The organism is Candidatus Mycalebacterium sp. (assembly GCF_977828045.1).
The window spans coordinates 1-52951 of record NZ_CDWCUL010000009.1 but is presented as its reverse complement, the minus strand read 5'-3'; the positions used below and the strand labels follow the sequence as shown (position 1 = coordinate 52951).

Sequence of the window (52951 nt, the reverse complement as noted above, 5' to 3'; positions counted from 1 at the left end):
CGCCACTCACACGCCAAAGGGGCTTGCGCTGACCGGAGAAATGGGAGACGGCTGGCTGCCGATTGATTTGAACCCGTCTCTTTATGAAAAATATCTGGGCGACATCCATTCCGCCGCCGACAAAGCCGGGAGGGACAGGGACGAAATTGATCCCGCGCTGTGGGTTTTCACCTCTCTTGGAGAGAACGAGGACGAGGCATACAAAACTTTGGAGCCGTTCAAATATGTGCTGATTATGCAGGAACAGCTGGAAGCGGCGGGCTACGATGTGAAAATTCCCGATGAATACAAGGGGCTTAACTATTTCAACATAGTGCCGCAGGACACCGAAGGCAGAGCGCGTTTCCGCGAAATCGGGCAGTTTTTCCCGCGCGAAGCGATTATGGACTTCACAATCACGGGTTCAAAAGACGACTGCATTAAAAGGATTGAAGCATTTATAGACAAAGGCGTAAGAAACTTCGTGCTATTCTACCGTTTCAGCCCCGACCCCGAAAAAGCGCTTGAAACCTACGCGAAAGAGATAATTCCGTATTTTAAGTGAGAATGTGGAGTAGTTAAAACGGAGATGTAGGGGGTGTGAGGGAAAGAAAAAAAGTAAAGGGAACATGGGAAATTGAAACTTGTTTGGCGGAGTGCTATACTGTGTGGAGTAAGCCATTCTGACTTATGCGGTCGGGCAGAATGTTTAAAGAAATAACGCTACCAGTAAAACCACTTTCAAGCACAGACAAAAACCTTGTTCAGCAGTTCAATCAGCACTTCAAACCCGATGAAGTGAGGATTATTCCCAACGGAAAGTCAATTGAAATCCAATTAAAGCAAGTTGACTTTTCCCGAATGGAAAAAATTGTTTCCAAATTGACCAAAGCAAGTGGTAATGGACCACTTACAGCCACACTTGACGCCGTAAGAAACATCAAGAGTTATGGTCTCAAGGGCAAAAAAAGGCTTTATGTCGGCTACAACAAAGAGAGAAAAGTAAAAAACCGCGCCGAAAAAGAAAAACAAAGAGGCAAACACTTCTACGCAAAGGGCAATACTTTTAAGAAAACCAACAACGAAGTGCCAAAGAAGTTTGTTGACAAAATCGTCTGCGGAGATAGCAAAAAGGTTTTGTCAAAACTCCCCGACAACTGCGTTGATATGGTTTTCACTTCACCGCCTTACAATTTCGGGCTGGCTTACAATCAAACAAACGATGATTACGATTGGAACGAATACTTTGACAAACTTTTCAAAGTGTTTGATCAGTGCATAAGGGTTTTGAAATACGGCGGGAGAATAATTGTTAATATTCAACCGCTCTTTTCCGATTACATCCCAAGCCATCACATAATAAGCAAGTATTTCATGGATAAAAAAATGATATGGAAAGGCGAAATCATGTGGGAAAAAAATAATTACAACTGCAAATACACAGCTTGGGGAAGTTGGAAAAGTCCTAGCAGTCCGTATTTAAAATATACTTGGGAGTTCATTGAGATATTTTGCAAGGGAGATATGAAAAAAGAAGGAGATTCAAAAAATATAGACATCAGCGCGGATGAGTTCAAAAAATGGGTTGTAGGAAAGTGGTCTGTCGCTCCCGAACGCAAAATGAAAAAATACGGACATCCGGCTATGTTCCCCGAAGAAATAGCAACACGAGCCATCAAATTGTTCAGTTTCCGGGGAGATTTGATACTTGACCCATTTAATGGTGTCGGAACAACAACAGCAGTTGCAAAAAAGACTAATCGTTCATATCTGGGTATAGATATATCCAAAACTTATTGTGAGGCAGCAGACAAAAGAGCAAATTCATTGTTGTTTGAAAAAACTGAACAAAAAGGAAAGTCAAATTCTAAATCAAAAGCAGATTAAATTTCTGGAAGAGTTGGGCAAATCTTTCATACATGGAAAAAATATTCTGTCCAAAAAAAACAAGAGTCATATTCAAAAGTTTTTCAATCCATACAAAGAATTCAACGCATCTCTTAACAAAAACTTACCCCGAAATTTAACCGTAGCAGTAAAAGCTCTGAACACTTACAAAGATTCCGCCAAAGTTCTGAACACTAAAAAAAGGGGAACTTATTTCTCATCCCAATCAAAACTTGAGTCGACTATTCTTGAGGAGTTTATTTGCCAAGTCCTTAAAAAGACATTTGGCAACGAAACACTACAATATGGCAACGTGAAGGCATATAGCAGTTTGTATTTTCACTACACAAATAAAGAGTCTTTTAAAAACGATCTTAAGGTAAAACTAAACGAAAAAGACCAAGATGTAGGAATTTACAAAAAAATTACCTTGACAATAGATGATGAACCCCATGATGTCTCCATTCCTATTGTGTGCATAGAGTGCAAGACATATTTAGATAAAACAATGCTTGAAGGAAGCGTTGCAACAGCAGAAAAAATTAAAAATGGAAATCCTAAATGTTTGTTTTTCATAGTCGCTGAAACATATGATGTCAAAAGCGATGTAGATATAGAAACATCTCAAATAGACAATATTTATGTATTAAGGAAACAAAAACGAGGAAACAATTCTCTTTCTGATATAAAAATAGATGTTGTAGAAAATCTGATAAAAGAAATCAAACAGAGAATGGAAAGCGACGAAATACCAGTAGAAGAGATGATTAGAAAAAAGGGCTATTTAAGAAACTAACCCCTCACCCCCCTTCCAACACAACCAAAACCGCGCCGCTTTCCACTGCATCGCCTTCTTTCACTTTAATTTCTTTTATTTTTCCGGCAACGGACGCTTTTAATTCGCTTTCCATTTTCATTGCTTCAACAACAATTACGCCTTCGTCCTGATCTACTGAATCGCCTTCGTTTTTGAGTATTTTCACAACCCTGCTCGGCATGGGCGAGGAAATTTGCAACCCGCCGTCCTCTCCGCTTGCGGACAGCTCCCTTTCCGTAACGGATTCAAACTCATAAAGCGTTCCCTCACAGAACACCTGAACCTTTTTGCCTTTTTTGACAACCCCGGCGGTAAACGAGCCGTGTTCATCAGAAACGATGGAAACAAGCGCGGGGTCAATCCTTGCAAAGTCAACGGTTGAAGAAAAATCGCCCGATTCCACAACCGCGCGCCCGTTTTCCTCTTCAACATTGACGCGAAACTTCTCATCGCCGAGTTTGAGAATGTATTTCATCAGCCCCAGCCCCCGTATCCGCTCCTCAAAACGCCCACTCTGCGGGCAAAATGCTTCCAGCGGGAATCCGATTTGGCTTTTCCGGCCTGCTCAGTCTCAACGGGACCAAAATGAAGCGCCAGCGCCGCGGCAATAGCCGCTTTGTTCCTGCCGCCATCTCCGGGCGACAGAAGTTCGGGATGCCTTTCTATAAATCCGGTGTCTATGTCGGCTTTCATAAACTCTTCGTTGCGCATAACGCGTATGAGAAAACCGATATTGGTTTTTGTGCCGAGAACCATGTATTCACCGAGCGCGGCTTCCATCTTTTTTATCGCCTGCTCGCGTGTTTCAGCCCAAACAGCGAGTTTGGAAAGCATCGGGTCGTAGAAAGAAGTAACCTCGCAACCGCTGAAAATCGCCGAATCGTCCCTGATGCCGGGCCCGTCCGGGGTTTTTACATAATCAATCGGCCCCGGCGCGGGAAGAAAATTCATCTCCGGGTCTTCGGCGTAAATCCTGCACTCAACCGCATGCCCGTTTATTTTGAGGTCGCTCTGCTTGAAGGGAAGTTTCTCACCGTCCGCGATGCGTATCATCCACTTTACGATGTCAAAACCCGTTACCATCTCCGTTACGGGATGCTCAACCTGTATGCGGGTGTTCATTTCAAGGAAATAAAAGTTCTGCTTGGGGTCCATTATGAACTCAACCGTGCCCGCGCCCTCGTAGGAAACCGCTCCCGCGATGTCAACCGCCACTTCGCCCATTTTTTTGCGCGTTGATTCGGAAATAAACCCGCTCGGCGCCTCCTCAATAACCTTCTGGTGCCTGCGCTGAATGGAGCACTCGCGTTCAAAAAGATGCAGAACATTGCCGTGCCCGTCCGCGATTATTTGAATCTCAATGTGGCGCGGTTTTTCAACAAAACGCTCTATGAAAACCGAGTCGTCCCCGAAAGCCGAAAGCGCTTCGCTTTTAGCCATTCTGAGCGAGCTTTCAAACTCCGCCGGATCTTTAACAAGCCGCATTCCCTTGCCGCCGCCGCCCGCAGACGCTTTTATCATGAGCGGGTAGCCGATTTCCTTCGCCACTTTCTCCGCTTCAGAATCTTCCACCGCGCCTTTGGAACCGGGAACAAGGGGAACTTTCGCTTTCATGGCGATGTTTCTCGCGGTTATTTTATCGCCCATCTGCCTGATGGTTTGAGCAGGCGGCCCTATGAAAACTATGCCGGCTTTTTCACACGCGGCGGCAAAGCTCTCTTTTTCTGAAAGAAATCCGAAGCCCGGATGAACCGCTTCGGCGCCCGTTTTTTTGCAGGCATCTATGATTTTTTCAATGTCCAGATAGCTTTCGGCCGGTTTTGAGCCGCCGATGTGAACGGCTTGGTCGGCAAGGGAAACATGCGCCGCGCCTCTGTCCGCGTCAGAGTAAACGGCAACCGTGCCGATGCCCATCTCGCGGCAAGCCCTGATTATCCTTACCGCGATTTCCCCTCTGTTTGCTATCAGTATTTTGCCGAACATTTGAGAAAACCGCCCGCTTAAAGAGGAATGTTCCCGTGCTTTCTCGGCAGATTTGCCTTCCTTTTTCCGTCAAGCATTTTGAATGCGGAAACAACGCTTTTTCTCGTGTCTTCGGGCAGGATTATGCGGTCAATAAATCCAAACTCCGCCGCACGGTAGGGGTTTGCGAAGTTGTTTTTGTATTCCTCGGTCAGTTTCGCCCTCTCCGCATCCGGATCCTTCGCTTCGGTGATTTGCGAGCGCGAAATGATGTTCACCGCGCCCTCCGAACCCATAACCGCGATTTCCGCGCCGGGATAAGACAGATTGACGTCTCCCCTGATGTGCTTGGAAGACATAACATCATACGCGCCGCCATACGCTTTTCTTGTTATGACCGTTACCCTCGGCACGGTTGCCTCGCAGTAGGCGTAAAGCAGTTTCGCGCCGTGCCTTATGATTCCGCCCCACTCCTGGGTTGTTCCCGGAAGGAAGCCCGGAACGTCAACAAGAGTCAGAAGCGGAATGTTGAAACAGTCGCAAAACCTTACAAACCGCGCCGCTTTGACCGAAGCGTCTATATCAAGGCAGCCCGCGAGAACCATCGGCTGATTGCCCACAACACCAACAACCCTGCCCTCCACGCGCGCGAAGCCGACAACCATGTTCCGCCCGAAATGCTCCTGAACCTCAAAAAAGTGCGTGTCATCAACAACGCGCCTTATAATCTCCTTCATATCGTAGGGCTTGTTCGGATTTTCGGGAATCATGTCCGCGATTTCACCGGTGGCTCTGTCGGCGGGGTCATCGCACGGCTGTTCGGGCGGGTCTTCCATGTTGTTTGACGGCAGAAAAGAGAGCAACTCCTTGATTACTTCAATGGATTCCTCGTCATTTGCGGAGGCAAAGTGCGCGACTCCGCTTTTGGAGTTGTGAACCATCGCGCCGCCAAGGTCTTCGGAATTAACTTCCTCATGCGTTACGGCTTTTATGACATCGGGACCCGTGATGAACATATAACTCGTGTCTTTCGACATAAGAATAAAGTCCGTCATCGCGGGCGAATACACCGCGCCGCCGGCGCAGGGACCCATAATGGCGGATATTTGCGGAATAACGCCCGAAGCGAGCGCGTTTCTCTGGAAAATCTCGCCGTATCCCGCAAGTGATTCAACGCCTTCCTGTATGCGCGCGCCGCCCGAATCGTTCAGTCCGACCACGGGCGCGCCGGTTTCAACCGCCATATCCATAATTTTGCAAATTTTTCTGCCCTGAACCATTCCGAGCGAGCCGCCGAAAACGGTGAAATCCTGCGCGAAAACGAAAATCTTTTTGCCGTTCACGGTTCCGTAGCCCGTAATAACGCCGTCTCCGAGGAACTTTTTGTCCTCCATTCCGAAGTCTTTGCAGCGGTGGACGACAAACTTGTCCAACTCCACAAAACTGCCCTTGTCCAGCAGAAGCGCAACGCGTTCTCTGGCTGTCAGTTTTCCGCTCTCATGCTGGCGGTCAATCCGCGCCTGCCCGCCGCCAAGTTCGGATTCCTGCTTCTTTCTCTCCAGTTTTTCAAAGCTTTTTTTGGTGTTTTTTTCGCTCATTTATTCAGTTTCCGGCGGTGAAAATCGTAGGCGTTGACTATACCGAAATGGGCGGATTGTCGCAAGCAGAGCGGGAGTTTAGGGGTTGTTCGTCCGCAACAGTTGCGGGTTTTGGTTTTGAAACCAATCGTAAAAGCGTTCCGCATCCGAAAACAGCGGAGGGTTCGCGCTTCGCTGCAGGTAGCCGTCTTTTACGGCAAGCCCTCCCCACTCTTTCAGCAGGGTATTTGTTACTCTGTATGATTTGTTTCTAAATTCGCCGATGGGAATGATTTTTGAGAGCCGTCCGGATTTTTCAGTTTTGCCCCTTACGACAATGTCGGTCGGTTTGCGCGGAGAGTTGCGGGTGTGGGCGTTTTCGTCCCGTTCCGGCTGCGGAACATCGCCTGCGCGAACAATCTCTTTTACAGTCAGAATCCCTATGAGCGCGTAAACAAGACTGTCTTTTGCGGGGGCAACGGGATTAAAAGCGGCAAAGAAAACAACCAAATCGCCTTCTTCAAAAATCAGCAGTTTTTTGCCCCTTTTGTCTGTGTCGCCGTAGGTGAGGTTTTCAAAATCGGGGTCAAGATGCATACGCCCGCCGGTCAAATGTTCGGGAAGCGAAGCATCGCAACCGTTACGCTCCGAAAAACTTGCAAGCGCGGGAATTACGGTGTCGGCGTAGAGTTTTTCCATTCCGGAAACATTGGCGGGTTTTGTCTGCTTTATCGGCACATACACAAAATCGCCCGTTCGCGGATTGCACGGAGCGTTCCAGTTTCCCGAATCTGCGGTTTGGTCAATTCCGACACGGGTTAGGATTGCCCGCATTTACATTTTCCTTTGAAGGGAGACGGATCATCTATACGGGTTCTGCGGTAAATAACGGTAAATAAAATACTCTCATTACAACAATTTATGATGTCCATCTCCCCCAAAACTCCTCAACTTTTGCTTTTAACTTTTCCATTCCCGCTGAATTATCAATCACAAAATCCCAATCGGGGTTGCGTCCTTCCTGCGATTTCAGGCGCTTTTTCGCTTCCGCTTCATCAAAGCCGTCTCGTTTTGCCATTCTTTCAATCTTCTTTTCCCCGCTCGCGTCCACGAGAATGAGATGGTCTATGATTTCCCCCAGAACGCCGCCGCGCGACAGAAGCGCGGCTTCTATCACAACCGCTTTCGCGCCCTCTGCGGACGCCTTTTCCACGCGAGCGGCAATCTCGTTTTTGATTTCGGGATGTGTTATGGCTTCAAGCGCCTTTCGCTTTTTCGCGTCTGAAAAAACTGTGAACCCGAGTTTTTCGCGGTCTATCTTTCCGTCCGCGCCGACAATATCGGAACCGAATTCGCGGGTTATGCGCTCAAACGCCGGTTTGCCGGGCTCGGTGATAAAACGCGAGACCTCATCGGCGTCTATGACGCGCGCGCCGAGTTCGGAGAAAATCCGCGCGACCGTTGATTTACCCGAACACACATTTCCGCAAAGCCCTATAACTACCGCCAATTTAATCTCCCACGCTCGCAACCTCTATCGCTTTGTCAATGCGCGAAAGCGTTTTATCCCTTCCGAGCGCGGAAACGGTTTCGTAAATCCCCGGGCTTTCAGTCTTCCCCGTAAGCGCGACCCGAAGCGGCTGGGCGATCTGTTTCATTTTCAATCCGGTTTGTTCCGTAATCGCGGAAAAAATCCCTTTCAATCCGTCCGTGTCAAACGGCGTGTCGGGTTTTGACAGCGCATCAGCAACCGCCGCAAGCGCGGGCAGGGTTTCAAGGTTTATAAACTTTTGCTTTGCTTCGGAGTCAAACTCCACGCCGTCCGTGAACAGAAAAACGCTTTTCTCCGCCATCTCGTTTATCGTTTCCGCCCGCTCTTTGAGTAAATCCGCCGCCTTTTTCGCGTCTTCGGAGGAAACCTTCAAACCCATATTTGAAAGTGTCTCGCGCAAAGGCGCTACCGCATCGCCCTTGCCCTCGCGTATGTGAACGCCGTTAACCCAGAGCATTTTCTCCTCGTCAAAATTGGACGGCGAAATTCCAAGTCCGCGTATGTCAAACTTTTCAATCAGTTCAGAGATTGTGAAAATTTCCTCATCCCCGTGCGACCAGCCGAGCCGCGCAATGTAGTTTGCGAGACCGGAGGGAAGAAAGCCGCGCTCGCGGAAATCAGTAACCGAAACCGCGCCGTGCCGTTTGCTCAGTTTTGAGCCGTCCGGCGCGAGAATGACCGGAAGATGCACAAAAGCGGGAACGGCAAGCCCGAGCGCTTTGAGCAGTAATATCTGTTTGGGCGCGTTCACAAGATGCTCATCGCCCCTTATGACGTGCGTGATTTCGCAAAGCGCGTCATCTATCGCGCAAGCGAAATTGTAGGTCGGCATGCCGTCCGGACGCATAATGACAAAATCCTCTATGTCGTCTGTGGAAAAGCCCATATTGCCGCGAAGCAGGTCGGTAAAAATAATTTCACCCGAAGAATCCGCAAGCGGATTGTCTTCCCTGTTTTGAATGCGCGGAACGGCAAACCGTACGGCGAACGGCGCGCCGTCTTTCTTTCCGCGCTCCGCCCACTCCCTTTTGTAGCGAAAATGCCCGCCGGACTCTTCGGCGGATTTGCGTTCAACTTCCAGATCTTCGGGCGTCATATAACACTTAAACGCCGCGCCGGACGCGAGAAGCTCTTCGGCATATTCTTTGTAGATATTCAGACGGGCGGACTGGCGCAACGGCTCGCCGTCCCATTCAATTCCGAGCCACCGGAGCGAATCAACTATTTCCGGGAGAAACTTTTCGTCCGAGCGTCCGGCGTCCGTGTCTTCAACGCGCAGAATAAACTCGCCGCCTTCGTGACGGGCGAAAAGCCAGTTAAAAAGCGCGGTTCGCGCTCCGCCGATGTGCAGAGAGCCGGTCGGGCTCGGGGCAAATCTGGTTTTTACGCTCATCAGGAGCCGTCAAGACCGCCTTGCCGGGCAAGTTCCTCTAATTCATTGAAACCGCCGATGAATTCACCGTTTTTGAGAATAAGCGGAACCGTTCTCCAGTTGTATTGTTCGGAAATCTTTACTCTCTGCCCGGGGTCCTGCGTGAGGTCTATCTCCTCGTATTCAATGCTTTTGGAGTCAAGCAGGGACTTTGAGGCGATGCAGTAAGGGCAGGTTTTTGTTGTGTAAATCTTAAATGCGGCCGGCATCGCTTGCACCTCTGAAATGAATTCAAATCAATATACTTGGCTTTCCGTGAGCGTGAAAGTATGTTGTTTGGCAATTCTTTGGGAAAACAAGGACTGAAATTGGCTTCGACAAAGTTTAAAAAACTCTCGCCGCCCGTGCGGATACTGCTGGGGCCCGGTCCGAGCAATGTGGGCAAAGCGGTTTATGACGCGCTTTCAACGCCGATTATAGGGCATCTTGACCCGGATTTTCTCGCGATGATGGACGAAATCGGCGAGATGTTGCGCGCGGTTTTTCAGACCCGCAACCGGCTCACAATTCCGATGTCGGGCACGGGAAGTTCGGGAATGGAAACGGCGTTTGTGAACGTGATTGACCCCGGAGACACCGTTGTTATCGGTGTGAACGGGGTTTTCGGCGAAAGAATGTGCGATGTGGCGGCGCGTTGCGGAGCAAAAACCGCTCGCGTGGAGGCGCCGTGGGGAGACATCATTGAGCCGGACAGATTCATCTCCGCACTCAAAAAACATCCCGAAGCAAAAATCGCGGCAATAGTTCACGCCGAAACCTCAACCGGCGTGCGCCAGCCGCTTGAAGAAATTGGAAACCATCTGCGCGGCGCCGACACGATTTTTCTCGTGGACGCGGTAACCTCGCTCGCCGGATGCGATTTGAAGATTGACGACTGGAACGTGGACATCTGCTACAGCGGAACGCAGAAATGTTTAAGCGTTCCGCCGGGTTTATCGCCCGTAACCTTCAGCGAGAAAGCTGAAAACGCGCTTTTTTCCAAAAAAAACAAGGTTCAGAGTTGGTATCTTGACCTCTCAATGATTTGCAAATACTGGGGAAGCGAGAGGGTTTATCACCATACCGCACCGGTCTCAATGCTTTTCGCACTGAGGGAGGGTTTGAGGATTGTGCTTGAAGAAGGGCTCCAAAACCGGTTTGAACGGCACGAAAAATTCGGGCGGGCGCTTTCGGAAAAGCTGTCCGCGCTTGGGTTTGAGCCTTTCGCGCGCGAGGGTTTCCGGCTTCCGATGCTCGCTTCGGTAATCCTGCCCGAATGGGTGGACGACGCGGAAACAAGGCGGACTTTGCTTGACGACTACAAAATTGAAGTGGGTCCCGGGCTTGGGGAAACAAAGGGCAAAATCTGGCGAATAGGGCTTATGGGCGAAAGTTGCTCGGCGGAAAATGTGGAGGCGCTCTCAAGCGCGCTTGAGAGTTTGCGCGGCGGTTGATTAAACGGCGCGCGGTTTGACTTGTTTCGTGTTTTCGTTATAATCGCAACCCTGTAATTCTTATGAAAACTTACATTGAAAAGACCAACACGGGCGAGAGAAAGTGGCGCGTTGTTAACGCTGACGGGAAAACTCTCGGACGGCTCGCGACAAAGCTCGCCACAATTCTGCGCGGCAAGGACAAACCTGAATTTACTCCTCATGCGGACACGGGCGATTTTGTTGTTGTGGTCAATGCGGACAAGGTTCACATGACCGGCAACAAACTCTCAGACAAAATGTATTACCGCCATACGGGCTACCCGGGCGGCTTGAAATCGGCTTCGGCAAAAACCCTGTCCGAGACAAAACCCGAAGAGATTTTGAAAAAAGCGGTTTGGGGAATGCTCCCGAAAAACAAATCGCAGAAAAAACTGATTGGAAGACTCAAAGTGTATGCCGGAGAGTCTCATCCGCACGCCGCTCAAAACCCCAGCCCGGCGGAGTTGTAATTTCATACGGTAAAAAGCAATGGCTGCAAACGAAACAAACATTTTTAACGGAACGGGAAGAAGAAAAAACTCGGTCGCGTCCGTGTGGGTGAAACCCGGTTCGGGGAAAATCACGGTCAATAAAAAGGACGTTGAGCAATACTTTCCGCGCCGCACATGGCAAATAAAAGTGAACGAACCGCTTGAGATAACAAACTCGGCGGGGCAGTTTGATGTGTCGGTCAATGTAAAAGGCGGCGGGCTGACCGGGCAGGCGGGCTCAATAAGCCACGGGCTTTCCAGGGCTCTTTTGAAATATGACGAGACTTTGAGAAAAAAATTGAAATCCGCCGGGCTTTTGAGACGTGACTCAAGAATGGTGGAAAGCAAAAAATACGGCAGAAAAAAGGCGCGGCGCGGACAGCAGTTCTCAAAGAGGTAATATTCTTGCCCCCTAAAAAGACTCCCAAAACCGGAAAAGGGAGAAAAATTTCCTCCCCCGAAGGAAAACTCGGCGTTCTTCTTCCGGGTATCAGCGGAGCGGTAAGCACAACATTCATAGTGGGAGTTGAGTCTTTCAACAAAGGCGTGGGCGAACCCATCGGCTCACTTACTCAGATGGGAACCATACGGCTGGGCAAGCGTACGGCGCACAAAAGCCCTAAAATAAAAGATCTTTTTCCGCTCACGGATTGCAAAAATCTGGTTTTCGGCGGCTGGGACATATCAGATGAAAGCTGCCGTGACGCGGCAATCAGGTCGGGTGTTCTCAATATGCCGACTCTTGACGAAGTGAAAGCTGAGACCGGCGATATAAGACCGATGAAAGCGGTTTTTAACAAAAAATATGTCAAAAATCTTTCCGGCACCCATGTAAAGAAAGGAAAAACAAAGATGGATCTTGCCGGGCAGTTGATTGACGACATCGCGAAATTCAAAAAACAAAACAGCTTGAAACGCGCCGTTATGGTGTGGTGCGGAAGCACTGAAACCTACATAAAACCGTCCGCCGTTCACGGTTCCGTGTCAAAGTTTGAAAAGGGGCTCAAAAGCAACCATCCGGACATCGCGCCAAGCATGATTTACGCCTATGCGGCGATAAAGTCGGGAGTTCCCTATGCCAATGGAGCGCCGAACCTTTCGGCGGACATTCCCGCGCTTCTTGATCTTGCGAAAAAGCACAAAGTTCCAGTCTGCGGAAAAGACTTCAAAACCGGTCAAACGCTGATGAAAACCATTATCGCTCCGGGGCTGAAAGCCAGAATGCTGGGCTTGAACGGCTGGTTTTCAACAAACATTCTCGGCAACAGAGACGGCGAAGTGCTTGACGACCCCGGCTCGTTCAAAACGAAAGAGGAAAGTAAATTGAGCGTGCTTGAATACATCCTGCAGCCCGAAAATCACCCCGAACTCTACTCTAACTACTACCACAAGGTGAGAATCAACTACTATCCGCCGCGCGGAGACGAAAAAGAGGCGTGGGACAACATAGACATCTTCGGGTGGCTGGGCTATCCGATGCAGATAAAAATCAACTTTCTGTGCCGCGACAGCATTCTCGCCGCTCCGGTTGTGCTTGACCTTGTGATGTTTTTGGACCTCGCGCAAAGGGCGGGAATGAGCGGAATTCAGGAATGGCTTTCGTTCTACTTCAAAAGCCCGATGGTCGCCCCGGGACTTTACCCCGAACACGATGTTTTCATTCAACTTACCAAACTGAAAAACACCCTCCGCCACATAGCCGGCGAAGAGCAGATTACGCATCTGGGTCTTGAATACTACGAGGAGTAGGTTTCTCAGAAGATTGTTTACTGCCCGTCCGAAACTAAAATTCCCAACCCAACATTAAAAACTTCCCCAGATGAGAGCCCTTCGCTCTCATGAGCGCTAAAAGTAATACCAACAGAAGGAGCAAACCATAATTTAGATAGAAAGCTTTCTTTTTCGTCTGAAAAACGAAAAGCCACTGCTAAATCAGATGATATATTCCCGTAGGAATAAATGCTTACATTTGCATAAGAATATGAAATGCTTGGAATGACAGAGAGTAATCTGCCGCTTTTCACCTCAACCCCCACATCAAACCCAACACCAAATCCGCCCTCTTCTAATCCTGAAATAGGGTTTTTCAAATAAGCTAAATCAACACTTATATAAGGATCTACTTTTGTCTCAGGACTAAAGTGGAAAAGAGCATCTGCCCCAAAACCGTAAAACCTGGATGATTCATCATCACTTCTTTTAATTTCATATCCCCCACCTATTCCCAAATTTAGATTCTCATGAATTTGAAATGATAAGTCGTAAGATTGAAAACCTGTTTTATCATCAGAATCAAATAAAATTGAAGTATTACCCCCAAAAAGAACCGAACTGTTTAACAATCCTTTGTGATAACTTGTGTTTTGAGTCGTTTCGGCGTTAGCCGATATTGATAGAAAAAACGATAAAGTGAGAACAAAGAAAAATTTTCTCATTTTTAACCTCCGTTAGTTTGGACTTTCCCGGCTTTAAGGCGCTGGGCCTTGTCCACACCAAACAGAGGTTTGAAGTGTCCCCGCTTATTCCCCAGCGCGGGGGATCAATCCCACGCCGTAGTCGGGTCTTTTATTCAGCAGGAGACCCAACTAAGGATCTCCTCTGTTCAGTATGGACGGGATACTGTAAATCACAAAAGAAAGATTGACAAGTCAATTTTGGTGAATGAGAGAAAAGGGTTTCTGAAAATCCCTCAATTACGCATAAAACTGTAAAGGTGCTCTCCGATTGCGGAGTTTTTGAGTTTGTTAAGCGAGTGTTTTTCAATCTGCCGGATTCTTTCACGGGTTAGATTAAATTTCTTTCCTATCTCATCAAGGGTTGAAGTGCCGTTCTGGTCTATGCCGAAGCGCAGTTTGATTATCTCCTCTTCCCTCTCATTGAGATGCTGTTTGAGTGCCTCGCGCAGTTTCTCCGCGAGCGCCTTTTTCGCGATGACAAAATCAGGAATTGAGTCCCCCTGGTCGGGAACGGAATCAAGCAGTGTGGCGTTTTTGCCCTCTAAAATCGGAGTGTCCAGACTCACCGCGTCGTTTGTGGAGTTCAAAATCCTTTTAACAACCTCAACCGTTATGCCGGATTCAAGCGATATTTCCTCAGGCGTGGGTTTTCTGTCCGTGGTTTTGGACAGCTTGGCGACCGTTTTATACACGCGGTTTGCCTGTTCAAGCAGATAGACAGGCACCTTAATTGTTCTGGTCTGCCCCTGAAGCGCCCTGAGAATTGCCTGATGTATCCACCACGAGGCGTATGTTGAAAACTTGTATCCCTTTGTGTGGTCAAACCTCTCAACGGCGCGCATAAGACCGAGGTTGCCCTCCTGAATCAAATCGGGCAGGGAAAGCCCCCTGTTTGTGTATCTCCTTGATATCGTTATGACAAGCCGCAGGTTCGCTTTGACGAACTTCTGCTTCATGCGCTGCGCTTTTTTCTCCTGCGAAATCCGCGCGAGTTTCCGCAACACCTCTATGCGCCTTTCGTATTCCAATTTTTTGCCGGAACTTCTCGCCATCACACTCTTTTTTTCCAGTCGCTCAATTCTGGTGGGAACGGCGTATTTCTTTTCCTCATTTCTGTATTTCCGGTCTGTGTCCTCGGCAACCGCCTCGTATTTTTTTATCTTGGACGATATTTCAACTTCCTGTTTTGCCGTGAACAGGTCTTCCGAAGACATGTCCTTAAAATAAACATAGAGAAGCCTCATATGTTCGTCCGGATTGAACTCACCTTTTTTCTTTTTCGCGTTTGACGCCTCAACAAAATCCTGAGGCGGAGGCGGTTCAGGAAAATCCGAGTCGGTTGAAGTAACTAAGGATTCTTCGGAAGACTCAACGCCTGTTTCTTTTCCGTTTTTGGAAATCTGTTTTTTTTCTTTTGTTGCCATAAACCACTCTCAAGTCCGCCAAAACGGACAAGGAAAATTAAAGGCCGCTAAACCTTTTTATGCCGCAGAAAAGTTCTTTTCCACCTGTTTCCAGTTGACGACGTTCCACCACGCCTTGATGTAGTCCGGACGCCTGTTCTGATAGTTCAGATAGTAGGCATGCTCCCAGACATCAAGCCCCAGAATTGGAGTGAGTCCGTCTGACATGGGGTTGTCCTGATTGGGTGTTGAAGTAACAACAAGTTTGCCGGAATCCACGCAGAGCCACGCCCAGCCGCTTCCGAAACGGGTTGTTCCCGCCGCCGCGAACGCCTCTTTGAAGGCGTCAAAACCCCCGAAAGCCGCATCTATGGATTCGGCGAGTTTTCCTGACGGAGCGCCTTCGCCGTCCGGCGACATGCAGGTCCAGAAAAACGTGTGATTGACATACCCACCGCCGTTGTTTCTCACGGCCCCCCTGATGTCTTCGGGAACGGAGCTCAAATCCTTTATGAGGTCCTCCGCACTTTTGTCTCCCAGTTCGGGGTGTTTTTCCAGTGCGGCGTTCAGATTTGTAATATAGGTGTTATGGTGCTTGGAATGATGTATTTCCATCGTCCGCGCGTCAATGTGCGGCTCCAAAGCGTCATAGCCATACGGCAGTTCAGGTAAAGTGTGCGCCATCTCTATCTCCTTGGTATCAATGCGAAAAATAGGTTTCGCCTCTCACCACGAAGCGCATTATATCACAAAACTTTTCAACATTAAAGTGAAATTCACGGCAGTGGGAATTCCGGAGAAAAACTAACCGTCGCGGCGGGTTTCAAGAAGGTCGGGAATGAGCCCGCCCAGCTTGATTCTGAGGCTTTGATCCCCTTTTACCGCTTTGTGAAAATCGCTTATAACCACGCCGCCCGCCCAGATTATGTCGCCCTTACAGGTGAAGATCGGCAGTCTGCTTCTCAGGAAGGACGGGATTTTTCTCTCCGCAAAAACGGATTTGAGTTTTTTCGTGCCGTTCATTCCAAGCGGAAAGGTTCTGTCTCCGGGCCTGAAATTCCTGACTTCAATGGGAAATCCGGTTTTTTCAAGAGAGAAATGCCCCACTTCGCTCCTTCCCCAGAGCGAGGTGTCGGAGGTTTTTTCAAAAAACGCTCTGGTTCCGCCCGGAAGGTCTTTCGCCCCTTCGCCGTTGACCGTCAGGTTGTAGTCGTCCGCCGCGCCGGGGCGGGGAACAAGGCAGAAAAAACCGTAACTTTTCTCCATAACCGCGCCACGCGGAAGACTCACCGCTCCGGACCGCACAGGGGACATCAAAAGCGCGTCCATCTCTTCAAGGTGCAAAAACTCCAGTCTCTCCAGCCCACCCGTTGCCGCCGCGTAAGCCGTCCTTAAAAGTTCCGACCTGACCGCCCCGTGAACCGTGCGAAATTTGCGAACCGAACCGGCAAGCAAGCTGTCTGTGCCGGCGCGGGAAAACACTTGCGGAAAAACCCCGGCGGCTTGCAGGGATATGTAAGCGGACTGCCGCCCCGCCGTGTCGGCAAGGCGGTTGAGCGCGTTTTTTATTTGCGGATTGAAGGTTTCAAGCAACGGAAGCAGCTGTTTCCTCACGCGGTTTCTCGTAAAAATCGTCAAATCGTTGCTGCTGTCTTCAACCCATTTTTCGCCTGCGTCCGTGAGATAGTTGATGACTTCTTCGCGGGAAACGTTGATGAGGGGTCTGATAAGATTTTCTGAACGCGGCTTGATTGAGGAGATGCCGAAAGTTCCGCTTCCGCGAATCATCCTCATCAAAACCGTCTCCGCCCTGTCGTCCGCGGTGTGAGCGGTCGCGATTCTTTCCGCACCCGTTTTTTCGCAAACCCCGGTGAAAAACTCATATCTGAGTTTGCGCGCGGCGCTCTCTATTGAAAGCTTCGTCTGTTTTGAAAACGCTTCGGTATCGCATGAGCTCACCTCAAACCGCAATCCCAGTTTTTCGCAAAGACGTGAAACAAACTCCTCGTCCCGCTCGGACTCCCGCCCGCGCAAACGGTGATTGAAATGGCAGACGACAATTTCGGGCGCGTTTTCTTCAAGGCGCGCGAGCGCATGAACAAGCGCGACCGAATCCGCTCCCCCGGAAACCCCGGCGATCACCTTCATCGCGGGGCGCGGAAACATATCAAACTCTTTGAGAGTCGCCGTTAGTTTTTCTTGTAAACTCACCCTTTTGACGAAGAGGAAAGCCCCCCGGAGATAATCACGTTAAAAGCCTGCTCAACGGAAAGGGGGATTTCCCTGACTCTGGACTCCGGAACCATCATATAGAAACCGCTTGTGGGATTCGGCGTTGTCGGCACAAAAATGTTCACAAGTGTTTCATCAAGCACGTTATGCGCCTCACCGGGCTTCATTCTGCCCATCACAAAACCGATTGAATAGATGCCTTCCTTTGGGTACTCAAACATCACAACCCCTTTATCCGCCTGATTTGAACGGCCGAGAAGTGTATTCAAAATCTGCTTTGAGGCGTTGTAGGCGGTTCTGATAATTGGAATGGAAAGAATTATGGACTCTATAAAACTGACCAGGCGATTGCCGACTATATTTCTCACCACATATCCGGTGACCAGAACGAAAATCACCGCGCCGGAAATCCCTATTGAGAAAGAGATTAATTTCACAACCCATGCCGGAAAATGCGTGGTCGGCAACCAGTATTCGAGAGCCATTGAAGGCACGGCGCTGACGAGCGAATAGAACCAGCCCGAAATTATGTAGACAAAAAATAGCGCGAGCCCGAATGGAACAATTACCGCAAGCCCCGTTAAAAAAGCGTTTCTGAGGGAGTTAAAAAAGCTCATATCAGTCCGTTTTGGAGTTCGCCCGCGCCCGCAAAATCCTGCTGGGCTTGAAAACAACGTCGTTTCTCGGAGGGATGATCACCTCTTCGCCGGTCGCGGGATTTCTGCCTTTTTTGGATTTTCTCTTTTTCACATGCAGGCTGCCGAAACGCGGCAGTTTTACGGAATTGCCCTCTTTCAGGGCTTTTTTCACGGTTTTAAAAAAGTAGTCCACAATGTCGGCGGACTCCCTTTTTGAAAGCCCGAGATTTGAGTGAATTGAGTCCGCCATATTTTTTTTCGTCACGGCCATGGCTTCACCTGATTTGAGCACCGAAAAGGTCTCCCAGAGCACTGGTGGCTTTTTTGCAAACCGAATTAGCCTCTTCGTCAGTAAGGGTTTTTTCCGATGAGCGCAAAAGCATTGAAATACCCACGCTTTTCATATCCTCTCCGACTGATTTGTCTTCAAAAAGGTCAAAAATCCACACGCGCTCAACAAGCGGGCTCACCCCTTTTACGCCCGATATTACGTTGCCGATTTCCAAATCCTTTTTCACAAGAAACGCCAAATCGCGCCTGAGCGAAGGGAACTTGGGCAAAGGTGAAAAAACCACCTCGCCGCCGCTGTTACAAGAATAAAGTTTTTCAAGACTCAGTTCAAGCGCAACTGCGCCCGCAATTTCAAACGCGCGGGCGGTGTCGGGATGAATCTCACCAATGTCGCCAATTTCCGTTTCACCCGCGAAAATCCGCGCGCTTTTGCCCGGATGAAAATGCTTTTTGTTCGAACCCGGCTTGAATTCCACCGAAAAGAGAAAATTCTCATCGCCGCCCGCGAAAATCTTCAGGGCTTTTTCAAGCAGCCCCTTCATATCAAAGAAATCAAAGCCACCGCTTTTCCACAAATCCGGCACGCCTTCTCCCGCCGCAACCGCGGCAAAAGACCCTTCCTCTTCAGGCAATTCTCCGTTGCTTTTCGGGAAAAACACCTTGCCCTCCTCAAAAAGCCGCACATCCGCGCACTGCCTTGAAAGGTTGAATTTGAGGTTTCTCATAAGCCCTGCAAGCAGGGTCGTCCTCATCGCCGACATCTCGTTTGAAATGGGATTGCTAATTTCAAGCGCGTCCGCGGAATCAAAAATCCGTAAAAGTTCGGGGTTCTCAAAACCGTAGTTCACCGCTTCGCAAAAGCCGGAGAGGAGAAAAACATTTTTTATCGCATTTTCCCGGCCGGCGCGCCCGCGCACTTTTTGTGCCGTTACGGCTATGCTGGGCTCGGTCTGCGGTATGGCGTTGTATCCGATAAGGCGCGCCATTTCCTCAAAAATATCGGCCGCGCGCGAAACATCGGGCCTGAAAGCGGGAACCTTCACGCTGAGCCCTTCCGCACCGGATTTTGAAACCTCAAAACCCAAAGAGGCAAGAAGCTGCTCCGTTTTGTCCGCGGGCAAAGAGGTTCCGAGAGTTTTCCACATTTTTTCAAGAGAGACTTCCACCTCGCGCGGCTCTATTTTAATTGAGCAAACATCGGAAAATCCGTATGCTTCGGAGCCGCCCGCAACCTTATTTATTATCTCTGCGGCGCGTTTGAGCGCGGCGGGCGGGGCGGTGGGGTCAACCCCTCTTTCAAACCTGTATGACGCCTCGGACGACAGTTTAAGCCGTTTGGAAGTCCGCCTCACTTGCGAGGAATTGAAGCATGCGGCTTCAATCAGTATGTTCTTTGTCGCTTTGTTCACGCCGGAATCCTCTCCGCCTGTCACTCCCGCGATTGCCACCGGCCTGTTCGCGTCCGCTATGACAAGGTCTTCAGTGCCAAGATCGTATTTTTCCGAATCAAGCGCCTTTATTGATTCGCCCTCCCGCGCCTGCCTTACGGTCAACCCGTTCTTTATGCGGTCTGCGTCAAAGGCGTGAAGGGGCTGTCCGGATTCAAGAAGAACGAGGTTTGTAACATCAACAATGTTGTTGACGGGCCTGATTCCGCAGGCGGAAAGGCGGGCCCTGAGCCACAGCGGAGAGGGCGCGACTCTGACACCGTCCACACGGACACAACAGTAGCGCGGACAACCGTCTTTGTTCTCAACGCTCACTTTGACGGCGCCTGTTTTGTCTATTCCGTCCGCAACGCTTGCGAGAGAGGGCGGAATTTTCAAAGCCCCGCCAGTCGCCACCGCTATTTCGCGCGCGATGCCTATGACGCTCAGGCAGTCGGGGCGGTTTGGCGTAACGGCAATCTCAAGAGCGGTGTCCTCAACGCCCGGAATATCGGCGAGCAGTGTTCCCGGGGCAACGGAATCCCGCAGTATCATAATCCCGTCCGATTTGACCGGAGAAAGCCCAATCTCCTGTTCACTACAAAGCATCCCGCCCGATTCGCTCCCGCGTATTTTAGTGCGCTTGATTGTCATTCCTTCCGGGTTCGCGGCGGTTTGAGGCAGTTCCGCGCCCGGAAGTGCGAGGACGACCATGTCGTCCGCTTTCATGTTTGACGCCCCGCAGACAATTTCATGAGATGCCCCGCCGTCCGTAACGGAGCACAGAAGCAGGCGGTCGGCGTTGGGGTGCGGACGGACTTCCTCCACCCGCGCGGCAACAATTTTATCGTGGACAAGCGGAGTGATTGAGTCCACTTCAAGACCCGCCATTGTGAGCATCTCTCCGAGTTCAAAAGGGGAAAAGTCAAAATTAACGTATTCTTTCAGCCATTTTACAGTTGCTTTCATTGAAAAACCGCCCGCTAAAAACGGTATCATTGTAAAATCAGTTCTTACATAAATCAAACCGCCGCCCTGCCGCTTATGAAAAAAACGTCTTCCCCAAACCGTCTCGCGCTCCGCATAGCGGAAGAGATAAAAAAACGCGGTGCGATTACTTTTGAGAGATTTACCGAGTATGCCCTCTATGATGAGGAGGACGGATACTACCAAAACGGAAAGGCGGAAATAGGAAAAAAGGGGGATTTTTACACAAGCCCGGCGGCGCATCGGGCTTTCGGGGAGACTCTCGCACGGGTTGTCAGTGGTTTGAAAAACAAAATCGCGCCCGGTGCGGAGGAAAAAATAACCGTTCTGGAAACCGGCGGTGCGAGCGGTGTTCTCGCGTTTGATATTCTGGACGCTCTTGCAAGAACTGACCCCGAAACTTACGGCACGGTTGAATATCTGCTACTTGACCGCTGCGAGACGGGGAAATGCGCCGTTTCGGGCGCTCATACAAACTTCCGTAGAATAAAAAGCTTTGCCGATGCAGGTCATATAATGGGAATTATCCTTTCAAATGAGTTATTTGACGCGATTCCGTTTCATCGGCTTGTGTTCAGAGGCGGGAAAATGCGGGAGATTTTTGTCTCTATGGGGAAAGACGGATTTACCCAAACTGAGGGTGCGCCTTCAAGCACGGATTTACTGAAATACTTCGATCGGTTCGGCGGTGCGGCGGAAATGGGGTTTGCCGAGGGGCAACGGTTTGAAATACGCCCCGCAGCGGCAAAACTGCTGAAACAGATGGCCGATACGCTTGGCAGAGGCGTGATTTTGACCATAGATTACGGCTTCCGGGCGGGCGAACTGTTCAGTCCGGACAGGGAGAGTGGAACTTTCAAGTGCGTTTCGGACCACAAAATCAACGAATCTCCATATGAAAACATCGGACATCAGGACATAACGGCGCATGTTGACTTTGAAAACCTTGAAAAAGCCGGAGAGGTGTCAGGTCTTGCAACACTTAAATACACAACACAGGGACAATTTCTTGTTGACTGGGGAATAATGGATGTCGCCGCGCAAAATCCGGACGAAATCCCAGCCATCAAAAACCTTTTCATGCCCGGAATGATGGGAGATGCTTTCAGGGTTCTGATGCAGGCAAAGAACGCGCCGGAGCTCGCACGGGGGTTTTACCCCGAAAGCCCGTTCAGGATTTCATTCGGGGTGGAGTGAGGGAACTTGACACTCCCTCTTCTGCCGTTAGAGTAAATCCCATCTTCAAAGTGTGAGGTTCACAAATGAGCGACTCAATTTACAAAAGCAACATCGGGCCCGAAATGGGCAAATTCAAAGAGGCAAATCCGGAAATGCTTGATGCATGGATGGCATATCACGACAGTGTTTTTACCGATGCCGCGCTTTCAACGAAGGAAAAACAGCTGATTGCGCTCGCGGTCGCGCATATCACCTCCTGCCCTTACTGCATAAGGTCGCGCACCACCGCTTCGCTCAAAGCCGGAGCGACCGACAAAGAGATTGTTGAGGTGATTTACGTAGCGATGCGGCTCGCCATGGGAGCGCCCTATGCTTTTTCAAGCATAGCGTTTGAGGCTTGGGACCACATTGAACAGAAGGTTAATCTCGGTGAAGGGCATTTTTTCAAGAAAAACATCATGAACGAAATCAACACCTTCAAAGAGCAAAGCGGAGACATCAAGGAGCCGTTTGAAGCATTTCATGAAAAAACCTTTGAAGACGGCGCGCTCACGAAGAAATTCAAGCGCGGAATCGTCGCTCTCGCCTGTGCTCTTGTAACAAAATGCCCTTACTGCATAAGGTCATGCGTCAGAGATGGAAAAGCCGAAGGCGTGAACTCTCAGGAAATAGCGGAAACCGTTAACGTCTCAATGGTTATGGCGGCAGGCGCGTGCTGGGCACATTCGTCCATAGCGATGGAAACAATCGCAAAAGCGGCAAAATAACCGTTTCTCCACCGCCTTTTGACACAACCCGGCAAAACAGCGACAGCGGCGGAAGATACCATATCCGCAATCTCCACACCGCCCGGCAAAGGCGGAATATGTGTTATCCGAATAAGCGGCAAACGCTCACTCGCGGTAATCCGCGAGATTTTTATGTTTCACGGGAAACATAGGAACTTTGAACCGCGCTTAATGTATGCCGGAAACATCGTTGACCCTGCGGATAAAACCGTTGTGGACAGCGCGATGTGCGTTTTTATGAAAGCGCCTAATTCATACACCGGAGAGGACTCGGCGGAAATTCACTGCCACGGCGGAACCGCATGTTCAGAGAAGATAATGGAACTCACTCTGAAACACGGATGCAGACCCGCCGGACCCGGAGAATTCACACAGAGGGCGTTTCTTAACGGCAAAATGGATCTCGCGCAAGCGCAGGCGGTTGCGGACATCATAAATGCTCAAACCGAACTGGGACTCCGGCAGGCGGGGCTTCAACTGGCCGGAGGGTTGTCCGGGCGGATAAATGATTCTAAAACCCGGCTTCTTAACCTGCTCGCGGAGATTGAAGCGCGAATAGACTTCCCCGAAGAGGAAACAGGTGAAGCGGCGGCGGAAAACCTGAAAAAAGCGGCTGAGAGCATACATAAAAGTCTCCGTTCCCTGCTTTCCACATACACTACGGGCAGCCTTATACGTGAAGGTGCGGGAGTTACCATAGTCGGCAAGCCCAATGTGGGTAAATCCAGTCTTATGAATTCCCTGCTCGGCAGAGAACGTGCCATAACAAGCCCCGAACCGGGAACAACGAGGGACTACATTGAAGAGCAAATCTCCATCAAAGGCATAACAGTACGACTCACAGACACGGCGGGAATGAGAGACGCCCGGAGCTCGGCGGAAAGAGCCGGGATTGAAATGGCTCAAGACAAAGCGCTTGGCGCGGACTTGCAGATTCTTGTGCTCGACGGAAGTGAAACGCCCTCCGATGAAGATGTGAAAATGGTTGAAAACGCGCCCGAAAACACCGTTCTCGCAATCAACAAGGTGGATTTGCGGCAAGAAGGCGATTTTAAAACGGTTTGCGGCGTGTTTGGTGAGAAAAAGACCGTTCACACATCGGCAAAAACGGGTGAAGGTGTTGAAAAACTGAAAGAAACAATAAGAAAAACACTTATGGAAAACACCGGAGCCGTTGAAAGCAATGAAGCGGCTCTGACGGGCATACGCCAAAAACAGGCGGTTGAAACTGCGCTTGAAGCCATAAACACTTTCCTTATTCTTCTTGAACAGAAAGAATCGCCGGAAATACTGTCAATCAAGGTCAAAGAAGCGATGGACTCACTCGGCGAAATAACCGGCGAAACTACGACCGAAGAGATGCTCGGGGTCATTTTCGGAAAATTCTGCATAGGAAAGTAACTTTCCAATGTTTCACGGGAAACATTTCTCTATTACTTCAAAACCGTTCTTCAAAACCGCTCATTTTTCTTGATTGAAGAAGATGGAAATCAAACAGTTTTCCACAATTTTTGAAAAACTTTCCACATTATATCCACACAATTGTGGAAAGGGGCAAGGGTCAGGTCTTGCTTTCTACCATTGAAACGCCTTATATAACAGGGTTTTCAGGTGGTTATAAGAGTTATCTACGGATGTGGAAAAATTAAGGGTCAAGTCTTGAAAGCTGATTTTTTCCACAGGATTTATCCCCGAAACGGAATTTGTAGCAAAAACGAAATCCGCTTGAGCCAAATCTTCCGGACGCAGACGGGATTCAGACACGGAAAACCCGTTTCGGGCGGCTATGTCCATCAAAACGCCTCTTGTGATACCGGGAAGTATCCCGCAGTCCGCAGGAGGGGTGAAAAGTCCGTTTTTTTGTCCCCAAAAGATGTTGCGGCATGTTGTTTCGGCAACACAGCCGTCCGGAGAGGAAAAAAGAGCGTCATCAAAGCCATTTTCACGCGCCTCTCTCATTGCCACAACATTTTCAAGATAGTTGAGGGATTTTATTCCGGCAATCGGGGAACTATTTCTTGAATATCCGTTAAAAACTATTTTCAGGGAAATATCCGCCAGGTCGTCCGTTATTTCACTTATGGAAATTACGGTTTGAAAATCATCCGGCTCAGAAAAAAAAGGTGCGAAAGAACCTCCGGAAATAAGACAAACCTTAACAGCACAATCGGAAAAACCGCTTTTTTTTTACGCATTCCTTAATTTCTTTAATTATTTTTTTACCATCCGGAGCGGGCATTTTAAGCGTAAGCGCGCCGCGCGTAATTCTTTCAATATGTTTTTGCAGGAAAACGGGAGGTGATTGTTTCCACCTCATTGTTTCAAAAACTCCGTCTCCGTAAAAAACCCCTCTGGGGAAAATTCCGTTAATATCGGAGACCTGTTTTCTTTTAATGTAAATGCGCTGATTTTTCATAAAAACTTTTTAAACATTCATTGCCGTCGCGCTTCTTAACGCTTTGAGTTTTAGAGCGGTTTCTTCAAGCTCTTTTTCGGGGTTTGAATCCCATACAATTCCCGCTCCGCTCCAACAAACCGCCCCGTGCGGAAAAAATTGCAGGCATCTTATTGAAACACTCAGACGAAAATCACCGTTTGGATAAAAAATTCCCGCCGCGCCGCAATAAGGCCCGCGTGAATGCTCTTCAAGAGAATCGATGATTTCAAGGGCTTTTGTTTTCGGCGCGCCCGTTACCGAGCCGGGTGGAAAAGTTTTCTTAATTATTTCCGAAACGGAAAGATTTTTTTTAAGCATTCCCTCCACTTCGGATTCCATGTGAAAAAGGGTTTTATACGGTTTTACATGAAAAATTTCCCGGGTTTTAACGGTTGACGGAACACATATTCTGCTTAAATCATTTCTCATAAGATCCGTTATCATCAATATTTCCGCTTTTTCCTTTTCGTTGGCGGCAAGCGCTTCGCGCAAACGGCAATCCTCTTCGGGATTTTCTCCTCTTTTTATTGTCCCCTTTATGGGACGTGAAACAATTTTGTCACCGGTTTTTTCAAGAAACAATTCCATTGAACCGCTCAGGAATTGAAAACACCCGAAATCCATATAAACCGCGAACGGAACCGGCTGAGAGTCAAAAAAGTTCAGAAAAAATTTCAGGGGGTTTTCCTTCGGGGAAAATTCCCACGCCTCGGATATGTTCACCTGATATACGTCACCTTTTTTTATATGTGATTTTATTTTATTCACATTTTCAAGAAAACGCCTTCCGCGCAAATTTAAATCGGAAGGGAAACCGCACGGGGATTTTTCACTGCCGTGAATAAAAGGCGCCTCCGCGGCGGAAACCTTATCCGCGTGTCTGACCACTTCGGGACGGTAAAAATGAAAACTCAAAAGCGGCACATCAAAAGCGCCGGGTTTTTTGCGCATTTTTCCGGCAAGACGGCGTCCATCGTCGGTTTTTTCCAAGTATTTATACGAAAAAAACCCGACCGCGAAATATCCTTCGGCGGTTTTTTTTTCTATTTCAGAAATCGGGTCGCCTTTTATTTGACGGCTTGTTTTTCCGTCTGAAATAACAGCGCCGGAAATGCCCGATGAAAGCGTGAAGTCCGGCTTTGAAAAAGTCATGCTTCCGCCCGAAGTGTTTCCAAGCCAGCCACCTCCGGAGTCAAGAAGCAGGGCGGACGGAAATTCATCTCCGGTCGGCATGGTTTGGGAACCGCCTAATCGGTCTTGTTCACGGAATCCCTGAGAATTTCGGCGACATCCTTTATGTTGATCTCTTCGGATTTACCCCTGAATTTAGCCGCGTCCTCAAACATTGTGTTGCAGAAATAACAAGCTGTCGCCAGAGTGTCGGGTTTCAGTTCTTCGGCTTCGTCAAACCTGTTCCAGTTAACCCTCGGCGTTTCTTCTTCCATCCAAATCTTTCCGCCGCCCGCGCCGCAGCAGAAACTGTCGCGTTTTGAGCGTTTCATCTCAACAAGGTCAATGCCCGATATGGATTTCAAAATCTCCCGTGGGGAGTCGTAAATCTTGTTGTATCTGCCTAAGTAGCAGGAGTCGTGGTATGTGATTCTCTCAGAAACCTCTCCCTTCGGGGTGAGTTTGCCCTGTTTTACAAGCTCAAGCAGAAAATCGGTGTGGTGAACCACCTCGTACTCGCCGCCAAACTGTGGATATTCGTTCTTTATGGTGTTGAAGCAGTGCGGGCAGTTGGTAAGTATCTTTTTTACCTTCAAATCGTTCATCGTTTCAATATTTTGACTGGCAAGCTCCTGATAGAGCGCCTCCTCGCCGAGCCGTCTGGCGGGGTCGCCGCTACATGTCTCCGAAGGTCCCATAACGGCGAAATCCACGCCCGCCTTCACGAGAAGGTCCACAACGGCTTGCGAAACCTGCTGTCCGCGCGGGTCAAACGCGCCGAAACAGCCCATCCAGTAAACAACATCAACGGGTTCGGCGCTTTCAAGGTCTTTTCCGAGAACGCGCACGCCTTCCATTCCGGAAAGCCACGTCGCCCTGTCCGCTCCGTCAAAGCCCCATGGATTGCCGTGAGTTTGAAGTTTCTGCAAAGTCCGGGCCGCGGGGCCCGTAAGTTTTCCTTCAAGGGTCAGGTACCTGCGCATATCAACAATTTTGCCCATCTGGTCTATGAACAGCGGACACTGCTCAACACACGCATTGCAGGTTGTGCAAGCCCACAGTTCATCGGGGGTTATCCACTCTGTGGACGCAAGTTCCGCCCCTTCACCGGCGGCGAGCTTGCCGTCCACAACGTCCTGCCCCTCACTTGAAAGATTGTGCCGGAGTTTCACGACAATATCGCGCGGGGAAAGCACTTTCTCCGTGTTCCACGCCGGGCAGTTGTCCGTGCATCTGCCGCATTCGGTGCAGGTGTAGGAGTCCATCAAATCTTTCCAGCTAAAATCCTCAATTTTGCCCGCGCCGAAGTGGTCAATGTCTTCGGGAATGTTCTCAAAATCTATCTTGGGAAGCGCGCCGCGCGGGTTGAGATTTTGAAAGAAAACATTGAGCGCGGCTGTGAAAACATGGCTGTGCTTCGAGTAGGGCAGGTAGTTGAGGAAGCCGAGAAGGATCAGAACATGGAACCACCAGAAAAACTCGCGCCAGAACACCAGGCTGCTTCCGGACATTGTGGCGAAAAGCCCTGCGAAAAGCGATGAAACCGGCAAAAACTCTGCGGGCGCGCCGCCAAGCGCAATTCTCGCTCCGGTGTAGAGGAACGCCGTCATCACAAGCCCGAAGATAAGCCCCAGAACAACCACCGCATCAGGCCCGTTCACCTCTCTTTTTTTGCCAAAAGTGAGGCGGTTCGTAACCCCCATGCACAGTGCCAGAATCACAAGCGCCTGAGTTATGTCCAGAACATATTCGTAGTAGTCATGCCCGATTCCGGGAATGAGTTTGAATCCGGTTTCGGGAAAGAAAAGCCCGCTCACGAAAATCTCAAAAGTGCCGATGGAGATAATAATAAATCCCCAGAAAATCATAAAATGCTCAATTCCCGCAAAGGTGTAGTTCTGCCACAGCCGCCGTTGTCCGAAAACATAGATAAAAACGCGTTTTATGCGCTCGCCGATTTGGTCAAACCGGTTGTCTTCTTTCTTTCCGAGCCGTAAAAGGCGTATTAGGTTGTAGATGTTGTAAAAGAAAAAGCCGAAAGAGGCGACAAGAACAACTGTCATTATCAGCGGTTTCATAACTTACTCCGCAGGCGGACTCGCCGCGAACTGAAAGACTATATTAAAGAGGCGGCGTGAAAGGTCAAGAATGGGAAACTGGTTGAAACCGCGAGGGCGGTTTTTTATAATGGTCGCCGTGAACCGAAGTCGAAGACCCCTTGTCGGGTCTTCTGCTGAATAAAAGACCCGATTGCTTGCGGGATTGATCCCCCGCAATTCGGGAAATAAGTGGGAAACTAAAGCTATGGCAGTTATACAACTCCGGCATTTGACACTTCCGACAAAACTTTGGAAACTTTAATCGGGCAATACAATGAAACGGAACTCACAGCCACCCTCAAAGACTTCGGCGTCATCAGGCGCTCCCTCTCCGAACTCACCGAAAGGGAAGGCGCGCACCTCGCAAACCCACGAACCCGCACTATTGAGCAAGTCCGAGCAGGACTCGCTAATACAAGCAAGGGACAAAGTGATAGGTATGGTGCCGGGGGTGAGCCGAGTCAAGTAAAAGAGGACTCCGCCCTTCAAACCTTTTCACGCCACCGCAGATAGACACTTCTATACGGGAAACAGGTCGGATTTTGCAATCTTTGCAAGGTTCACTTTCTCAATGTTAATCTGACGATAGACCACATTGTCCCGCAGGCAAAAGGCGGTCTTGACGATGACGAAAATCTGCAACTGCTTTGTCAGAGATGCAACAGCATTAAAGGAACGCGAACAATGCAGGAGGCAAAAGTCCGCTACAACGGTCAGAAAAACTAAACCCCGTCCCTAATCCTTTCTTCTTTCCTGCTCCTGCGCCACCTGAGGCGGTTAAGAGCGTTCACAAACGCCTTCGCGCTTGCGACTATTATGTCCGTGTCTGAACCCCTGCCGCGCGAGAAAACCCCGGCGTCTTCATCGGCAATGCGAACCGTAACCTCGCCCTGCGCGTCCGTGCCGCCGGTTATGGCGGAAATTCTGTAACTCTCCAGTTTCGGAAACTCCCCGGTCGCCTCTTTTATCGCCTTGTAAGCCGCGTCAACCGGACCGCCGCCCGTGTCTGTACCGGAAATCTCCTTTCCGTCCGCAAGAAGTTTCACAGTCGCCCCCGCAGTTGTGCTTGAACCTCCCGTGAACTCCACATCAACAAACTCGTAGTAGTCGGACCCGCCCATAAACTCCTCGCTTATGAGCGCCTCAATGTCTTCGTCAAAAACGTATTTCTTTTTGTCGGCGAGGTTTTTGAACTTCACAAACGCCTCTTCAAACTGATTTTCATCAAGATCGTATCCGAACTCATCAAGACGGTCTTTGAACGCGTGCCGCCCCGAATGTTTGCCCAGAATAATGGAGTTAGAGGATATGCCCACATCTTCGGGCTTCATAATCTCATAGGTGATTCTGTCGCTCAAAACTCCCGCCTGGTGTATGCCCGCCTCGTGAGCGAAAGCGTTGGCGCCCACAACAGCCTTGTTCGGCTGAACCGCCACGCCCGTAACCTGCGAAACAACCTTGCTTGACGGGTATATCTGCTCGGTTGAAATACCTGTTTTATAAGGATTTTTGTCACCCCTGACCTTTATTGCCATGACGATTTCTTCAAGCGAGGCGTTTCCGGCTCTTTCTCCGAGCCCGTTTATTGTGCATTCCACCTGACGCGCCCCGGCGGCAACCGCGGCAAGCGAGTTCGCGACCGCGAGCCCCAAATCGTTGTGGCAGTGGACGCTCAAAATTATATCGTCAACCCCTTCAACATTTTCCCTTACCCGTCTGATTATTCCGGTGAACTCTTCGGGCACCGTGTAGCCGACCGTGTCGGGAATGTTGATTGTGGACGCGCCCGCTTTTATGGCGAGAGAGACCACTTCGCAGAGATAATCGATATCGGTTCGTGTGGCGTCTTCGCACGAAAACTCAACATTGGAGGTGAATTTGCGCGCGTAGGCAACCGAATCCGAGGCGATTTGCGCGACTTCGGCGCGCGATCTCCTGAGCTTGTGTTTCAGATGAATGTCCGAAGTGGCGATGAAGGTGTGAATTCTGGGGTTTTCCGCTTTTTTCACCGCTTCCCAGCCACGGTCTATGTCGCCTTTGGAGGCTCTGCACAGAGCGGCAATTTCGCAACCGCGCACATTTTCCGCAATTTGGCGCACGGAGAGAAAATCCTCCTCCGAAGAGATGGGAAAGCCCGCCTCTATAACATCAACTCCCAGCCGCCGAAGCTGAAAGGCGACCCGCAGTTTCTCCGAAGCAGTCATTCCGCATCCGGGCGCCTGCTCGCCGTCCCTGAGGGTGGTGTCAAAAATCTTCACATAGTCATCGGGCATTGTTTTATCTCTTTTGGGCGCAAATTGGCTGGGGGACTGGGATTCGAACCCAGACTAGCGGTTCCAGAGACCGCTGTACTGCCGTTATACTATCCCCCACCTTGGCGCGGGTTAATACTACATAAATCGCCGTCAATTTGAACAGTTTTGCGGAAGGAAGTAAAATCCACCCGATTAAAGATTCCGGAAAACTTATGATTAAACCTCTTATTCGCACGGCGGCCGTGGCGGCGTTTTTATTTGCCGCGCTTGTTCCGGCTTGCGAAGCGCAAATCTCCGCGCGTACGGACGCGGTGAAAAAACTCCGGACGGCCCATGAAGCCGCAAACAGAACAGGCGGCTCTGAAAAAGCGCTTTTACTGCTCTACAATCTGGAAAACGAAATCCCCGAACTCAAAGAGTATGTTTTTTTCATCAGGGGGAACGCTCTGGCCAAATTGGGCAACCCTCTTGCGGCGGATATGTATAGAATCGCGGCGGAACTCAAAACGCTCAAACACGATGCTCTTAAAAAACAGGCGGAAACGCTTGAAACAAAAGGGCTTTTAGTTGAAGCGGAAAAGATTTACAACACGCTTTTTGATTCCAAAACCACAACGGGCAAAGGGTTTTACCTGAAAAAAATCGCGGAATTAGCGGAAAAAAACGGCCGCGCGGACACTGCGGCGCAAGCATGGAAAACGCTTTGGAGAGACTATCCGGCAAGCGTTTATGCGAAGGCGGCGGCGGAAAAAATCTCTCCTTCCGAACAAGACCGCATCCGCAGAGCGGACACACTGTTTGATCTTAAAAAATGCGCGAGCGCCGTGGCGGCTTACGCGACTCTGCCGGAAACGGAGGAAAGAAACACCAGGCGCGCCATATGCCTGCGTAAAACCGCGAGGAAAAACGGGAAGATATTGAAAAAAGCGCTTTCGGTTCTCGGCGGGTCAAAATCCGCTCACGCGGCGTATGTCAAAGGGACGGTTCTTGAAGCGATGGCGAAAATCCGGCGGGGGAAATCGGGAGAGAAAAAAGCCCTCCGCAAAGCACAAGCCGCTTTCAGGTCGGCAAGTAAATTGTTTCCGCAGACCGAATGGGCGGGGAAAGCCCTCGTAAAAGAGCAGAAAATCGCTCTGAAAATCGGCAAAACGGGCAGGGCGGAAAAGATTTACGCTCTGGTAAAACAGTCGCATCCGCAAAACCGTGTGGAGGCGGCCTGGAACCTTGGCTGGGATTATTACAAAAAGGGGAAATACCTCAAAGCCGTGCGCGTTTTCGCGGAAAACGACAGAAAAGAAAAATCCTTTCTCGCGGGGCAGTTCGTGTACTGGAGGGCGAGGGCTCTTGAAAAAACAGGCGCGCGGGACGAGGCGGAACGGTTTTTTCTCGAAGCCGCCGGGAGCGGGCTCAGTTATTACTCTTTTCTTGCCGGGGAAAAAATCGGAAAAAAAAGCGCCCATCGCCGCAACGGTTTTAATATCTTCAAAAAACCCAACCCGCCGCCCGCGATAAAAAGAGCGCGGATTCTGCTTGAAGCGGGCATGGAGAAATGGGCGGAAAAAGAAGCGCTGTCCGTGGGGAAAAGAAATCCCGAAGCGGCGTGCGAAATTCTTGCCGCCGTGCGAAAGTTCAATTCGTGCATAAAACTCATCGGAAGCAATCCGCCGCCGGGAAGAATACGGCTCGCTTTTCCGAGAGGGTTTGACGATGAGGTAAAAAAGTTTTCGTCAAAATACGGGCTTGACGAAAATCTTGTCTATTCTCTCATACGCGAGGAAAGCAGGTTCAAAACGGACGCCGTCTCGCACGCGGACGCATTCGGGCTGATGCAACTCATAATGCCCACCGCGAAAGAGATGGCGCAGAGCGCCGGAGAGGGGGAAATCACGCGTGAAAAACTTCTCCTGCCGGAAGTGAACATCAATCTCGGCTCGCGCTATCTGCATTTGATGTTGAAAAAATTCGGCGGCGACACCGTTGCCGCGCTTAGTGCCTACAACGCGGGACCGACAAGGGTGACGCGGTGGAGAAACGGCGCGCTCAAAGGTCTTGAACAAGACGAGTTCACCGAAGAAATTCCGTTTGACGAAACCAGAAACTACGTGAGGCGCATATTCAGAAGTTACAGCGCTTACGGAATGGTTTACGAAGACGGCTGAAAACCGGCGAAATTGCGCAGGATTTTCAAGCCCGCATCCGAACTTTTTTCAGGGTGAAACTGGCAGGCGAAAACATTGTCTTTTTCCACCGCGGCCGTGAACTCACTTCCGTAAGAGACTTTTGCGGCGATGATCGACGAATCTCCCGGCTCAACATAAAACGAGTGGGCGAAGTAAAACCAACTTTGGTCGGAAACGCCGCTGAAAAGCCCGTCGCCGGACAACGACACGCGGTTCCAGCCCATGTGCGGCACTTTGAGTTCAGGGGATGTGCGCAAACCCTTCACACCGCCTTTGAAAACACCGAGCCCCGTTTCGCCGGGACTTTCATCGCTGTTCTCAAAAAGGATTTGAAGCCCGAGGCACATCCCCAGATAGGGTTTGCCTCCGTTTATGAAATCGCGCAAAGCGGATGCGGCTCCGGATTTTTCAATCTCTCTCGCGCAGTCGCCGAAAGAGGCGACTCCGGGAACGACAATCCTTTCCGCTTGCGATATTTCACGGGGGGTGGAAATTGCCTTTACGTTGAAGCCGAGAAATTTGAAAGCGCTCAGAACGCTTCGCTGATTGCCCGCCCCATAGTCAAAAACGGCTATTTCGCGAGCCCGCCCGGGGCTCATAAAGCACCTTTTGTGGAGGGAACGCCGGTGTAGCGCCCGTCAATCGCGGTCGCAAGGTCAAACGAGCGTCCGCACGATTTGAACATTGCTTCAATGTTGTGGTGCAGGTTGTCGCCGCTTTGGAGACGGATGTGGAGGTTGCATCCCGCATTGTTTGAGAGGGATTTGAAAAACTCGCGCGCAAGCTCCGAGTCAAAATCACCCACTTTGGACTTGGGCATTTTGGCGTCAAAAACAAGACACGGTCTGCCGCTTATGTCCACGGCGGAAAAAACAAGCGTGTCTTCAAAAGGCACAAAAGAGTGCGCGAAGCGGACTATGCGATTTTTCTCGCCGAGCGCCTCCTTGAAAGCGCTTCCGAGCGTAATGCCCACGTCTTCAACCGTGTGATGAAAATCAACCTCAGTGTCGCCGAGGGCTTTGATTTTGAGGTCAAAACAGCCGTGTCGCGCGAACTGGCTGAGCATGTGGTCAAAAAACGGTATGCCGGTCGCGATGTCAAATTTTCCCGAGCCGTCAACATTCAAATCAACGCTGACTTTCACTTCGGTGGTTTTTCTCTCAACCTTCGCTTTTCTGGATTTGGGTGGCATAAGACGTTTTTCCAAGACTATCACAACAACCCGTTTTCAACAAAACTGTAATGATCGTGCGAGCACACAATCAAGTGGTCAACAAGCCGTATATCAAGCGATTTACAGATTCCCACCATTTCCTCCGTGAGATCCTTGTCGCTGTCGGACGGCTGCGGGTGACCGCTCGGGTGATTGTGGACAATGATGATGCCTGAACATTTTTCTATATTAATCGCCTTTTTTACTATATCTCTTATGTTCATATTCACGCTCGCAACCCCACCTTCGGACACAACCTCATGTTCAATAAACTGATTTTTAGTGTTCACGAAAACCACAAGCATAAACTCGTTGCTTTCGCGCCCTATTCTGGATTTGCAGAAATCCACGACCGCCTGCGGAGAGGTAAGATAGTCCTCTTTTTCAATCCGTGTCTCCATATAGCGCCAGTTGATTTCCCTGACAAGCCGTATGAAAGCGGCGGTTGAACCGCCTATGTCGGCAACTTTTTTGAGCTCGGACGGCGAGGCGTCCAAAACGGCTGAGAGCGTGCCGAAGGTTTTAAGCAGTTTTTTCGCCGTGGGTTTTACATCGCTACGGGGAATTGAATAGGTCAGAAGCAACTCCAGCGCCTCATAATCAGCAAACGCGGACAGCCCCTCTTTGAGAAACTTTTTCCTGATACGCTCCCTGTGACCGGCGTAGTGCGGGTTGCTCGGCTGGCGGCTCATGTGGCGTTAGTCTAACTTGCCGTGTGGAAAAAAAACCATTTTTCAGTAGTGTTTGTGAAATGAAAGCCGTTGTTGTTCCGGTAAAAAGATTTTCAGCCGCGAATGAAAGACTTTGCGAAGTCCTGTCGCCGTCCGAGCGCAAGGGGCTCGCGCGCGTGATGCTTGAGGACGTTCTGTCAAATGTGGCGCGGTGCGAATGTGCGGACGGGGTTTTTCTTGTAACCGCCGAACCGGACGCCATGAGCATGGGGCGCGGATTTGGAATGGAGATAATCACCGAGCGGGACCAGCAGAGCGAAAGCTTGTCGGTTGATTTCGCGATGAAAAAATGTTTCGCGGCGGGCGTGGATTCCGTTCTTGTGGTTCCGGGAGACATACCCGCGGCGCAGGCGTGGGAGTTTGACGCCGTGCTTGAAAAAGATGACGGGGGAAACCGTATTATCATCGTTCCCTCGCGGGACGGAACGGGCACAAACGCGCTTTTCATGAGCCCCCCGGGCGTGCTGTCTCCGCATTTCGGTGAAAACAGTTTTCCGCGCCACAGGGAGATGGCTCTGCGGCTGGGGCTGGAGTTTTCCTCATTAGCACTCGGCGGCATAGGGCTTGACATTGACGCGCCGGAGGATCTGGAAATTTTTATGAGCGGAAACGGCACGAGAACTCACGACTACCTGTGCAAACTGGGCTTCGGGAAAACGGAGAAAACCGCATAGGCAATCCGGGCAATGGGCTTTGAGTTGAACTTTCTGGACCTTGATCCGCCCGAATCGGATTTTGACACCGCGCAAACGGTTGTGTTTCCGGTGCCGTATGAGAGAACGGTGTCGTTTCGGGGCGGCTGCTCGCGGGGGCCCATGGCGATAATTGAAGCGTCCCGATCAATTGAACTTTATGACGGGGAACTCGGGCACAACCCGGCGGAAGGGGGTATCCACACCGCGCATGAGATTGAATGCGACATTGACCCGGCGCAGATGGTCAAAACCGTTAAAAAAAACTGCTTTGATTTGGCACGGGCGGGCAAATTCGTTCTCACACTCGGCGGCGAGCACTCCGTTACAGTCGGGGCTTTCGCCGCGCAAAAGGAGATTCATCCCGAAATTTCCGTTTTATCCATAGACGCCCATTGCGATCTCAGAGACAGTTATCAAGGCTCAAAATTCAGCCACGCGTGCGTTATGAGAAGAGTTTTGGACGCAGGCGCGGATGTTGTGATTGCGGGAGCAAGAAGTATGTCGGCGGAAGAAGCCGGGTTTGTGCGCGACAGAGGGGATTTGAGTATTTTTTCCGCAGACAGGATTTTAGATAAAAACCTTTTTCCGGACACGACCGCGCAAATTGTGGAAAAACTCGGGCACAAGGTTTATTTGAGCATAGACGTTGACGGACTTGACCCTTCAATTATGCCTTCTGTCGGAACGCCGGAGCCCGGGGGGCTGGGCTGGGCGGATGTTATGTCTTTGCTCCGCGCGGTGTTTGAGAGCCGCGAAGTGGTGGGAATGGACATCGTTGAACTCGCGCCAATTCCGGGCTTTGTCGCGCCCGATGTAACGGCGGCGAAAATAGCCTGTAAAGCGATTGGATACAAGTTCGGGACGGCGCGCCAATCTTGATAAGACTCGGGCTTGTGTGTTAAACTCCGCCTTCGCCAAAATCGGCGGCGTAGCTCAGAGGCAGAGCAGGGCTCTCATAAGGCCCCCGTCGGAGGTTCGAGTCCTCCCGCCGCCATGCAATCTCTAAAAAACTCGGGGGCTAACCCTGATCCTTTTTCTTGAAATCCAGAGACGCCGAGTTAATGCAGTACCTTGTTCCGGTGGTTTCGGACGGGCCGTCCGGAAAAACATGCCCCAGATGAGCGTCGCACTTTGAGCACATAACCTCCACCCGGCTCATTCCCAGAGAACTGTCCTGTTCGGCTTTGACCTTGTCTTGCTCCATCGGCTTGTCAAAACTGGGCCATCCCGTTCCGGAATCAAACTTTGAATCCGAATTAAAAAGCGGCTGTCCGCAACAGACGCAGACATACTGGCCTTTTTCTTTATGGTCATTGAATTTTCCCGTGAAGGGCTTTTCGGTTCCCTTTTGCCGGGCGACATGGAACTGCTCTTCGGTAAGTTCGGATTTCCATTCCTTGTCAGTTTTCTTTATTTTTCCGGTCATTGGTAAAACAGTAACAAACCGCACGGCAGTGTCAAAACTTGCGGTCGTTTTTGACGAAAAGATCTTTCGCCGCGCGTCCCTTTTCAAGCAGCCGGGCGAGCTCTTTTTTATCTCCGGCTTTCACCGAGCGTGCGATTTCGGAAATTGAGCGTGAAAACCCTTCGAGCGCTTCAAGAACGTTCTCCCTGTTCTCTATAAGTATGCCCGCCCACAGGTCCGGATCGCTCATTGCTATTCTGGTTGTGTCCTTCAATCCGCCTCCTGAAATGGAGAAAACATCCGTCCTCTCCGCCGGGGCGGTCGCGGCGACCGAAGATAGGGAATACGCGCAGGCGTGCGGAAGGTGGCTTATGAAAGCGAAAATCCGGTCGTGCTCACGGGCGGACATTTTCAAAATCTTCGCACCCGTTTTTTTCCACATATCCTCAACCTTGCTCAACGCGTCTCCCGAGCCGCCGGTGATTATCACGGGGTTTCCCTTGAAAATATTTTTTTGATGCCCCTCCGCACCCTGTTTTTCGCTTCCCGCAATCGGGTGCGCCGGAACAAAAAACACATCCGGCGGCAAAATACTCTCAACGCTTTTGGCAACGGATTCTTTAACGCTTCCAACATCCGTTACCACCGTGCCGGGGCGCGGAGTGGAAAAAAGCTCAGCCGCCGCGCCGCGCATGAGGTCAACCGGAACGGCAAGAACGCATATGTCGGTATCGGGCGGAACTTCCGCCGCATCCTTAAAGCCGCGGTCTATAAGACCTTTGGAGACGCAGTAACTAACGGCGCCGGAGTTTGTGTCCGCGCCCGTAATTTCATCCGCCGCGCCCGTTTCTTTCAGCGCCGCACACAGGGACGCGCCTATTTGCCCCAGCCCTATAACGGAGATTTTCATTTTCCCATTGCCTCACCCAGAGCGTTGATAAAAGCGGCGTTATGCTCCGCCGTGCCGACCGTAACCCGTATGTGATTTTCAAGCCCGTAAGCGGAAACGGGCCGCACTATAATCCCTTCGCGCAACAACTTTTCATAAATTCCCGCGGCGTCGCTCCCGACTCCCGCAAGAACAAAGTTTGCCTTTGAGTCCGTGCGCTCAACGCCCATTGAGTCAAGAGAGGAATGCAGATATTCAAGCCCTTCCAGGTTCACCTTGCGGGAAACGGCGCAATGCCGGGAATCTTCAAGGGCTGCGAGCGCGGCTGCTTGCGAAACAGAGTTGACATTGAACGGCTCTTTGGCGCGGTTCAAAAGAGCCGCCACGCGCCCGGACGCGATTGCGTAGCCGATTCGGGTTCCCGCAAGCCCGTAGATTTTTGAGAAAGTCCGGACGGTTATAAGCCCCTCCCTCTGCGAGTGGTAGCCAAGTGTGTCGGGATACTCCGGGTCGTCCACATACTCAAAATACGCCTCGTCAATCACAATAGCCACGTGTTCGGGAACCTTGCCGAGAAAATCCTCAAATTCCGCGCGCGAAAAAATTGTGCCGGTCGGGTTGTTTGGATTGGCAAGAAAAATGACCTTCGTTTCAGGAGTTATCCGCCGCACGAAATCTTTAAGGTCGTGATTCAGACCGGGCATAGGGGAAACAATCCCTTTTGCGCCGGCGCCGGCGGTAACGATGGGATAAACAACAAAGCCGTGAGCCCCGTAAATCGCCTCATCGCCGGGACCGAGAAAAACCTTCGCAATTAAATCAAGCACCTCGTTTGAGCCGTTGCCGACTGCAAGGTTCTGCGGCGTGACGCCGAGTTTTGCGGACAATCTCTCTTTGAGCCGTGAGCAGTCCCCGTCGGGATAGAGGTGTATTTGAGAAGAAAAAGAGTTCACCGCCTCAATCGCCATGGACGAGGGCCGAGAGGGTTTTCGTTTGACGCCATTTTGACGGCGTCTTTTATTCCCATCTCCTTTTCAACCTGCGCGGCGGTTTTGCCCGGAACATAGACCGGAAGACTCATTATGTTTTCTTTCGGAGTTATCATTACGAGTCCGCTCTGGTCTCATCGCCCGAAAAATAGCATCCGAGCACTTTGAAAGAGGAGCTTCCTGATTCAATTTCCCTTATAAGTTTATCGGTTTTCCGCTTGCCGAGACTTCCCTCCAAATCAACAAAGAACACGTATTCCCACGCCTTTTTACCGGACGGGCGGGACTCTATTCTTGTGAGGTTGACTCCGGCGGATGCGAGCGGGGAAAAGAGCGTTTTATGCAACGCGCCCGGCTTGTCTTTGATGGCGAACATTATGGATATTTTGTTTCCGGCACGCGGTTTTTGCGTGTCTGCGGTTTTTTCCACAACCACAAAACGCGTGGCGTTGAGCGGGGTGTCTTCCACGCTTTTTGCGGCGATGCGCAGTTTGTATATGGAGGCGGAATGAGCGCTTGAAATTGCGCCAACTGTTTTGTCTTTTGACGCCATCACGGCCGCTGCCGCGGTGCTTGAAGTTTCCACCGGACGCGCGGCCGGCAGTCTGGAGGCAATCCACTTTCTGCACTGTCCGAGAGCCTGCGGGTGTGAGGCGATTTTTTTCAAATCCTTCAAATTCCCGGTTTTGGACAAAAGAAGGTGGCTTATTTTCTCGTAGTGCTCACGGGTTATGTGAAAATCATTTTCGGCGATTATCTCAAGAACCCGCCCCACCGAGCCCTCGGTTGAGTTTTCTATCGGAACCGCGCCCATCTCAACCGAGCCGGTTGCCACGCTGTCAAAAACTTCCTCAATGGTTTTGCGCGGAACCATTTCAGAGGAGGAACCGAACATGTTTGAAGCCGCCTGGTGTGAAAAACTCCCTTTTGGACCGAGGTAGGAAACCCTGCCTTGTGATTGAAGGGTTCTGCATGAGCGGATTATCTGTCTGAAAATTGAAAGCGCGTCTCCGTCTGCCAGAGGCCCTTTGTTGAGATGAACAATTTTTTCTTCAACCTCTCTCTCCCTCTCCGGATCGTAAACGCTTTTTGCCAGCCGCTTTTTCTCTTCCATCACCTCAAACGCCACAGACGCCCTTTCGTTTATGGAGGCGACTATTTTGCGGTCAATGGAATCAATCCCGGCTCTGAGTCCGGAAAGTGTTTTTGAACCGCTTTTTCTGACTCTTTTTGTAGGCATTTTGGGAGTGCTGAACTTTGTTTATACCCCGTTAGTATGCGGGGTGAGACAAAAAGAGGCAAGAGAGATGTTTTTGCCCGCCGCCGGCGGGATATTAAACCGGGGTTCTGAAAACAGTTAGCACCTTAACCTCGGCGGCGCCGCCTGAAAGAAGTACGGTGGAGCACTCATCAACCGTTGAGCCGGTTGTGAAGATGTCATCAAAAAGCAGCACCTTTTTGTTTTCAACCGCCTTTTTTCCGGCGTCCGTGATGGCGAAAGTGCCGCGCACATTCGCTTTTCTGTCGCGGCTTTTTGAGAAGGACGCCTGTGAAGTTGTGTCCACCACTCTTTGGAGGGCGAAAGGTGCGTGCTCTTTTCCGAGGCGGGAAGTTACTTTTGAAGAAATCACCGCAGACTGATTGAATTCCCTCTCCCTGATTCTCCTCAAATGAAGAGGTACGGGAACAACAACCTCAAAATCACCGAAGTCTGAGGGGAAAAAATCAACAACAAGTGAAGAGAAGACGGGCCCCAGGGAGAAACGTCCGCCATATTTAAAATTTTTTGCCGCCCGCGCCGCGGGACCGGAAAACAGAACAATTGAGCGGGCTATGGAAAAATGCCTTTGTGAGGCTACGCAGGAACCGCACAGGGACTTGCTGTGGTTTTCCGCAAGCGGGTTGCCGCAAAGCGAGCATATGTCCGGCGGGGAGAGAAAAACGAAACCTTCCGCGCACGCGGGGCAGAGAAAACCGCTTAAATCCGGCGCACTTTCAGCTTCAGCCTTGAGGTTTTGTGGAAAAACGGAGTCGCAAACAACGCACGATTTGGGAAACAGCAAAGAGAGAATAAAACCGGAAAGATCCCGTGTGAACCCCATAAATTATTAGGAAACTACCGGCATCAATATACAAACAAAATCCGCGGAGCCGTTAAGGGTCAACACCCCCGGGGTGGTTCCGTCCCCGGAACGAAAATCAACCTCTTCGCCGTCAAGAAAGTTCAGAGAGTCGATAAGGAATTGAGGGTTGAAAGACGCTTTTATTTCATCTCCCCCGAACTTAACCGAAACCCTGTCAACCGCCTCTCCTTCATCCGTATCCCCGCTTGAAACGGAGAGTGTGGACGGGGCGAGGTTGATATCCACCCTTCCGGACTTTTCAGAAAAAATACTTACCCTTTTCACGGCGGAAAGCATGGTGTTTTTGTCAACAACCGCGGGTTCCAGAGCGGAAAAATCCGGCACAACCCTTTCGTATTCAGGAAACGGGGAGTCTATGGGATTTGAAATTACCGTTGTTTCTCCCGTGGTGCAAAAAACCATCTTGTTCTCAAAAAAGAAAGATGTTTCAGAATCTGATTCGGAATCCTTGATTGTTTTCACCACTTCACCAAGCGCTTTTTTTGACAATATAAATTTTTCAAAATCACCCGCGCCAACGATCTCTTTTTGAAAATAGGCAAGTCGGTGGCTGTCGGTGGCGACAAGTCTGATCTTTCCGTTAATTTTCTCAAAAAAGACACCGTTAAGGTTGCGCCTTAAAGAGTCATCCGCGGCAAAACTTAAAACCGACGGAAGTATGGTCGATACGGTTTGAGAGGAAATAGAGAAAACCGCTTGTGTTGAAGCAATGGGAATTTTTGGAAAGTTTTTTCCGGGAAGAAAAGGAAATTTAAAAACCCCGGATGAGGTTGTTATCTCCATCCAGTTATTTTTGTGGACACTGACGACCACCTCATCGTCCTCCATACTCCTTATTATTTCAAGAAATTTGCGCGCCGGAACAAGGATGTCAAAATCCGCTTCGGGAGTGTCTTCCGGGCTGAAGTAGCTGACTATTGTTGATTCAATATCTGTGGCCGCAACAAAACACTCTTTTTTCTTTCCAAAACTTCTCAAAAGTATGTTCTGCAGTATTTCGTTCGGGGATTCGGATTCTGTAAGTCCTGCGACCAACTGCAGTTTGTTGAGCAGGGGTTGCCTTTTGAATTTTATTTTCAATTGTTTTCCACCTTGTTTACGGGGTCTCTTCTATTATTGTCTTATATTATACATAAATATTAGTAGTCGTAGTAGTAGGGGGTGTTGATTAGTGGAAAACCCTTGGGATGTTTTTGCAACCCCTTATACATAAAAGAATTTTCCATGTGGAATGTTTATTGAAAACTGTGTTGAGGGGTTGTTTTTTATCCATATTAATTGTGGATAAAAAGTTTGGAAGCGCGTTTTTTCCACCTTTCCACAAACCTGTAAACATTCTTTCCACATGGTTTTCCACACAGTTTGTGGATTAAATTCTAAACCTGTCTTCTATCTCTTCAATGGCTTTTTTGGTGAGTTCATCGTTTTGTTTGATGCTCTCTTCTATTTTAGTCACCGCATGTATGACGGTTGAGTGATCTCTGTTGAACTCTTTTCCTATCAACGCATACTGAGCGTCTAAATGCTTTCTTATTAAATACATTGTGAGTTGCCGTGGGAACACAACCGCCCTTGCTCTGTTGGGTGAAACAAGATCCCCTTTTTCAAGACCAAAAACCCCCTCAACAATCTCTTTAATAAATTCAATGGAAAGATCTCCCTCAGTCCTTTGATGCCGCCCGTATGCGCCGTTCATTCCAACTCTGGCGGGGAGGGTCTCGTTGAGCACAATATGGGCCATTCTTATGTCTATGGTGGTGCCTTTAATTTGAGCCATTAATATCAATTTCTCAAGAACCCCCTCGAGCTCTCTGACGTTTCCTTTTACCTTCTCGGATATTGTCTCAACCACCCCGGGTGGAATCTCAGTTTTTCGCGCCTCGGCTTTTCTCTTGATTATGGCGGCCCGCGTTTCTATGTCGGGAGGCCTTATGTCCGCTATAAGCCCCCACATAAACCTCGATTTTATCCTCTCCACAAAACCCAACAGTCCCGGCTCTTTATCGCTTGTTACAACTATCTGCTTTCCGTTTTCGTGGAGGGTGTTGAAGGTGTGGAAAAATTCATTCAAAACATTTTCCTTGCCCTCAAGAAACTGTATATCGTCAATCATCAACAGGTCGCATCCCTGCCTGAGTTTTACCTGCAACTCGGACATCCTTCTTTTCGCTATGTATTGGATGACTATGTTTGTGAATTCTTCCGATGAAAGGCAGCAGATCTTCAGGTTTGGGTTTCTTGCGGCAAACTCATTGCCTATGGCGTTCATAAGGTGTGTTTTTCCAAGCCCGGAAGCCCCCCTGATAAACAACGGGTTGTGACGCCCCGGCTGTTTTGCCGCGGTTGTTCCGGCGACAAAAGCGAACTCATTGCTTTCACCCACAACGAAATTGTTGAAACTGTATTTTGAGTTCAGGTAGCCGAAAGAGACCTCTCTCCTCACATTTTTTTCGGGCGGTATCAAAACCTCTTCAGCCCTCTCGCCCTCCGGATTTTTTACCTCAACCCTTTTTATTCCGTAAAACTTGGTGAAATAGTCGGAAACCTCGGCCAGCGAACTCCCGACGTTATTTGTAAGACAGTGCATTCCCATATTGTCGGAAGGCATGATCTCAACAACACCTTCACTCTCATCAAAACCCGATATTTGCGAATTGGAAAACAGTTCAAGAACATCCTGGGAGACATTACCACCCTGTTTGACATGTCCCAGAAAACCCTGCCAGATTTGACTAAAATCTTCTCTTTGCATAACACCCGATGACAAGGAAATCTCCGCCACCTACACACTCATCAGAACGGGACCCTCACCACTACTACAGCCAATTTCACTCTAAACAGTAAAAACCCCTTCTGTCAAACAACTTCTTCAAACCCCTTTGTTTTGTTGTAAGATAGCACTCTATGACTTCAAACATTCAGAGTTGCGCCGTGCTCGGTGTGGACGGTTATGTAGTGGAAGTTGAGGTTGACATGAGCGCCGGGCTACCCGTTTTTACAACAGTCGGGTTGCCGGAAGGAGCCGTGAGGGAAAGCAAAGAGCGGGTGCGCTCAGCTATAAAAAACAGCGGCTTCAAAATCCCCCCGCGAAGAATCACGGTAAACCTCGCTCCCGCCAACATCAGAAAGGAGGGGTCTTCATTTGACCTGCCCATATCGGTTGGAATTCTGGCGTCTGCGGGTCTCATCGTGCCGGGCGTGAAACTGAAAGACTTTCTCATAATGGGCGAACTCTCGCTTGACGGCAGAGTGAAAAAAGTCGGAGGGGTTTTACCCATGGCGGTTTGCGCGAAAGAGAAAGGGCTCAAGGGAATCATAGTTCCCAAAGCCAATGCCGTTGAAGCCTCGCTTGTTTCCGGTTTGGAGGTCATCGCCGTGGAAACACTCGCCCAACTTGTGGGGCATATTGACGGAAAGAATGAAATCCCGCCGCAAATCTTTGATGCGGAAGCGCTCTCCTCAAAAGCGCAATACGGCGTTGATTTAAGTGAGGTCAAGGGTCAGTATCAGGCGAAGCGGGCGATTGAGATAGCCGCGAGCGGCGCGCACAACATTCTCATGGTCGGTCCGCCGGGTTCGGGCAAAACCCTTCTTGCCCGCAGGATTCCCACAATCCTTCCCGACATGCATTTCTCCGAAGCCATGGAAACCTCTAAAATCTACTCCGTTTCCGGCTTCCTTAAAGATAATCAGCCCTTCGTCACCGAGCGTCCGTTCCGCTCCCCTCACCACACCGTAAGCGACGCGGGTCTCATAGGCGGTGGCTCTGTTCCGCGCCCCGGCGAGATCAGTCTCGCTCACAACGGTGTTTTGTTTCTTGACGAGATGCCGGAGTTCAAAAGAACCGTGATTGAGGCGATGCGCCAGCCGCTTGAAGACGGCGAAGTGGTCATATCCCGCGCCGCTACAACGCTTACCTATCCGGCGAAGTTTATGCTTGTCGGCGCGATGAATCCCTGCCAGTGCGGGTATCTGGGCGATGCCGCAAAGCCGTGCTCCTGCCGTCCCGAACAAATAAGAAAATACCGGGCAAAGTTATCGGGACCCGTTCTTGACAGGTTTGACATGAACATAGAGGTTCCCGCCCTTAAATACCGCGAACTTTCGGATGAAAACACCGCCGAGAGGTCCGCCGCCGTGAAAGAAAGAGTCAATTCCGCGAGAAAGATCCAGAACGAAAGGTTCGGCGGCGCGGGCGTTTTCTCCAATTCTCAGATGTCACCCGAGATGCTGAAAAAATTCGCCCCGCTTTGCGATTCGTCAAAAAAAATTCTTGGAGGAGCCGTAGAAAAACTGGGGCTTTCGGCGCGCGCGTATGACAGAATAATCAAGGTCTCGCGGACAATAGCGGACCTTGAGGGCTCCGCCGTCATCATGCCCGAACACGTTGCCGAAGCGGTGCAATACAGGCGTCTTGACAGGTATTTTCATTAGCGCCCGATTGACAAACCGCGCCCGTTCTGAAACAATTTTCACGCGAAAATGAGCGAAGACACTGATCCTTCGGACGATACTGATTCTCCACACGAAAAAACCATTCCTGCGGATGAGGAGTTTATTGTCTCCCGGGCGCTGGAGCGGTTCGCCTCAGAAGAGCCCGGCGGGCGCTTTGTTGTGGGTCCCGGCGATGACGCCGCCGTGATTGACTGCGGCGCGGACGAGTTTGTTGTGGACAGTTGCGACTGCGTGGTTGAGGGCGTTCATTTCAGAAAACAGTGGCTTGCGTTGCCCGAATTCGGCGCCCGCGCGGTTGGTTCAAGAGCGATTTTGTGCGCCGCGAGCGACATTGCGGCGATGGGCGCGTCTCCGAGATCGGTTCTCGTGAGCGCGGGGATAACTCACGGTACCGATTCCAAAGCCGTTGATGAGCTTTTGCAAGGCGTTGAGAACGCCTGCGAAGAGGTCGGCGCGGCGGTCGCGGGCGGCAACACATCGTCCGCGCCCTTTATGTTTCTTGACATAAAAGTCAGCGGCGAAACCTCGGGGCGCAGGTTCGTGCGCAACAGGGGCGTGAAAAGCGGAGACGCCGTTTTCGTTACGGGGCGGCTTGGCGGCGCGGACGCGGCGGTGAAAATTCTTGACGGTCTCACAACCGGCGCTCACTCCGCCACGGGCGAGCGCGGGGTTCTTGAGTGGTTCCGTTTTCCCTCTCCGAGAATAGACACGGGTCTGGCGCTTGCCGGTCTGGCATCGGCGATGACGGATATAAGCGACGGGCTTATCGCCGATTTGGGGCGGGTGGTTTCGCTGTCCGGTTGCGGAGCGCGCCTGTCACTTGAAAAGATTCCCGTCCACCCGGCATCGGCCGGAGGCGCGCGCGAGGCCGCGACCACAGGGGGCGACTACGAACTTGTGTTCGCCGCATCAGCAGGCCGCGCGGATGAAATCGCGGGCGTTTCAAAGAAAACCGGAGTGGATATAACGCAAATAGGGAGCGTGGACGGCGGCGGGTCTTTACGCGTTTTTGACGGAGAAACGGAAATTCCCGCTTCGGAGTTCGGTCCGGGCGGCTACGTCCACAACAAGAAAAATGGGTGAGATTCTGATAGGCATACTGATAGCCATCGCGCTTCTGGGCGCTTCGGCGTTTTTCTGTTTCTCCGAGGGCGCGCTTTTTTCGCTCGGAAGACACCAGAGAGAGAGAATAAAAAATGAGGGCGGAGGAAAAGCCGAACTCATAGAGAGTCTTCTCAAAAAACCCGGAGACCTCATCGTTACGGTTCTTTTCGCGGACGAGGCGGTGAACATCGCGTATTCGGCCGTGGTTGCCATTATGGTCGCGAGTCTGATGAGCTCGTTCTCAACCGAAACGGTAACCTTTGTGTCGCTTGCGGTCGCTTCTCCGCTTCTTTTAATATTTGGCGAGACGGTTCCCAAAACCCTTGCCGTGCGCTTTCCTTCTCCCATCGCCAAAGCGGTCGCGCGGCCGCTCAATGACTTTCACAACGCCATAACCCCCCTGCGCTGGCTCATAATAAAGTTTTCAAAGATTTTCATTCCGCACAGAGACGGAGACGGCGAGGCGACCGAGGGGCTGGCTCAGGAATTCAGCGAGGAGGACATAGAAACCCTTGTGCTGATGGGCAGGGAGGAGGGAGTTGTGAACGAGATTGAGAGCCGCCTCGCAGACCGTCTTTTCCGTCTGCGCGACACTTCGGCGCGCCAGATAATGACGCCCAATGTGAACTGCCTGACCCTCAGCGATTCGCTCTCCGTTGAGCAGGTTGTCTATGAAATCAAAAAGGCGGGATATTCAAGAATTCCGCTTTATTCGGACGACAAAAACGACATCACGGGCGTTATCTTCGCCAAAGACCTTTTGCTCAAATCTCCGGACGGCGATTCTCTGAAAAACCATCTCCACCCCCCCTACTTCATACCCGGAAGCAAAGACGCGTTTGATCTTTTCAGGGAATTCCGGCGGCGCAGAATTCACATGGCAATCGTGGTTGACGAATACGGCAGGTTTGACGGGCTTGTAACGATGGAGGACATCCTTGAGGAGATTGTCGGCGAAATAGAGGACGAAAGGAGCGTTGGCAGAGACCAGCCCGCGACGGAATGGGACGGGGGAAAACTGATTGTGCCGGGCAGTTACAGAGTTGACGAATTCAATGACATTATGCTTTTCCCGCTCATTAAGTTCGTTGGAATTGAGCATTTTTCGCAAGCCCTTTGCGATTCCGCGATTCCGCAGAGTGCGAGCGAAGGCGAGACGCTCGCCGGTTTTGTTTTCAGCAAATTCGGCGCGCTTCCGTCCGAAGGGCAGAGCATATCGCACGGAAGTCTTGAGTTCACGGTTACGAAAATATCGGGAAAGAGAATCAGCGAAGTAACGGTTGAGGCACGCAGCACGCACTCCGGCGCGGAGGAAGAAAAAGATGAGTCTTGAAACCACAATAGCGGCGGTTGTTTTATGCCTTGTTATTCAGGCATTTTTCGCGGGCTCGGAAATCGCCCTCATATCGTGCGACAAAATACGTATAAGAATGCTCAGCGGCAGAGGTTCGCGCTCGGCGCGCCTTGTGCTTGAATCCCATTCCGAAGTGGAGAGATTTCTCGGAACAACGCTTGCGGGAATAAACCTTTCGCTTATAACGAGCACCATACTTTTGACCTTTTATATGGAAAGCCGTTTCGGCGCCGGAGAGTTTTATGCGGTCGCGATACTTTCCCCTCTTGTGGTGGTTTTTGGGCAGGTGGTTCCAAAATCAATCTTCCGCAGAAGCAGCGACTCAATGATTCTGTGGGCGATATATCCCCTGTGGGTGGCAACGCGGCTGTTCTATCCGCTCACATGGGTTGTCAATTTTTTCACGCGTCAAGCCCTGCGCTTTGCCGGGCACCGCTCTTCAATTACAAGGGAGGAGATTATGGACGCCATCAAAGCCCACGCGCGGGGAGGCACGGATTCAGGCAAACGGCGGATGCTCAGCAGGGTGTTTTCATTCTCCGAGGTCAGGGTCTCCGATGTTATGGTTCCGCTCTCTTCGGTGAAAGTTCTTTCCGAGTCCGCGACCCTGTCCAAAGCCGCGGAGGTGGTCAGGGAAACGGGATACACGAGGATACCAATTTACAGCGGCAGGGTGGACAAAATAACCGGCGTTCTTCACTCGTTCTTTCTTCTGGGCGGCGATGAGAACGGCTCTCAAAAACCCGTCGGGCAATATGCGAGTCCGGCTTTTTATGTTCCGGGACGCAGGCCCATCAACGATCTCCTTGAAGAGATGAAGGCGGGCGCCTCAATGGCAATTGTTGTTGACGAATACGGAGGCGCGGTCGGAATCGTAACTCTGGAAGACATACTTGAAGAGATAGTGGGCGAGATAGAGGACGAGCACGACAAGGGCAAAAACCTCTGGACGCGGACGGGCACGCACGAATACCTGGTTTTTCCGCATATCAGCATTGAGCGCGTCAACGAAGACCTCGGCACGCGCATACCGGAGAGCAAAAACTACGAAACGCTCGGCGGCTTTCTGCTTTTCAAATTCGGGCGCATACCCGCGCGCGGTGAAACAGTTGAGTCAAGCGGGGCGATTTTCACGGTTGAGTCGTCCACTCCGCGCTCAATCCAGCGGGTGAAAGTTGTAACAACGGGTTGATATTGGCGGTTTTCCATATAATAATTGCGTTGATTTTTGTAACGGGGATGTAGCTCAGTCTGGGAGAGCGCTGCCTTCGCAAGGCAGAGGTCGGGGGTTCGATTCCCCTCATCTCCATTAAGCAAAAGAGTTTGATTTTCACAATCCGCGCGTATAGAATCAGGGTCTGTTTCAGGCGGATTTTAAATGAGAATCTTCTTGCTTTTAGCGACATTTTTTTCACTCGGCACCTCAAATGTTTTCGCGCATCACCCGTGGGAAGGCGCGGTTCTTACACATTGGTATCAGGGCTTGCTTTCGGGCGTTGCACACCCCGCGCTCGGGCTTGACCACCTTGCGCTTCTTGCCGCGGTCGCGGTTTTTTGTGCCATATGCTTCGGAAGCAAAAAGGCGCTTTTGGCTTTTGTCCCGGCCACCATAGCGGGCGTTTTCGCACACCTGTTTCTGTCTGGGAACGGCTTTGAGATTCCGTTTTATGAAACTGCGGTCGCCGTGTCAGTTGCGCTCGCGGGGGTTGCCATTTTCACGGGCGCGGTTTCAAACTCGTTTGCCGCCGTTCTTTGCGCCGTTTTCGGGTTGTTTCACGGCTACGCCTACGGCGGCGGGATAGTCGGCTCTGAAACATCCCCGCTTGTTTTCTACCTCATCGGTCTCGCGGTTGTTCAAACCGCGCTTGTTGCCGCCATGGCGTTTTTATTCCCGAAACTTTCCCATTCTTTCCGCATCCCGCGAACCGGATTTTCAAAAGCCGCCGGGTTTGTTCTATTCGTTACGGGCGCGGTCATTTCAATCGCTTCGGTCCCTCTCTAGAGCCGCTTTTTGATAAAGGTGGTAATTTCAATATAATTTCCCTTCTATGAACGACTCAAGCACACCAATGCTTGAACAGTATAAAAGCATCAAAAGCCGCCACAATGACTCCATACTTTTTTTTCGGCTCGGCGATTTTTACGAGATGTTTTTTGAGGATGCTGTTTCCGCTTCGGAAATTCTCGGTATAACCCTCACTGCGCGTAACAAAAAATCCGACTCGCCCATTCCCTTCTGCGGCGTTCCGTTTCACAGCGCGGAGGGATATGTGTCAAAACTGCTTGAATTCGGGCTCAAAGTCGCCATATGCGAGCAGGTTGAAGACAGCAAATCCGGCAAACTTGTGAAAAGGCGGGTCGTCAAAGTTCTCACTCCGGGCACACTTATGGGCGATGAAAGCCTTGATTCAAAAACAAACAACTACATAGCGTCATTGGGTTCGGACTCTTCGGGCTATCATCTGGCGCACTGCGATATTTCAACCGGGGATTTCGCCGTCTGCTCGCTCGAAACCGAAGCCGAAGCCCGCTCGGAACTTCTCAAACTTATGCCGTCGGAAGTCGTCATTGCGGCGGAAAACGGCTTGTGCGCCGCAGAGCCGGATGTTTCATGGAACCCGCTTTTCACCGTCAGGCAGGACCTGTTTGTTTCAAGCGAGCCGGGCTCAACGGTTATGAAACACTTCGGGGTTTCGTCTCTCATGGCGTGCGGATTTGACGAAACCTCAGGAGCGGCCCTTGCCTGCTCCGCGTTGCTTGAATACATGCGCGAAACCCAGATGGATTATATGCCGGCGATAAAACTGCCGGTTTTATACGGCTTGTCCTCCTGCGTTCAGATTGACGAATCCACAAGAAAAAACCTTGAACTCGTGAAGTCCATGACTTCCGAAAACGGACCCACGCTCATCAAAACCATTGACTTTACGCTGACCCCGATGGGCGGGCGGCTTTTGAGAAAATGGATTGACTACCCGCTCACGCAAACCGGCGAAATTGAAAGCCGCCTTGACGCGGTTGAAAACCTTTGCGCCGACCCTGATTTAACGGATTCAATCCGAACCGAACTCAAAGGTGTGAACGACATTGAGCGGCTAATTGGCAGAATCTCAACACCGTCTTCAAGGCCCAGAGACATGACCGCGCTAAAGGATTCGCTTTTGCGGGCGGCGGAGTTGAAGCGGATTGTGCCGCGCGCGTCCGCGCCGCTTCTTTCCCGCGCCGCGGAAGGAATAGACGGGTTTGACTCCGTAACCGGGCGCATAACCGCAACAATTTCCGATGAGCCGCCCGCCACCTTTGCCGAAGGCGGAGTCATAAAAGACGGGTGCGATCCCGCCCTTGACGAATTCAGGCGTCTGCGGCAGGAAGGCAGAAACTGGATATCGCGCTTTGAGCAGCAGCAGAGGGAAAAAACCGGAATTTCCTCTTTGAAGGTCGGATACAACAGAGTGTTCGGCTACTATGTTGAAGTTAAAAAAACAAACATTGACAAGGTTCCGCCCGAATACGTCAGAAAACAGACGCTTTCCTCCGGCGAAAGATTCACAACCCCCGAACTTTCCGAATGGGAGGAAAAAATCAAAACCGCCGAAGACGAGATGCTGCGCCTTGAAAGAGAGATATTTGAAAATTTGAGGCGCGAGGTCTCGTCGGTCGCAGACAAAGTCAGAGAGAGTGCGCGGCTGATTGCCGTTTTTGATGTGCTGTCGTGTTTTTGTGAAGCCGCCGTGCGCAACGGATATACAAGGCCCGTCATAAACGGCGGCGGCGGAATAGATATTACGGGCGGACGGCATCCGGTTGTGGAGCAGATACAGGGGCCGTCCGCATTTGTCGCGAACGATGTCAAAATGGATGACGGTGAAAACAGATTTCTGCTTATCACCGGACCCAACATGGCGGGAAAATCCACCCTCATAAGACAGGTCGCGCTCACAGTTTTGATGGCTCAAATAGGAAGTTTTGTTCCGTGTTCAAAAGCGGTTGTGGGAATTACGGACAAAATTTTCACCCGCGTGGGCGCATCCGACAATCTTGCCAGAGGGCTTTCAACCTTTATGTCGGAGATGGTTGAAACCGCCTACATAATGCGAAACTGCACCCCGCGCAGTCTTGTGATTTTAGATGAAATCGGACGCGGCACGGGCACCTTTGACGGAATGAGCATCGCGTGGGCGGTCGCCGAGCATCTGCATAAAATCGGCGCGAGGTCTCTTTTCGCCACGCACTATCACGAACTCGCCAGCCTCTCCGCATCAAATCCGGGCGTCAAAAACTACAATGTCGCGGTCAAGAAAAGCGGAGGGGAGATTGTTTTTCTCAAAAAACTCGTCCCCGGTTCATCAAGCCACAGTTATGGAATTCAGGTTGCCGCGCTCGCGGGCGTTCCGGAACCGGTTCTCGCTTCCGCACGTAAAATACTTTCCTCGCTTGAAGGCATGCGCTCAAAAATGACCGAACTTATGGGCGCGGAGCAGATGACGCTTTTTCCCAATCTTGAGCCCGAACCGCCCGCTGAAAAGGACGCACTCGGTTCCATCGCCGAAGACCTCTCCCGCATAGACACGATGAACCTCACGCCCTCCGAAGCGATAAAGACCATTGAGGAATTGAAAAAGAAACTTGAAACTTATTGACGAAATAGCGCGCGCGGCAACGCGGCTTGTGAAGAAACCCGCGAAGACCGACCGTGGCGAGCAGATGGCGGCCGATTTTCTCAAAGAAAAAGGGTTTTTAATTCTTGAAAGAAACTTCCGGTGCAGACGGGGGGAAATAGACATTGTTTGCTCTGACGGCGGCACTTTGTGCTTTGTTGAAGTCAAGTCGCGCTCAAACTTCGCACACGGATTTCCCGAAGAGTTTGTTGACCGGCGAAAGAGAAAAAAGATTACAATTGCCGCGTCCGAATACATCAAAAAAAATCGCGTTGAATCAAAACCGATGCGTTTTGACGTTGTCGCGGTGGATCTTTCAAAAGGCGGTGTGAAACTTCTGGAAGGGGCTTTTGAGGCGGAATTTTAGGGTCTAAAAAGTCCTTGACATTTAACCGGAGGGTCTTTACTATATGGATGTAAGTTAGGGTGTTTCCTTAACTTCTCCTCCTCCTGATTTAGGAAAAGCCGCGCGGGTATCGCGCGGCTTTTCCTTTTCTGTCCCGCCGTTTTATTCCCGCTTGTTTTTGTATCCCGACATCTCGGAAAGCTGTTCAAGCGTCTTTGCCCCCCTGTAAAAGGAGCCGTTTATTTCCCATGTTGGATACGCCCGTATGTTCTTTT

The 52951-nt window shown here is 50.5% G+C and carries 50 protein-coding genes, 3 tRNA genes and 1 pseudogene; 23 read left to right on the top strand and 31 right to left on the bottom strand.

Going from position 1 to position 52951, the window contains the following annotated elements; all coding sequences use genetic code 11:
• The 3 genes from ACY430_RS02050 to ACY430_RS02040 form a co-directional block, all read left to right on the top strand.
• Positions 1-544: LLM class flavin-dependent oxidoreductase (locus ACY430_RS02050; RefSeq protein ID WP_462137244.1), on the top strand; the 544-nt coding region annotated here is incomplete at its 5' end.
• A 140-nt stretch (positions 545-684) separates the two neighbouring features.
• Entirely contained in the window at positions 685-1866 is a 1182-nt protein-coding gene (locus tag ACY430_RS02045) for a DNA-methyltransferase (RefSeq protein ID WP_462137243.1), read from the top strand.
• Positions 1814-2662 carry a Bpu10I family restriction endonuclease gene (locus tag ACY430_RS02040; RefSeq protein WP_462137242.1) on the top strand — a complete coding sequence of 283 codons (849 nt, stop codon included), beginning with the start codon at positions 1814-1816 and terminating at the stop codon, positions 2660-2662. Before ACY430_RS02045 ends, ACY430_RS02040 begins: the two co-directional genes overlap by 53 nt.
• A gap of 4 nt (positions 2663-2666) precedes the next feature.
• Here the strand turns inward: ACY430_RS02040 and ACY430_RS02035 are convergent, their stop codons facing one another.
• The 7 genes from ACY430_RS02035 to ACY430_RS02005 all read right to left on the bottom strand — a co-directional run bounded on the left by ACY430_RS02035 (position 2667) and on the right by ACY430_RS02005 (position 9415).
• Entirely contained in the window at positions 2667-3158 is a 492-nt protein-coding gene (locus ACY430_RS02035; RefSeq protein WP_462137241.1) for an acyl-CoA carboxylase biotin carboxyl carrier protein subunit, read from the bottom strand.
• On the bottom strand, positions 3158-4666 hold the full coding sequence (gene accC, locus ACY430_RS02030) for an acetyl-CoA carboxylase biotin carboxylase subunit (protein ID WP_462137240.1): 1509 nt from the start codon (positions 4664-4666) through the stop codon (positions 3158-3160). The genes ACY430_RS02035 and accC overlap by 1 nt, the downstream gene beginning before the upstream one ends.
• Positions 4667-4683: 17 nt before the next feature.
• Positions 4684-6243: an acyl-CoA carboxylase subunit beta gene (locus ACY430_RS02025; protein WP_462137239.1), complete on the bottom strand. Its 1560-nt coding sequence runs from the start codon at positions 6241-6243 to the stop codon at positions 4684-4686.
• Positions 6244-6321: 78 nt separating this feature from the next.
• Positions 6322-7056 (bottom strand): Nmad3 family putative nucleotide modification protein, encoded by a 735-nt coding sequence (locus ACY430_RS02020; RefSeq protein WP_462137238.1) that lies wholly within the window; start codon positions 7054-7056, stop codon positions 6322-6324.
• A gap of 85 nt (positions 7057-7141) precedes the next feature.
• Positions 7142-7732 (bottom strand): dephospho-CoA kinase, encoded by a 591-nt coding sequence (gene coaE, locus ACY430_RS02015; RefSeq protein WP_462137237.1) that lies wholly within the window; start codon positions 7730-7732, stop codon positions 7142-7144.
• 1 nt (position 7733) lies between these two features.
• On the bottom strand, positions 7734-9167 hold the full coding sequence (gene gltX / locus ACY430_RS02010; protein ID WP_462137236.1) for a glutamate--tRNA ligase: 1434 nt from the start codon (positions 9165-9167) through the stop codon (positions 7734-7736).
• Entirely contained in the window at positions 9167-9415 is a 249-nt protein-coding gene (locus tag ACY430_RS02005; protein WP_462137235.1) for a glutaredoxin domain-containing protein, read from the bottom strand. Before ACY430_RS02005 ends, gltX begins: the two co-directional genes overlap by 1 nt.
• Positions 9416-9514: 99 nt before the next feature.
• On the opposite strand from ACY430_RS02005, the gene ACY430_RS02000 reads away from it, so the two are divergent.
• The 4 genes from ACY430_RS02000 to ACY430_RS01985 all read left to right on the top strand — a co-directional run bounded on the left by ACY430_RS02000 (position 9515) and on the right by ACY430_RS01985 (position 12900).
• Complete coding sequence (locus tag ACY430_RS02000; protein ID WP_462137234.1) at positions 9515-10639, top strand: pyridoxal-phosphate-dependent aminotransferase family protein; 1125 nt, start codon at positions 9515-9517, stop codon at positions 10637-10639.
• Positions 10640-10701: 62 nt separating this feature from the next.
• A complete protein-coding gene (gene rplM / locus ACY430_RS01995; RefSeq protein ID WP_462137233.1) occupies positions 10702-11130 on the top strand; it encodes a 50S ribosomal protein L13 in 429 nt (142 codons plus the stop codon).
• A gap of 19 nt (positions 11131-11149) precedes the next feature.
• A complete protein-coding gene (rpsI, locus tag ACY430_RS01990) occupies positions 11150-11551 on the top strand; it encodes a 30S ribosomal protein S9 (RefSeq protein ID WP_462137232.1) in 402 nt (133 codons plus the stop codon).
• A 5-nt stretch (positions 11552-11556) separates the two neighbouring features.
• Positions 11557-12900: an inositol-3-phosphate synthase gene (locus ACY430_RS01985; protein WP_462137231.1), complete on the top strand. Its 1344-nt coding sequence runs from the start codon at positions 11557-11559 to the stop codon at positions 12898-12900.
• A gap of 17 nt (positions 12901-12917) precedes the next feature.
• On the opposite strand, the gene ACY430_RS01980 is transcribed toward ACY430_RS01985, so the two are convergent.
• From ACY430_RS01980 to pheT, 7 genes are all read right to left on the bottom strand, one after another.
• A complete protein-coding gene (locus ACY430_RS01980; RefSeq protein ID WP_462137230.1) occupies positions 12918-13586 on the bottom strand; it encodes an outer membrane beta-barrel protein in 669 nt (222 codons plus the stop codon).
• Positions 13587-13840: 254 nt separating this feature from the next.
• Positions 13841-15031, bottom strand: a complete 1191-nt coding sequence (locus ACY430_RS01975) for a sigma-70 family RNA polymerase sigma factor (RefSeq protein ID WP_462137229.1) — start codon at positions 15029-15031, stop codon at positions 13841-13843.
• A 57-nt stretch (positions 15032-15088) separates the two neighbouring features.
• On the bottom strand, positions 15089-15694 hold the full coding sequence (locus tag ACY430_RS01970) for a superoxide dismutase (protein ID WP_462137228.1): 606 nt from the start codon (positions 15692-15694) through the stop codon (positions 15089-15091).
• 120 nt (positions 15695-15814) lie between these two features.
• Positions 15815-17221 carry a tRNA lysidine(34) synthetase TilS gene (tilS, locus tag ACY430_RS01965; protein WP_462137227.1) on the bottom strand — a complete coding sequence of 469 codons (1407 nt, stop codon included), beginning with the start codon at positions 17219-17221 and terminating at the stop codon, positions 15815-15817.
• Complete coding sequence (locus ACY430_RS01960; protein WP_462137226.1) at positions 17218-17859, bottom strand: DUF502 domain-containing protein; 642 nt, start codon at positions 17857-17859, stop codon at positions 17218-17220. The genes tilS and ACY430_RS01960 overlap by 4 nt, the downstream gene beginning before the upstream one ends.
• A 1-nt stretch (position 17860) precedes the next feature.
• On the bottom strand, positions 17861-18145 hold the full coding sequence (locus ACY430_RS01955) for an integration host factor subunit alpha (protein ID WP_462137225.1): 285 nt from the start codon (positions 18143-18145) through the stop codon (positions 17861-17863).
• 10 nt (positions 18146-18155) lie between these two features.
• Positions 18156-20567, bottom strand: coding sequence for a phenylalanine--tRNA ligase subunit beta (gene pheT, locus ACY430_RS01950; RefSeq protein WP_462137224.1), 2412 nt, complete (start codon positions 20565-20567; stop codon positions 18156-18158).
• Between the two features lie 75 nt (positions 20568-20642).
• Between pheT and ACY430_RS01945 the strand changes: the two genes are divergently transcribed.
• The 3 genes from ACY430_RS01945 (at position 20643) to mnmE (ending at position 23953) form a co-directional block, all read left to right on the top strand.
• Positions 20643-21782: a class I SAM-dependent methyltransferase gene (locus ACY430_RS01945; protein WP_462137223.1), complete on the top strand. Its 1140-nt coding sequence runs from the start codon at positions 20643-20645 to the stop codon at positions 21780-21782.
• A 65-nt stretch (positions 21783-21847) separates the two neighbouring features.
• Entirely contained in the window at positions 21848-22531 is a 684-nt protein-coding gene (locus ACY430_RS01940; protein ID WP_462137222.1) for a carboxymuconolactone decarboxylase family protein, read from the top strand.
• 18 nt (positions 22532-22549) lie between these two features.
• Positions 22550-23953, top strand: a complete 1404-nt coding sequence (gene mnmE / locus ACY430_RS01935; protein ID WP_462137221.1) for a tRNA uridine-5-carboxymethylaminomethyl(34) synthesis GTPase MnmE — start codon at positions 22550-22552, stop codon at positions 23951-23953.
• Between the two features lie 174 nt (positions 23954-24127).
• Here mnmE and ACY430_RS01930 read toward each other — a convergent pair whose 3' ends face one another.
• Genes ACY430_RS01930 through ACY430_RS01915 form a run of 4 tightly spaced genes read right to left on the bottom strand, consistent with a single transcriptional unit; the run spans position 24128 to position 28237 of the window.
• Entirely contained in the window at positions 24128-24697 is a 570-nt protein-coding gene (locus ACY430_RS01930) for an aminotransferase class IV (protein WP_462137245.1), read from the bottom strand.
• Between the two features lie 10 nt (positions 24698-24707).
• On the bottom strand, positions 24708-24968 hold the full coding sequence (locus tag ACY430_RS01925; RefSeq protein WP_462137220.1) for an aminotransferase class IV: 261 nt from the start codon (positions 24966-24968) through the stop codon (positions 24708-24710).
• A 9-nt stretch (positions 24969-24977) separates the two neighbouring features.
• Positions 24978-26222, bottom strand: a complete 1245-nt coding sequence (locus ACY430_RS01920) for an anthranilate synthase component I family protein (protein WP_462137219.1) — start codon at positions 26220-26222, stop codon at positions 24978-24980.
• A gap of 14 nt (positions 26223-26236) precedes the next feature.
• The gene (locus tag ACY430_RS01915) at positions 26237-28237 is read right to left on the bottom strand and encodes a heterodisulfide reductase-related iron-sulfur binding cluster (RefSeq protein WP_462137218.1); all 2001 of its coding nucleotides are present in this window, start codon (positions 28235-28237) and stop codon (positions 26237-26239) included.
• A 576-nt stretch (positions 28238-28813) separates the two neighbouring features.
• Here ACY430_RS01915 and ACY430_RS01910 point away from each other — a divergent pair.
• Positions 28814-28984, top strand: a pseudogene (locus tag ACY430_RS01910) (HNH endonuclease); the annotation flags it as partial.
• On the opposite strand, the gene ACY430_RS01905 reads toward ACY430_RS01910, so the two are convergent.
• Entirely contained in the window at positions 28981-30531 is a 1551-nt protein-coding gene (locus tag ACY430_RS01905) for a 2-isopropylmalate synthase (protein WP_462137217.1), read from the bottom strand. The pseudogene ACY430_RS01910 and the gene ACY430_RS01905 sit on opposite strands and share 4 nt — an antisense overlap.
• A 25-nt stretch (positions 30532-30556) precedes the next feature.
• Positions 30557-30630: transfer RNA gene (locus ACY430_RS01900), tRNA-Gln, on the bottom strand.
• A gap of 38 nt (positions 30631-30668) precedes the next feature.
• Here ACY430_RS01900 and ACY430_RS01895 point away from each other — a divergent pair.
• Positions 30669-32672, top strand: a complete 2004-nt coding sequence (locus tag ACY430_RS01895) for a lytic transglycosylase domain-containing protein (RefSeq protein WP_462137216.1) — start codon at positions 30669-30671, stop codon at positions 32670-32672.
• Here ACY430_RS01895 and hisH read toward each other — a convergent pair.
• From hisH to radC, 3 genes are read right to left on the bottom strand one after another with little or no spacing between them, the layout of a single operon-like run.
• Entirely contained in the window at positions 32657-33292 is a 636-nt protein-coding gene (gene hisH / locus ACY430_RS01890; protein WP_462137215.1) for an imidazole glycerol phosphate synthase subunit HisH, read from the bottom strand. The genes ACY430_RS01895 and hisH overlap by 16 nt on opposite strands.
• The gene (gene hisB / locus ACY430_RS01885; RefSeq protein WP_462137214.1) at positions 33289-33885 is read right to left on the bottom strand and encodes an imidazoleglycerol-phosphate dehydratase HisB; all 597 of its coding nucleotides are present in this window, start codon (positions 33883-33885) and stop codon (positions 33289-33291) included. Before hisB ends, hisH begins: the two co-directional genes overlap by 4 nt.
• 20 nt (positions 33886-33905) lie before the next feature.
• Positions 33906-34598 (bottom strand): RadC family protein, encoded by a 693-nt coding sequence (radC, locus tag ACY430_RS01880; RefSeq protein WP_462137213.1) that lies wholly within the window; start codon positions 34596-34598, stop codon positions 33906-33908.
• A gap of 59 nt (positions 34599-34657) precedes the next feature.
• Here radC and cofC point away from each other — a divergent pair, with 59 nt between their 5' ends.
• From cofC to ACY430_RS01865, 3 genes are all read left to right on the top strand, one after another.
• Entirely contained in the window at positions 34658-35311 is a 654-nt protein-coding gene (gene cofC, locus ACY430_RS01875; protein WP_462137212.1) for a 2-phospho-L-lactate guanylyltransferase, read from the top strand.
• 12 nt (positions 35312-35323) lie between these two features.
• Complete coding sequence (gene speB / locus ACY430_RS01870) at positions 35324-36211, top strand: agmatinase (RefSeq protein WP_462137211.1); 888 nt, start codon at positions 35324-35326, stop codon at positions 36209-36211.
• A 43-nt stretch (positions 36212-36254) separates the two neighbouring features.
• Positions 36255-36326: transfer RNA gene (locus ACY430_RS01865), tRNA-Met, on the top strand.
• 24 nt (positions 36327-36350) lie between these two features.
• Here the strand turns inward: ACY430_RS01865 and msrB are convergent.
• From msrB to dnaA, 8 genes are all read right to left on the bottom strand, one after another.
• Positions 36351-36758 (bottom strand): peptide-methionine (R)-S-oxide reductase MsrB, encoded by a 408-nt coding sequence (gene msrB, locus ACY430_RS01860; RefSeq protein ID WP_462137210.1) that lies wholly within the window; start codon positions 36756-36758, stop codon positions 36351-36353.
• A gap of 31 nt (positions 36759-36789) precedes the next feature.
• Complete coding sequence (locus ACY430_RS01855; protein ID WP_462137209.1) at positions 36790-37647, bottom strand: prephenate dehydrogenase; 858 nt, start codon at positions 37645-37647, stop codon at positions 36790-36792.
• Positions 37644-38594, bottom strand: a complete 951-nt coding sequence (hisC, locus tag ACY430_RS01850; RefSeq protein ID WP_462137208.1) for a histidinol-phosphate transaminase — start codon at positions 38592-38594, stop codon at positions 37644-37646. Before hisC ends, ACY430_RS01855 begins: the two co-directional genes overlap by 4 nt.
• Positions 38576-38731 carry a hypothetical protein gene (locus ACY430_RS01845; protein WP_462137207.1) on the bottom strand — a complete coding sequence of 52 codons (156 nt, stop codon included), beginning with the start codon at positions 38729-38731 and terminating at the stop codon, positions 38576-38578. The genes hisC and ACY430_RS01845 overlap by 19 nt, the downstream gene beginning before the upstream one ends.
• Positions 38731-39855 carry a prephenate dehydratase gene (gene pheA / locus ACY430_RS01840; RefSeq protein WP_462137206.1) on the bottom strand — a complete coding sequence of 375 codons (1125 nt, stop codon included), beginning with the start codon at positions 39853-39855 and terminating at the stop codon, positions 38731-38733. Before pheA ends, ACY430_RS01845 begins: the two co-directional genes overlap by 1 nt.
• A gap of 94 nt (positions 39856-39949) precedes the next feature.
• Complete coding sequence (locus tag ACY430_RS01835; protein WP_462137205.1) at positions 39950-40717, bottom strand: double zinc ribbon domain-containing protein; 768 nt, start codon at positions 40715-40717, stop codon at positions 39950-39952.
• Positions 40718-40723: 6 nt separating this feature from the next.
• Positions 40724-41839, bottom strand: coding sequence for a DNA polymerase III subunit beta (dnaN, locus tag ACY430_RS01830; RefSeq protein WP_462137204.1), 1116 nt, complete (start codon positions 41837-41839; stop codon positions 40724-40726).
• Positions 41840-42128: 289 nt separating this feature from the next.
• Entirely contained in the window at positions 42129-43541 is a 1413-nt protein-coding gene (gene dnaA / locus ACY430_RS01825; protein WP_462137203.1) for a chromosomal replication initiator protein DnaA, read from the bottom strand.
• 122 nt (positions 43542-43663) lie between these two features.
• On the opposite strand from dnaA, the gene ACY430_RS01820 reads away from it, so the two are divergent.
• The 8 genes from ACY430_RS01820 to ACY430_RS01785 all read left to right on the top strand — a co-directional run bounded on the left by ACY430_RS01820 (position 43664) and on the right by ACY430_RS01785 (position 52697).
• Positions 43664-45193, top strand: coding sequence for a YifB family Mg chelatase-like AAA ATPase (locus tag ACY430_RS01820; RefSeq protein ID WP_462137202.1), 1530 nt, complete (start codon positions 43664-43666; stop codon positions 45191-45193).
• Between the two features lie 48 nt (positions 45194-45241).
• Positions 45242-46297: a thiamine-phosphate kinase gene (gene thiL / locus ACY430_RS01815; RefSeq protein ID WP_462137201.1), complete on the top strand. Its 1056-nt coding sequence runs from the start codon at positions 45242-45244 to the stop codon at positions 46295-46297.
• Positions 46290-47651: a hemolysin family protein gene (locus ACY430_RS01810; RefSeq protein WP_462137200.1), complete on the top strand. Its 1362-nt coding sequence runs from the start codon at positions 46290-46292 to the stop codon at positions 47649-47651. The genes thiL and ACY430_RS01810 overlap by 8 nt, the downstream gene beginning before the upstream one ends.
• Positions 47641-48864: a hemolysin family protein gene (locus ACY430_RS01805; protein ID WP_462137199.1), complete on the top strand. Its 1224-nt coding sequence runs from the start codon at positions 47641-47643 to the stop codon at positions 48862-48864. The genes ACY430_RS01810 and ACY430_RS01805 overlap by 11 nt, the downstream gene beginning before the upstream one ends.
• 43 nt (positions 48865-48907) lie before the next feature.
• A tRNA-Ala gene (locus ACY430_RS01800) sits at positions 48908-48981 on the top strand.
• Between the two features lie 69 nt (positions 48982-49050).
• Positions 49051-49674 carry a HupE/UreJ family protein gene (locus ACY430_RS01795; protein WP_462137198.1) on the top strand — a complete coding sequence of 208 codons (624 nt, stop codon included), beginning with the start codon at positions 49051-49053 and terminating at the stop codon, positions 49672-49674.
• Positions 49675-49720: 46 nt separating this feature from the next.
• Positions 49721-52312, top strand: a complete 2592-nt coding sequence (gene mutS, locus ACY430_RS01790) for a DNA mismatch repair protein MutS (RefSeq protein ID WP_462137197.1) — start codon at positions 49721-49723, stop codon at positions 52310-52312.
• Positions 52299-52697 (top strand): YraN family protein, encoded by a 399-nt coding sequence (locus ACY430_RS01785; protein WP_462137196.1) that lies wholly within the window; start codon positions 52299-52301, stop codon positions 52695-52697. Before mutS ends, ACY430_RS01785 begins: the two co-directional genes overlap by 14 nt.
• Positions 52698-52951: the final 254 nt, after the last annotated feature.

What these genes read in the sequence shown, in the direction of transcription:
- ACY430_RS02045 (WP_462137243.1), top strand. Translation starts at nt 685, where the DNA reads ATGTTTAAAGAAATAACGCTACCAGTAAAACCACTTTCAAGCACAGAC.
- ACY430_RS02035 (WP_462137241.1), bottom strand. Translation starts at nt 3,158, where the DNA reads ATGAAATACATTCTCAAACTCGGCGATGAGAAGTTTCGCGTCAATGTT.
- accC (WP_462137240.1), bottom strand. Translation starts at nt 4,666, where the DNA reads ATGTTCGGCAAAATACTGATAGCAAACAGAGGGGAAATCGCGGTAAGG.
- ACY430_RS02025 (WP_462137239.1), bottom strand. Translation starts at nt 6,243, where the DNA reads ATGAGCGAAAAAAACACCAAAAAAAGCTTTGAAAAACTGGAGAGAAAG.
- ACY430_RS02020 (WP_462137238.1), bottom strand. Translation starts at nt 7,056, where the DNA reads ATGCGGGCAATCCTAACCCGTGTCGGAATTGACCAAACCGCAGATTCG.
- gltX (WP_462137236.1), bottom strand. Translation starts at nt 9,167, where the DNA reads ATGAGCGTAAAAACCAGATTTGCCCCGAGCCCGACCGGCTCTCTGCAC.
- ACY430_RS02005 (WP_462137235.1), bottom strand. Translation starts at nt 9,415, where the DNA reads ATGCCGGCCGCATTTAAGATTTACACAACAAAAACCTGCCCTTACTGC.
- rplM (WP_462137233.1), top strand. Translation starts at nt 10,702, where the DNA reads ATGAAAACTTACATTGAAAAGACCAACACGGGCGAGAGAAAGTGGCGC.
- rpsI (WP_462137232.1), top strand. Translation starts at nt 11,150, where the DNA reads ATGGCTGCAAACGAAACAAACATTTTTAACGGAACGGGAAGAAGAAAA.
- ACY430_RS01980 (WP_462137230.1), bottom strand. Translation starts at nt 13,586, where the DNA reads ATGAGAAAATTTTTCTTTGTTCTCACTTTATCGTTTTTTCTATCAATA.
- ACY430_RS01975 (WP_462137229.1), bottom strand. Translation starts at nt 15,031, where the DNA reads ATGGCAACAAAAGAAAAAAAACAGATTTCCAAAAACGGAAAAGAAACA.
- ACY430_RS01970 (WP_462137228.1), bottom strand. Translation starts at nt 15,694, where the DNA reads ATGGCGCACACTTTACCTGAACTGCCGTATGGCTATGACGCTTTGGAG.
- ACY430_RS01960 (WP_462137226.1), bottom strand. Translation starts at nt 17,859, where the DNA reads ATGAGCTTTTTTAACTCCCTCAGAAACGCTTTTTTAACGGGGCTTGCG.
- pheT (WP_462137224.1), bottom strand. Translation starts at nt 20,567, where the DNA reads ATGAAAGCAACTGTAAAATGGCTGAAAGAATACGTTAATTTTGACTTT.
- ACY430_RS01945 (WP_462137223.1), top strand. Translation starts at nt 20,643, where the DNA reads ATGAAAAAAACGTCTTCCCCAAACCGTCTCGCGCTCCGCATAGCGGAA.
- ACY430_RS01940 (WP_462137222.1), top strand. Translation starts at nt 21,848, where the DNA reads ATGAGCGACTCAATTTACAAAAGCAACATCGGGCCCGAAATGGGCAAA.
- ACY430_RS01925 (WP_462137220.1), bottom strand. Translation starts at nt 24,968, where the DNA reads ATGAAAAATCAGCGCATTTACATTAAAAGAAAACAGGTCTCCGATATT.
- ACY430_RS01920 (WP_462137219.1), bottom strand. Translation starts at nt 26,222, where the DNA reads ATGCCGACCGGAGATGAATTTCCGTCCGCCCTGCTTCTTGACTCCGGA.
- ACY430_RS01915 (WP_462137218.1), bottom strand. Translation starts at nt 28,237, where the DNA reads ATGAAACCGCTGATAATGACAGTTGTTCTTGTCGCCTCTTTCGGCTTT.
- ACY430_RS01905 (WP_462137217.1), bottom strand. Translation starts at nt 30,531, where the DNA reads ATGCCCGATGACTATGTGAAGATTTTTGACACCACCCTCAGGGACGGC.
- hisH (WP_462137215.1), bottom strand. Translation starts at nt 33,292, where the DNA reads ATGAGCCCCGGGCGGGCTCGCGAAATAGCCGTTTTTGACTATGGGGCG.
- hisB (WP_462137214.1), bottom strand. Translation starts at nt 33,885, where the DNA reads ATGCCACCCAAATCCAGAAAAGCGAAGGTTGAGAGAAAAACCACCGAA.
- radC (WP_462137213.1), bottom strand. Translation starts at nt 34,598, where the DNA reads ATGAGCCGCCAGCCGAGCAACCCGCACTACGCCGGTCACAGGGAGCGT.
- cofC (WP_462137212.1), top strand. Translation starts at nt 34,658, where the DNA reads ATGAAAGCCGTTGTTGTTCCGGTAAAAAGATTTTCAGCCGCGAATGAA.
- speB (WP_462137211.1), top strand. Translation starts at nt 35,324, where the DNA reads ATGGGCTTTGAGTTGAACTTTCTGGACCTTGATCCGCCCGAATCGGAT.
- msrB (WP_462137210.1), bottom strand. Translation starts at nt 36,758, where the DNA reads ATGACCGGAAAAATAAAGAAAACTGACAAGGAATGGAAATCCGAACTT.
- ACY430_RS01855 (WP_462137209.1), bottom strand. Translation starts at nt 37,647, where the DNA reads ATGAAAATCTCCGTTATAGGGCTGGGGCAAATAGGCGCGTCCCTGTGT.
- hisC (WP_462137208.1), bottom strand. Translation starts at nt 38,594, where the DNA reads ATGGCGATTGAGGCGGTGAACTCTTTTTCTTCTCAAATACACCTCTAT.
- ACY430_RS01845 (WP_462137207.1), bottom strand. Translation starts at nt 38,731, where the DNA reads ATGATAACTCCGAAAGAAAACATAATGAGTCTTCCGGTCTATGTTCCG.
- pheA (WP_462137206.1), bottom strand. Translation starts at nt 39,855, where the DNA reads ATGCCTACAAAAAGAGTCAGAAAAAGCGGTTCAAAAACACTTTCCGGA.
- ACY430_RS01835 (WP_462137205.1), bottom strand. Translation starts at nt 40,717, where the DNA reads ATGGGGTTCACACGGGATCTTTCCGGTTTTATTCTCTCTTTGCTGTTT.
- ACY430_RS01820 (WP_462137202.1), top strand. Translation starts at nt 43,664, where the DNA reads ATGACTTCAAACATTCAGAGTTGCGCCGTGCTCGGTGTGGACGGTTAT.
- thiL (WP_462137201.1), top strand. Translation starts at nt 45,242, where the DNA reads ATGAGCGAAGACACTGATCCTTCGGACGATACTGATTCTCCACACGAA.
- ACY430_RS01810 (WP_462137200.1), top strand. Translation starts at nt 46,290, where the DNA reads ATGGGTGAGATTCTGATAGGCATACTGATAGCCATCGCGCTTCTGGGC.
- ACY430_RS01805 (WP_462137199.1), top strand. Translation starts at nt 47,641, where the DNA reads ATGAGTCTTGAAACCACAATAGCGGCGGTTGTTTTATGCCTTGTTATT.
- ACY430_RS01795 (WP_462137198.1), top strand. Translation starts at nt 49,051, where the DNA reads ATGAGAATCTTCTTGCTTTTAGCGACATTTTTTTCACTCGGCACCTCA.
- mutS (WP_462137197.1), top strand. Translation starts at nt 49,721, where the DNA reads ATGAACGACTCAAGCACACCAATGCTTGAACAGTATAAAAGCATCAAA.